Consider the following 57,671-nt stretch of genomic DNA (forward strand, 5'->3'; position numbering starts at 1 on the left):
CGCCGAGGGCTTCGACGCGTTCGCGCATCCCGACGAGGCCGTACCCGCCGAGGTGGTGGGGTCGGGGTCGGACCGGTCTGCCGTCGTCGGCGACCTCGACAGTGATGGCCGACCGATCCTGGGTGACGGTGACCATGACCGAGTGGGCGTGGGCGGCGTGGCGGGAGATGTTGGTCAGCGATTCCTGGACGATCCGGTAGACGGTGCTGGTCACCTCGGGTGGCCATTCGGGTTCGCCGTCGGGCATCCGCAGTCGCACCGTGGGTCCGTGGCCGCCGAAGCGGTTGACCAACTCGCTGAGCCGCTCGGGAACGACGGCGACTGGCGGCGCGTCGTCGCTGTCGCGCAGCAGGGTGACGACGCGCCGCATCGCGGCCAACGCGTCGGAGCCGGCCTGCTCGATGCCGGACAGCACGCCGGCCAGCGCCTCCGGGCGCTTGCCGGCGACGAGTTGGGCGGCCTGGGCCTGGAGCACGATGCCGGTGACGTGGTGGGCGACGACGTCGTGCAGCTCCCGGGCCAGACTCATGCGCTCGTCCCGGCGCACCTGCTCGGCGACGGCCCGGCCACGGGCGTCGAGCAACCGTAGACCCAGCCCGAGCGCGGCAGCCGCGAGCCATCCGGCCGCGTTCCACGACGTCACGGCCCGGCTTCCCGGGTCGCCGGGAAAGGCGAGCCGGGTACCGGCGACCACTGCGAGCCCGGCGGCCGCGACGGCGCCGGCCAACGGCAGGGGGAGCGCCCTGACCGCCGAGCCGACGAGCACGGACAGGATGAGAACCATGGCGGGGCTGGGCTCGGCGGGCAGGTGGGCAAGTCGGGCGACCAGGATGGCGGTCGCCGCGACGGCGAGGCCCGCGACGGCTGCCCCGGCCGGGTGACGCCGGCGCAGCAGGACAATTCCGTACGTCACCGCGCCGGCGGCGCAGTCGAACTGCCAGTAGCCGCCACCCCAGGTCTGCGCGATCGCGACTGCCTGGAGGGCGAGTAAGGCGGCGGAGAGGACGCCGAGGCCGACATCGGCCGGCCGGCTCAGCCGATCGTGAAGACCCATTCTGCTCAGAATACGAAATCTCCATCCGCACCGAACCGGTCAAAAGTACGGTCGTCGACAGTGCGGAGTGTGCTTTGGCCCGATGCCGGCGGCCGGCGGTGTCCGCAGGATGAACCCCATGTCACATCACGACTCTCGCCTGACGCTCGAAGCCGAGCGCCCACCGACGCGCCCCGGGGGCCGACGACGTATCGCCGCGCTCGACGTGATTCGCGGCTTCGCGCTGTGTGGCATCCTGCTGGCCAACGTCCAGCCGATAGCCAACGCCGGTCGGGTCGTCGTCGAGGCGAGACCGTCGGCAGGCCTGGGCGACGGGCACGCGTGGATGGGGCTCCTTGTCGAGCAGCGCTTCTTTCCGATCTTCGCTTTCCTGTTCGGCATCGGGTTCTCGCTGCTACTGGCCTCCGCCGAGGGGCGCGCTGCCCGTCCACGGCTGCTCCTGCTACGCCGGCTTCTGGTGTTGCTCGCGATCGGTGTGGCGCATCTGCTGCTGTGGCAAGGCGACATCCTGCACGCCTACGCCATCGTCGGCCTGTTGGTCCTGCTCCCCTCGACCTGGCTGCCCCGGTGGACGGTGGCGATCCTCGGCACCCTCCTCATCGTCACCGCGCTGATCATCGGAGACAGTCACTTCGTCCTGATCGCCGGGCTGTTTCTGGCGGGCTCAGCCCTCACCCGGTACGGCGTGATCGGCCGAATGGGGCAGTCTGCGACGGTGCCGGCCGTGCTCGGCCTGGTCTTCGCGGTAGCGGCCGCGCCGTTCCTGTGGTCGCAGGTCAAGTCGCTGAGCAGTGACCAGGACGGCGACGCCAGCCTCTCGATGTCCCTGGGCGGGCTGTTGCTCGCCGGGGCCTACGTGTGTGCCCTGCTGGTTCTGCTCAGGACGCCGCTCCGCCCGGCCCTGCGAGCCGTCTTCGCGCCGTTGGGTCGGATGGCACTGACCAACTACCTGACCGCCACGATCCTGGTGCTGGTGGCCGCCAGGGTCGTCGGCGGCCGGCCGGAGGACTGGCCCGTGACGACAGTCTTCCTGATCGCCGGCCCTGTCCTCGTCGTCCAGTGGCTGTGGTCCACCCTCTGGCTGACCCGATACCGCAACGGCCCGCTCGAGTGGCTCTGGCGGTGGGCCACCTGGGCTCGCCGCCCGCCCCTGCGGGTCGCCGCGTCATCGGATCGACCAGGCGCCTGACGTCGCTGCCCGAGAGCTTCCGTCAGCCGGTCAGTCCCGCCACGGCGGCCTCGACCGCCGCACCGAGTAGCCGCTCGTTCAGGGGTTCCGAGATGGCGCTGGCGTAGACGGTCACCAGGTTGTGCCCTGCCTGGACGATCACGAAGGCTGATCGTCCGGTGATCCGCGTCTGCCCGCTGCCGGCGGACAGCCGGTAGTCCACCCGCCAGGAATGCTCACCGAGCACGGGCGGCGGCCGCGTGTCGACCGCGAACCGCACGGCCGAGCCGTCCCCGCCCCGGGCGGTGAAGCCGGGGCAGGCCCGGCGCGCCAGCTCCGCCTCAGCAAGCACCGACGCGGGCACCGGAACGGCATGGGACCTGATCTCGACCACCAGTTCGGTCGATGCGGTCGCGGCGGGGCCGGGCACCGTCGCGTAGCGGGCCCGCTCCCGAACCCGTTCGACTCCGCCGAGCCGGTCCAGGTAGGAGTCCTCGGCCAGTGGCCGGCAGGCCGACGGCTCTATCCGGGAGCCGCCGCCGCTGTCACCCCGGTCGGGTCGGACCCGCCAGCCCCGCGGTAGCACCGCCCGAACCGCACCGGCCGCCCGGCGGGCCTCCGCACGGGTGAGCAGCCGACCCGGGTCGGGCGGCCCCGGAACGGGCCGCGCGGACCCGGCGGTGACGTCGGGCGCCGGCGGGACGACCGCAGCCGCCGACGGCGCCGCGGCTCTGGTCGGATCCGCCACCGGAAGCGGGGCGTACGCACCGGGTATCCCCGGTCCGAGCACCACCGTGGCGAGCAGGGCCGCCAGCAGCGCGACCGCCGGTACGGGTGACCGAGTGTCGCCCGAGGACGACGGGACCGGAGCGGGGACGGGCGGCCGGGACACCAGGAACGGGAGGGTGAACGCGACGAGGTAGCCCAGCCAGACCAGCGGCGCCAGCAGGTGCGCCTCGGCGGTACCCAGCCCGTCTGCCCGTCCGGTGACCAGGGCGTGCAGGTACTGCAGCAGCGCCGCCGTCACGCCGGCCACCCAGCCTGCGGTCAGCGCCCGGCCGACACCGGTACGACGGCGGACCGCGAGTACCAGCAGGACCGCCCAGCCGGTGAGCGCGCAGAGCAGCCAGCGCTGTTGGGCCAGCCGGTTCGCCTCGGCCAGAGTTCCCGGCGGGGACAGCCGGGTCCACCAGACGGCGGACCCGGCGCCGATCAGCACGGCAATCAGGACCGCAGCCACGACCGCCCGGTCCCACCGGCGCTCCGGACGCCGGTGCCCGTCGCCGGCACTGTGGAGTAGCAGGCCGACCAGCACCGGGACCAGCAACGCGAGCAGCGGCCAGCCGGTGCGGGGCAGCGCGAAGACCAGCCAGCCGCGGACCACCTCGCCATCGGCCAGCACGGAGGCCACCGCCGGCAACGGCCAGAGCACCGCGACACCGGCGGCCGCCGCGACCAGGTACGTGGCCGAACGCCAGCCGACCGACCCGGGCTGGAGGGCGACCACCAGCCGCGCCAGCAGCACGCAGAGCCCGGCCACCGCGGCGGCGAGTGCTCCCGCCAGGGCGGCGGTGAGCATCGCGGCCGGCAGGTCCGTCCAGGCCGACACGCCCGAACTTCCCGGAACTGGCAGCGCGATGGCGATGAACGCCGCCACCGCGAAGCCGGTGCCCGCGCCGAGAACCGGCCGCCACCATCCGCCCGCGCCGGCGGCAGCCCGGCGAACCAGCGCGGGCAGCAGTCCCACGGTCAGCAGGACGGAGCCGACACAGACCGCGACGGGCGGGCCGACGGTCGCCTGCACGGTCAGGAAGAGGTCACGTGCGAGGGCGTCGGCGGAGCTCATCGCCAGCATCGCGACCGCGCCGACCGCCAGGCCGTGCGTCCAACTCCCCGGCGGGTCAGCCGGCCGGCCCAGCGCCGTCGCCCGAGCCACCGGATCCGGATGCCGGGCGAGCAGTCGACGCCGTCGCGTCGGACGACCGGCCCCGGCGCGGAGCAGCGCGGCAAGGTGCACGGCGTGGCCGGCATCGGCGGCGTACCGGTCGGCCTCCCGCTCGCGTCGCCGCAGCAGACCGGCCGCCAGCAGCGCGGTCAGCACCGCGATGGCCGCCGCCCGGCCGAGCGCCGTCAGGTAGGTCGCGTTCAGCCCGAAGAAGGCCACCTCGAGCAGGCCGGCGGCAAGCACCGCCGGCACTGGCAGCCATACCAGGCCACGGACAGCCGACGCCCAGGCGACGTCCCGGGCGAGGACGTGCGCGAGTTCGTGCTCGACCACGGGATCGAAGCGCGCCGGCTCGGCGTGGGCCACCGCGACGGCCGCTGGGAGCACCACCGTCGGTCTGCCGAGCACGCCACCGGTGGTGTACGCCTGCCGTACCGGCGGGGCGGCGACGACCAGTCTCGGCCGGTGTCGTGCGGCCAGCTGGTTCCGATCGCAGAGATCGGCGAAGCGTTCCTGCGCGCCGGGCACGGTGAGTCGGCGGCGAAGCCGACGCCGGTCGGCCAGCGGCGGCACCAGGACGAGCACCGCCGCCCCGCCCAGCGCGATCCCCGCCCCGGCGACCATGACCACTCCACGCCGGCGGAACTGCCCGGCCATGCAGCGGTCGCGGACAGTCGTCTGTTCCGCCGCCCTCCCCGAATGGGCCCGGGTGCAGACGTCGACGGCTGCCGCCCAGGGTCGGGACAGCGAGCGGTCGGCGACGAAGTAGAGGCCACCGGCGCTGATCCCGACGCTGACCAGGGACGCGAGCACGAGTGCGTAGAGCCATGCGAGCCGGTCCGGGGGGACGCGTGAGCCGGCACCGGGACCTCCGTCGCCGACACCACGACCGCCGTCGGTCATGCCGTCCGCACCCGTACCACGGTCGTCGCGGGTCGCGCCGGCACCGGGCCAGGTCATTCGTCCGGTGGATCGACCATCGCGCCGACGGCCGCGTCGGCGAGCAGCTCCGCCCGGTTGGGATCGAGGCCCAGCGCCACCGCGTGCCGGTGGCACGCCTCCCGCAGTCGACGTGCCTGTGCGGAATCCAGCCCGGGTCGGGCATCGGGTGGGGCGGGCAGCTCACGGCGGCGGCGACGCAGCAGGCCGACTCGGGCGGTGGTGGCACCGAGGACGAGCACCTCGCCCACGGCGGCGGCCACCACCTGGAGCACGAGTTCGGTGAGCAGGGTGGTGTCGATGCCGAAGCCAACCCCACCTTGTGGGACGGACCAGCTCACCCGTCCCTTCGACATCTGCCGTCGCCAACCGGCGGCGACCTCGTCGAAGATCGGAAGTTCCTCGGCGGCGATCCGGCGGACCCCCGCGCGGGCCGCATCCACGACCAGATCGGCGGCGGCGTTCTGAGGCTCGGTCACACGGCCATCGTGCCGGTACGGCACCAGCCCGGGAACCCGACAGTAAGGTTTCCGGCAGGGCACCCGGCCGACGCCGGTCTCTCCACCACGACGCCTACGGACGGGAGACGTCAATGATCTTCATTACCGCCAAGTTCCGGGTACTGCCAGAGCACGCCGACCGGTGGCCCGAGATCGCCGACGAGTTCACCCAGGCCACTCGCCGTGAGCCGGGATGCCTGTGGTTCGACTGGTCCCGCAGCGTCGACGACCCGACGGAGTACGTCCTGGTCGAGGCGTTCCGCGACGAGAGCGCCGGCGCGGCGCACGTCCAGTCCGCGCACTTCAGGGCGGCGCAGCAGGCCCTGCCGCCACACCTCGCCGAGACGCCCCGCATCGTCAACGTGACGATCCCGCAGGACGACTGGTCCCCGCTCGGCGAGATGGCCGTTCCCGACCGTAGCTGACCACCAGTTGCGAGCGCGCGACCGCTCGGTCGTCGCCGATACGCGGCGGGAGGCGGTCCGTAAGGGCACGTGAAGCGAACCGTAAGGCGCCTCGGGCAGAGTCCTGGTTGTCGAACGGGGCACGCAACAACCAGGAGGAACCCGACATGCGCAGGATCATCAACTCGACCTACCTCACCCTCGACGGCGTCATCGAGGACCCGGCGTGGACCATGCCGTACTTCGACGACGAGGCCGCCGCCTTCGCCGGTGCGCAGACCGAGGCGGCCGACGCCCTGCTCATGGGCCGGCGCACCTACGACGGCTTCGCGGCGGCCTGGCCGAACATGGACGAGAGCGACCCGAGCACCGGCGCCGCCTACTTCAACAACGTGAAGAAGTACGTCGCCTCGACCACCCTCACCGACCCGGAGTGGAAGAACAGCGAGGTGCTGCGGGGGGACCTGATCGAGGCGGTCACCGCCCTGAAGGCCCAGGACGGCAAGGACATCCTGATGTACGGCTACGGCGTGGTCACCGACGCCCTGGTCAAGGCCGGCCTGGTGGACGAGGTGCGGTTCTGGATCCACCCGGTCTTCGTGGGTGGCCCCTCGGTGTCGGCGCCGCTGTCCGACGCGCGGACCACGCTGACCCTCACCGACACGAAGGTCATGAAGAGCGGCGTGATCATCGCGACCTACACGCCGGCCGCCGCCTAGGCAGGAAGCGGCTGGACCAGGGCCCGGGCCTGACCCGGGCCCAGGTCGCGCCCGGCCCGGTACGCCGCGGCGAATCCGTCCGCACCGAGCGCCGCGACCAGCCGCGCCGTCGTACGGTCGATCTCGTCCTGCTCCGCCGGGGCGACCGGCGCCTGCGCCGCGACCCGGGCGGCGTGCGCGGCCCCGAGGATCCGTGCCCCGACCTGCGGGGTCGGGGCCGCCGACGCGAGCCCTTCCAACGCACCGCAGGCGTCGCGCGGCGCGTCGATGGCGACGGACACGTCGAACGCCCGGGCGTGCAGCGCCAGCGCGCGGTCGCCGTCGCCCTCCTCCGCGACGGCGTACGCCAGCTCGGCGAGCACCATCGGCAGGAACAGCGCGTCCTCTCCGCCCTGCGCGACCAGGCGTTCCAGGTGGGTGGTGGCGACGTCGAGCTTGCCGTCGCGGCGGGCGGCGATGCCGAGGCTGAGCTCGGCGAAGACCTGCGCGGACGGCGAGTCCTGCTCGACCGCCAGCCGGTACGCGCGCTCCGCCAACTCCCGCGCCGCGCTGTGGTCCCGGGTCTGCACGGCGAGCCAGGCCAGCCACGACAGCTTGGACCCCACCTCCGGCCACAGCCCCAGTTCCTCGGCCCACCGCAGGCCCTGGCGGTGCAGGGCGGCGGCCCGCTCGTGGTCGCCGGTCAACTCGGCCAGCCCGCCCAGCCAGTCGGTCGCCTGCAGCCGGCCCCAGTCGTCACCCAGCTTGGCGAAGAGCGTGGCGGCACGGGTACCGGCGCTCTCCAGCGCGGCGACGTCGCTGGCGGCGTGGGCGAGCATGGCCCGGGTCAGACACACGGCCGCCTCGACCCAGGGGTCGTCTCCGGCCGCGACGGCCCGGTCCAGCAGGTCGGCGCTCCGCGTCCGGTTGCTGTTCTCCAGGAGCGCGGCAGCCACGAACCAGGTGGCGCGGCCGTCGGCGTGCCCGGCGAGAGCGGCGTCGACCTCGGTGGGCGGGACCGGCTCACCCTTCAGCAGCGCGAACCCGACCCGCCACACGGCCGCCTCGGCGCGCGCCGCGGCGTCGCCGTCGAGCGTCAGGGCCCGGTGGGCCTCGGTGAGCCGTCCACGGAGGAACCAGTACCAGGTCAGGGCGTTGGCCAGGCGCAGGCCACCGCCGTGGGCGAGGGCCGCACGAAGGTTGCCGGTCTCGGCGTCCAGGCGGGCCAGCCACTCGCGCTGGCCGGGGCCACGCAGCAGCAGGTCGGCGCGCTCGGCCCACCGCGTCCAGTACGCGGCATGCCGCGCCCGCACCGGGTCGGCGGGGTCCAGGCGCTGGAGGGCGTACGCGGCGACCGACTCCAGCAGGCGGTAGCGCGGCACCACGCCGGACTCGTCCAGCACCAGCAGCGACCGGTCGACCAGCCCGGACAGGACGTCGACGTCGGCGTCGCAGACCGCCTCGGCGGCCTCCGCCGGGCAGCCGTCCGCGTGCACGGCGAGCCGGGACAGGACCGCCCGCTCGTGGTCGGTGAGCAGGTCCCAGCTCCAGCCGATCACCGCGGTCAGGGTGCGCTGCCGGGCGGGGACGTCCCGCTGCGTCGTACCGAGCAGCCGGAACCGGTCGTCCAGCCGCTCGACGACACCGGCCAGACCGAACGCGCGTACCCGCTTCGCGGCCAGCTCCAGCGCGAGCGGCAGGCCGTCCAGGCGGCGGCAGAGCTGCGCGACGGCCGGCGCGGTCCGTTCGTCCAGGTGGAAGCCGCGCTGCTGCGCGGCGGCCCGGGCCGCGAACAGCCGGGCCGCCGCGGACCGGCGGACCGCGTCGAGGTCCGACTCCTCGCCGGGTACGGGCAGCGGCCGCACCTCCCACAGCAGCTCACCGGCGAGGCCGAGCGGTTCCCGGCTGGTCGCCAGCACCGTCACCTCCGGTGCCTGCCGCAGCAGCCGGGCGACCAGCGCGGCGGCCGGCTCGACCACGTGCTCGCAGTTGTCCAGCACCAGCAGGGTCCGCCGATGCCGCAGCGCCGCCACCAGATGGTCGTCGGCGGTGACGCGGCTTCCCGCGATCTCGTGGACGTCGAGCGCGGCCAGCACCAGGTCGGCGACGCCGGTCTCACCGGGGCGCAACGCGGTCAGGTCGACCAGGTGCACCCCGTCGGGGAACGCCTGCTCACGGGCGACCTCGGTGGCCAGCCGGGTCTTGCCGACCCCACCGGGACCGACCAGCGTGACCAGCCGCTGTCCCGGCACGAGGGCACGCAGCTCGGCGAGCGCCTCGGCGCGGCCGACCAGCTCGTCCAGCCGGGCCGGCATGCTGTTGCGGATCCGCGCGGCGGCCGGCGGCGGACGCAACGCGGTGTCCTGCTCCAGGATCCGCCGGTGCAGCGCGGTCAGGTCCGGGGCGGGGTCCAGGCCCAGCTCGTCGGCGAGCCGGCGGCGCAGGTCGGCGTAGCTGTCCAGGGCCTCGGACTGCCGGCCTGACGCGTACAGGGCCCGCATGTGCAGCGCCCGCAGCCCCTCCCGCAGCGGGTGCCGGGTGACCAGCTCGGCCAGGTCGGCGGCGACCAGCGCGTGCTCGCCCCGGGTCAACCGCGCCGACGCCAGCTTCTCGTGCACCACCAGCCGGGCTTCGGCGAGCCGGGTGACCTCGGCGCGCACCCACTCCTCGTCCGCCACGTCCGCGTACGGCTCGCCCCGCCACAACCCCAGCGCCTCGGTGAGGCTCTCCACGTCGTCCTCGGCGGCCAGCGCGACGAACCGGTCGGCGTCCACCGCGTCGGTTCGCAGCACGTACCCGGGCGCGCGGGACTCGACCAGGTCCCGGGCACCGGGTTCGGCGTCGTCGAGGGCCTTGCGCAGCTGCGACACGCGCACCTGGAGAGCGCCCGCCGCGTTGGCGGGCGGGGCGTCACCCCAGAGGTCGTCGACGAGCCGGCCGGCGGAGACCACCTGGTTGCGGTGCGTGAGCAGGTCGGCCAGCAGCGCCCGCACCTTGGCGCCCGGCACCGTGACCGGCGCGCCAGCGTCCGTGGCAACGGCGAGCGGCCCGAGGACGCCGAAACGCATGCCGGCCACCCTACCTGCGGTAAGCGGGTCGTAAGCGGCGCGGCGCAGGCTGACGCCATGGCGTACGCACCCGTGAACGGTCTGTCCATGTACTACGAGTCGCACGGCGACGGGCCCGGCCGGCCGCTCGTGCTGCTACACGGCGCCCTCTCCGGCATCGGCACCTCGTTCGGCGCGATCCTGCCGCTGCTGGCGAAGACCCGGCGCGTGGTCGCGGTCGAGTTGCGGGCCCACGCACGCACGGCGGACAGCGATGGCCCGCTGTCGGTCGACGGTTTCGCGGTCGACGTCGTCGCCCTGCTCGACCATCTCGACGTCGCCGTGGCGGACGTGTTCGGGTGGAGCCTGGGCGCGGCCGTGGCGCTGCGGCTGGGCACCGATCACGCACACCGCGTCGGCCGTCTGGTGCTGGCCTCGGTGAGCTTCGACGCCACCGGCCTGCATCCGGGGCTGCTGGACGGCATCCAGCACCTCGAACCGGAGCACCTGCACGGCTCGGAGTTCCACGACGAGTACGTGCGCACCGCCCCCGACCCGGCGGCCTGGCCCACCCTCGTACGCAAGATCAAGCAACTGGACGCGGACCCGCCCCGGTGGCCGCCCTCGGCGATCAGGGAGCTGGCCGCGCCGACGCTGCTGGTCCTGGCCGACTCGGACATCGTCCGGCCCGAGCACGCGGTGGAGATGTTCCGGCTGCTCGGCGGCGGGGTGGTCGGCGACCTGACGGGCCTGCCGGCCGGCCGGCTGGCGGTCCTGCCCGGCACCACCCACACCACGATGCCGCAGCGCGCGGAATGGTTGGCCCCGATGATCGACGAGTTCCTCGACGCGTAACGGCAGCCCGTGACCAGGATCGTTGTGAAAGTGGGCAGGTGGCTTGTGGAGTTCGGGGTGTCAGGGGTTGATGGTGTGTTCGGTGAACTGGCCGCAGGAGCGGAATCCCAGGCGGCGGTAGACGGGCTCGCCGTCGGTGGACGCCTGCAGGACCGCGATGTGGTGGTTTCGGTCGCGGGCCGTGTGGAGTGCGGCGAGTGTGATGGCGCCGCCGTAGCCGCGTCGGCGGTGGGCGGCCAGGGTGGAGATGTTGTAGATCCCGGCAACGCCCGCGTGATGAAACACTTCGGCCGAGCAGACCGGACGGCCGTCTACGTAGCCGACCAGGTAACGGGCCGGACAGTGCCCGGCCAGGGCCTGCGGGGCGGCCTGGGTGAAGAAGCGGCGGACGGTGTCAGCGGGCGGGGTCCAGTTCGCGGCGAGAACCGCGGCGTAGTCGGCGAGCTGTTCGGGCGTGGCCACCGTCTGGATGTCCAGTCCTGGGGCAGCGGGCAGCGGCCGGGTGTCGTCCAGCTCGGCCCACATCGCCGTCTCGCGTTCGGATGCTGGCAGACCAGCCGCCGTCAGGCGGGCGGTGAGGTCCGGTGGCCTCGAGGCGGGCCCCACCCACCAGGAGAAACGGCGGCCGGTGCGAGCCAGTGTCCGGGCGGTCTCAGTGATACGTGCCGTAGCAGTGGTGGCGGTGAAGCGGGCCGCGGCGACGATGTTGAAAGTGTCGTCGTCCAGGCTGCTGTCGGCGACCAGGAGGTCATCAGTCTCCGTAACGGTCGCACCGCTCATGCTCCGATGCAGGTGACAGGCATGTTCCGCCAGATTCTGCTCCATCCTGTCCGTCAAGTCGGCGTCATTGAGAAAATGGACATTCATAACGAATTATCCCAGCATGACTGGGCGTAGATTGCACGTGATTTTGAATCGCTCGCCGACAGTGTCACGCCGGCGATAAGCACATTCGAGACACGTCCTAAACCAGTCCCGTCATGCCCCGATCGTGCCACCCGCTACCGGCGGGGCCGGCGGCGACGCTGAGGCCGGACCCGGCACGGCCGGCATGTCGGACATCGACCCCGCCGGGTTCGCCGACGCACTCCGGGGCAGCGGGTAGGGCGCGCCCGGCACGACCCCGCCTGGGTACCCGGGCCAGAGCGGAGCTGCTTTCGCGATCCGGTCCTGCTGGGCGGCGGAGATCCGGCGGATCAGCACGATGAAGGATGCGCCAGCGACCAGACAGGCGACTGTGGGGATCACCCGAGGGCCCAGCGCCTCCTGGTAGTAGCGGACGTACGTGGCGAACTCCGTCTCGCTGCGGGGCCACTCGGTCAGCCGGCCGTACCGCTGTTCGTCGCGGAGACCGAGGATCCGGTCCCCGGCGGTGAACACCAACCACGTCGTCCACCAGACCCCGACCAGCACCGGCGTGTTCCGCCGCCAGAGGCTGTCCCGGGCCACGTTGGCCACGACACGGGCCGGCACGACGAGGTTGGCGAACGGGACCAGCCAACCGGCGATGGCCCAGGCCGGGCTCAGCGTCGGCAGGGCTCCCGGGAATGCCGCCAGGTTCGTCCGCACCCGCCACGTCCAGATGATCACCAGCACCGCGGCGGTCAGGAGCGCCAGCGCGTAGACCAGGGTGAGTAGCCCCTCGGCGACGGCCGCGCCCAGCAGCAGGTCGCGGTCACCCCGCTCGGCGGCCGTGCGGGCCATCCGTACGCCGAGCACGGGGAACAGCCCGCTCGGCAGGTAGAGCAGGCTGGCCGCGCCGACCGCTGTCGCGGCGGCCGTGCCCAGGCGCCGGACGGGGTACGTGGGCACTCCTGGAGTGATTGCCGGCTGACCGAGCGGTGTGCCGCAGCGCTGGCATTCGTTGAAAGCCGGGGACGTGGCGTCCCCGCAGGTCTGGCATTGCATGTTGACCGTCCAGGAAGGCGGTGAGAGGCGACGGGCGCAGACTAGACGATCACGCGGTGGACGGTGACCCCGCGTCGCGCGGCGTGGAGGGGGCGTACCGGATGCTGGTGCACACCGCGATGCGTTCGACGTCAGTGAACGATGACCAGATTGGCCATGTCGACCACAGGCCGGTAGCCGAGAGTGGCGTAGATCTTGTTGGAGGTCGGGTTTGCCTGGTCGGTGAACAGGCACACCCGCGCACCCTCGGCCTGGATCCGCCGGGAAACCTCAGCGACCGCGTTGCTGGCCCAACCGCGCCCGCGCTGGGCCGGCGGCGTGTACACCGGGCCCACGCGCGCGACCCCGAACGACGGTGGGTTGGCGCCGGTGAGGTGCACCCGCTGCCCAGTCTCGTCGACCCAGAACCAGAACTGTCTGCCTTGTAGCCGGCGCAGCATCTCCGCACGGTCGGGTACTTCGTTGGCACTGGCACCGCGCTGACGGCCGGCCTGTTCGTCGGCGTCGCCCGTGAACGCGCCGAACCACTCCGTGACCAGTTCCAAGTCGTCCTCGGTCGCCGCCTCCAAGCCACCGGGCGCACGCGCCGGCCACACCAGCTCACCGAGCTCGTGCAGCCGCGTGTGCAGATTGACCCGGACTCGGCCCCCGCCGAGTCGGGCCAGCTCGGCGGCGCACAGCTCAGCGGCAGGAAGGGCGCCGTTGACCGCGAGCACCTGCTCCCCGCGCTCGTGCAACGTGTGGGCCAAGGCCACGGCCGCCTCGTCAGGCATCGGCAATAGGAAGGGCGGATAGGGTGCGAACGGCGCCGTCCGCATCCCGGCACCGACCACGGCGCCGGACTCGTCCCTGATCACCAGCCACCAGTTGCGGTCGGGCTGCGCGATCCCGGCGGCGCGCTGCGACAACAGTCGGTGCGCAACGGTGGTCACGACCGTGCTGACCACCGGGTCGGCGGCCAGGTAGTCGCCGGCCGCGGCAAGAAACTCACCTGGATCGGTGTGGAACTGTAGGTGCGGTCCGGTGATCGGGATTGCGCTCATTTTCGTAAGCTATCCGCCGCCTCGCCCCAGCGGCACCTGGATTCTGCGCCGTCGAGAACGTGACTGTTGAGCGACCGTGCCGCCGTACGTGGCGAGCCGGCGCTTCACGAGGGGCTTGTCCGTCCACAGCGGCGATCCAGGAGGAGAGCATCCACTCCCTGCCACTCTCAACGTATATCGCACCCGGGGGCTTGTGGCAAGACCCGGGTCGTGGCGCAGAATTGCCGGCCGAGGCCAGCAAGCGGCCTCAGATCGGAGCTATACGTGAACCCGCTGACTACCAGCGCGTTTGATCTTCCCGACAGCCTCTCTGCCAAGGCCGATCCCAAGCTGATCGCCGCCGACGAGCAGCATTTCGCGGCCATCGCGGAAAGCCTCGAGCAGTCGATCGCCGACCTGTCCGGCCGCCTCGATGCCGCACGCAAGGCGCCCGGCGGGATGGGCCGGCGGGCGATGGACCGGGACGAGGAGATCTACCGGCTGACCGCTCGCCTGCGCGCCCTGCGTCGCTTCGGTCTGGACCTGTGCCTCGGACGCATGGTCGGCGCGGACAACTCCGAGCCCGTGTACGTCGGGCGATTCGGCCTCACGGACGGCGCGGGTCGCCGGCTGCTGCTCGACTGGCGTTCCCCGGCGGCGGAGCCGTTCTTCGGGGCGACCCATGCCAACCCGATGGGTCTGGCAAGCCGCCGCAGGTATCGCTGGACCCGTGGCCGGATCAGCGACTACTGGGACGAGGTGTTCACCTCGGACGGGCTCGACGGGCACGCCGCGCTCGACGACCAGTCCGCCTTCATCGCCAGCCTGGGCGGCACCCGGTCGCCCCGGATGCGCGACGTGCTCGGCACCATCCAGGCCGACCAGGACGCCATCATCCGCGCGGGGTCGAGCGGCGCGCTCGTCGTCGACGGCGGTCCGGGCACCGGGAAGACCGTCGTCGCTCTGCACCGCACCGCCTACCTCCTCTACGCCGACCCCCGCCTCGGTCACCGCCGGGGCGGCGTGCTGTTCGTCGGTCCGCACGAGCCCTACCTGGCCTACGTCGCCGACGTCCTTCCCAGCCTCGGCGAGGAGGACGTGCAGACCTGCACCCTGCGGGACCTCGTCCCCGAGGGTGCCGCGGCAACCGTCGAGACCGACCCGGAAGTGGCCCGGCTGAAGTCGTCCGCGGACCTGGTGAAGGCGATCGAGGCGGCCGTCAGGTTCTACGAGGAGCCGCCGGCCAAGGGAATGACGGTCACGACCGACGAGTCCGACATCTGGCTGAGCGCCGACGACTGGGCCGAGGCGTTCGAGGCGCCGGGGCCCGGTACCCCGCACAACGAGGCACGTGACGAGATCTGGGCGGAGTTGCTCACCGTCCTGGTGGACAGGTACGACGGCGACGAGCCGGATGACGTGGTCCGCAGGTCGCTGCTGCGGAACAGGGAGTTGCGCACGACCTTCCACCGTGCCTGGCCGCTGCTCGACCCGGCCGACCTCGTCGCGGACCTGTTCTCAGTCCCCGCCTACCTGCGCAGGTGCGCTCCCTGGCTCGGCCCCGACGACGTACGGAAGCTGCAGCGCGGCGACGCGCGGGCCTGGACGGTGTCCGACCTGCCGCTCCTGGACGCGGCGCGGCAGCGGCTCGGCGACCCGGAGGCGTCCCGGCGTCGGCATCGGCGCGACACCGCCGTCGCCGCCCAGCGCGAGCACATGGCCAGGGTCGTCGACGACCTGATCGCATCCGCCGCGTACGACGACGGCGAAGGCCTGATGACGATGCTGCACCAGCAGGACCTGCGGGACGCCCTGGTCGACGAGACCGGCCTGCCCGGCGCTGATCGGGACCTGCTCGCCGGCCCGTTCGCGCACATCGTCGTCGACGAGGCTCAGGAACTGACCGACGCCGAGTGGCAGATGCTGCTGCTGCGCTGCCCGTCGCGCAGCTTCACCATCGTCGGGGACCGCGCCCAGGCCCGGCACGGATTCACCGAGTCCTGGCAGGAACGGCTCGAGCGGATCGGGCTCGACCGGATCAACGTGGCCTCCCTGACCATCAACTACCGGACGCCGGAAGAGGTCATGGTGGAAGCCGAGCCGATCATCCGGGCCGCGCTTCCGGACGCCAACGTGCCGACCTCCGTCCGCAGCAGCGGCGTCCCCGTCGTACACGGATCCGCTGCGGATCTGGACTCGGTCCTCGCCACCTGGCTCGCCGCGCACGCCGAGGGGACCGCCTGCGTCATCGGCGATCCCACGTTCCGGGCGACGTCCCGCGTCCGGTCGCTGACCCCGGAGCTGTCGAAGGGGCTCGAGTTCGACCTGGTGGTCCTCATCGACCCGGAGGCGTTCGGCGAGGGCATCGAAGGAGCGGTCGACCGCTATGTCGCGATGACCCGAGCCACCCAGCAACTCGTCATCCTCACGAGCCCTGTCGGGCATCCCGGAGCGGAAGTCGTCGACTAACGGGCGGTGGCGCCAAGCGCTGACCGGTGGGCGGTAGGGCCGGATCGGACCTGTGGTCCGCCCGATGCAGTCATTTGCCGCGAGGCGGTTGCCCGCCGGCCGTCGTGGCGTGGTGGCAGGATCTCCACATATGGAAGGTGTTCTGCTCCGTCGAGCTGCCCAACTCCTCGGCAGCGCCCGCCGTGTCGTCGTCCTCACCGGCGCCGGTATCTCCGCCGAGAGCGGTGTGCCCACCTTTCGTGACGGTCTCACCGGCCTGTGGGCGCGCTTCGACGCTCAGCGGCTCGCTACCGCGGAGGCGTTCCATGCCGATCCAGACCTGGTCTGGGGCTGGTACGAGTGGCGGCGCGCGCGGGTGTCCCGAGCCGAGCCCAACCCCGGTCATCTGGCGATCGCCACCATCCAGACCCGGGTCCTCGACAGCACCGTCATCACCCAGAATGTCGATGACCTGCACGAACGGGCCGGGACCCGGGCGCCGATCCATCTGCACGGCAGCCTGTTCGCACCCCGCTGCATCGCGGCGGCCGCCCATCCGGCGACCTTCGAGGGCACATCGGACGGCGAGCCCGCGCGGCCGCACGAAGGTCGCCGGATTCCACCGCCGCGGTGCGCGTCCTGCACAGCGCTCGTCCGCCCGGGAGTGGTGTGGTTCGGTGAGCCACTGCCCGAGGCGGCGTTGACCGCGTCGGTCGAAGCGGCCGTTGCCTGCGACGTGCTGCTGACGGTCGGCACCTCCGGTGTCGTGCACCCGGCCGCCGAGATCCCCCGGGTCGCGGCACGCTCGGGCGCTGTCGTGATTCAGGTCAACCCGCAGCCGACCCCACTCGACCGGGTCTGCGCCATCAACCTGCGCGGCACCGCGGCACACGTCCTCCCGGCCCTGGTCGCGGCCGCGTGGGAGGAGACCGACGAGGAATAGCGGCGGCGGGCCAGATGCCGGCTCACCTCCGCAGTCGCAAGCGGCCGGTGTGCCACCTCACCACCGCCGTGTCTCGCGCACTTCCACTTGCCAGCGGCGGTGTGCGGGTCCAGCCGCAGGCCGGCGGTCCGGGCGAGCGCCCAGTCTCGGTGTCAGAACGGATCAGCGTACCGATGCTCTCTCACGTGGTCGTAGATCTCGCGCAAGCACGGCTGACGGACCTCGGGCAGTCGCGCCAACGTGGAAAGGAACACGTCGGAGTCGGGTCGGAACGGCCCGAACGGCGTCAGTGCCGGAGGGTCGTCGCGACGGGCCTCGTCGGGCATCGTGCCGGCTCCCGGAACGGGCCGCCGGTCGCGGTGGAAGGCCAGATGCGCCCAGACGTCCCAGGACAGCGGCACGACGTCTGCTGCCCCGGACGGCGCCCAGTGCTCGCCGGTCTGCGGGTTTTGCGGGACGAGGGCGATGTCGGTGGCGATGGCAGGCAGGCCCGGTCCGACCAGGGTCAGTGCCCGGGTCTGCGGTCCGGGCGGGAGCAGAGCGTCGAGGGCTCGGCGGAAGGTGTCGGCGACCAGGCCGTCGGGGACAGTTACCCGGGTACCGGCCGACACGGCCAGCAGGCGGGCCAGCGCTGACCCGACGGCGGCGGCCCACAGCGGGCTCCACTGCCCCGGCGGCTCGACCGGTGGAACACCGGGCCGTCCCTCTCGAAGGTCCTCCCAGCCGGCTGGCCGACGTGGGGAGGCATCGGCGGTAACCCGGCGGATCGCCCTCGGGTCCAGCCACACCTCCTGCCAGAATGAGCAGTCGTCGATGCGGGTCGCCACCGGCCGTCCGCACCGCGCACACGCCAGATTGGGGCCGTCTCGGCCGTCCAGGCCGCAGCAGTAGCCGCCGGACCGTTCCGGAATGAAAACGGTGCCCCGGACGTCGCCCGGCGCGACCACAACAGCTCCTCGTGGCCCCGACGACAGGGCGTACACCGGCGCGTACACGCCACGGGCTTCCGCCTCATCTGCACCGACGTCGGCCCAGGGGCGCCACGGCGGCCCGAGAGGCTCGGGGTTCACCGCGTACGTCCCGGGTTCCATCAGCACGCCGAGCAACCCGTGGCCGTACGACTGGCCCGCGTGCACAGGAAGCGCTACCCGCGACACCGGCACGGTCAGCGTGGCACCACAAGCCGCACACGAGAACACCGTCATCGCGCCTCCCGAGTGCTCGCCGCCACACTATCCCGCGGTGCGGCCCATTTCGGATCGCCGTCCACCGGCAAGGCCAGGTGCGAGCTTGTGCCGCCTGGCGGGTAGCCGGTGTCGACGTGACCCTGGCCCGCACCCAGCCGAGATCGCCGGGAAACGGCAGCCGTCACAGGCGGAAGACGCGTACGACGAGTGGGGTGTCGATCAGGGTGTGCGGCGCGATGGCGTGATAGGCCCACAGGTGCACCCAGGCGTTGCCGGTCCGCACGGTGAGGAACGCCTTGAACATCCCGGGCAGCGTGTACACGAGCAGCACCAGGCCGATCGAGGCGGCGGTGTCCTCGGCGGACGCGTAGCTGGTCCACGCGTCACCGAGGTGCAGGGCGGCGTAGGTGAGGCCGCCGAGCGCCACCGCGCCGACCCGTCCGGTGAGCCGGGCGAGTCTGGGCACGACCAGCGCCTGCACGAAGACGAGTGTCGGAAGGCCGGTGCCCAACAGGTAGAGGACGAAGGTCAACGGCACGCCCGACGCTACCTGTCCCGCCGTCAGCGTGAGGATGGCCGAGCTGAGGCCGAGCAGTTGGGTGACCGACTCGATCGCCAGGACGACACCGATGACGGTCAGGTCGCGGCGGCGGTTCGCGCTTCGCAGACACAGCGCGGTCGTGTCGTATCGGCGACGGAACCACAGGTACGGCAGTGCGGCGTAGACGGTGGCGTTGTACGCGGCCCAGCCGAGCACTTCGGCCGGGCCGAGATGGTCCTCGCCGCCGATGAGCGTGCCGGCGAGGTGAAAGCTGATGGCGTGCCACCCCAGCGCGTGGCCGAGTGCCGCGCCGAGCAGTTGGGCCATCAGCCCGTACCCCATCAGCCCGAGGAGCTCGCGGCGCGCGGTCGGTGCCGTGGGCGCGCGGGCGGCCACGTCGACGGCGGCACGCCGGGTGAGCAGCCAGACGATTGCCGCGAGCACCACGACCTCCACGGCCGCACTGACACCGATCTGGCCGAGCGCGTTCTGGTACGACTGTGTCACGTTGGCAAGTTAACACGACTGTGTTAAAAAGAGCCATGCCAAAGATCGTCGACGTTGAGGCCCGCCGTGCCGAGCTGGCCGAGGCGGTCTGGCGGGTCGTCCGGCGCGCCGGCCTGGCGCACGCATCGGTCCGCAACGTCGCGCGGGAGGCCGGTCTGTCAGCCGGATCATTGCGCCACTCGTTCCCGTCGCAGACGGCGTTGACGGTCTTCGCCATGCGGCTCGTGGCGGAACGGATCCAGACCCGGATCGAGGCGATCGACGTGACCGGTGACCAGCTCCGGGTCGTGGAACGCTCGATCGCCGAGATGTTGCCGCTGGATGCCGACCGATTGGCTGAGTGTCAGGTGTGGCTCGCGTTCTCCGCGCAGTCGCTGGTGGATCCGGCGCTGCGGCCCCTCAGCGTCGAGATGCACCGCCTGCTCCGCCAGGCCTTTACCAATCTCGTCACACGGATCGCGGGACCGGACGTCGACCGTTCCTTGGAAGCGCGACGGCTGTACGCGCTCGTCGACGGGCTCATCCTGCACACGGTGCTGCACGGCGAAAGCCCTCGCCGCGCCCGGGCGGTCGTCAAGGCGCATCTCGCCGCACTCGCAGCCACCTCGACCACGCCATCGGGCACCACCGCCTGACCGGTGAACATCCCAGGAGAGGAAGAACCCATGACCACCGAACAGCCCGCCGACGTTGTCGAGCACCGGCGCGACCCGAAACGCTCCCTGAGTATCCGTGCCACCGTGCCGGTGGCTCGGTTGACCGAGGCCCAGGGCGAGCAGCTCACGTCGCTGATCAGCCACCTCCGCGCTTCCGGCGTCGCACCGGCGGGCGCGCCCTTCGTCCGCTACCACACGTTCGGCGACGACAAGGCCGACCTGGAGACCGGCATTCCGGTCGGTGACGATGCCGACGGCACGGATCGCATCGCCGTCACCGAGCTGCCCGGCGGCACCGCCATCAGCACGTGGCACCTCGGTGCGCACGACCGACTCGCCGAGGCGTACGCGCGGCTGGAGGCGTGGCTCGGCGAGCACCAGCGCACGCCGGCCGGTCCGGCATGGGAGGTCTACACGTGGATCGACCCGACCGAACCGCTGGACCCGTCCGCCTGGCCGAGCCCGACCGAGTGGAGTACCGAGATCGTGCAGCCGGTCCGGCCGGCGTGACCGACGGCCTGATCTCTGCACCACGCGGGCGCGACCGGGCGGGGTTGCGGCCACGGACCGGTGTGCGACCTGCTCGTGATGGGCGCGTCGCATGGACAGGGCAGGCCGCCGTCGGTTAGCCGGTCTTCCTGGATCGCCGCGTTGAGGAGCGGCATGTCCGTAGGCCGAAGCCTGCCCGACCGCCATGATCGGGCCGGCCTCGGCTGACAATTCGACCTGCTTCGATCAACCGCCGCCGCCCTCGGCGGCGGGACCCCGGCCACCCGGCCGCCGATGCTCTGCTGTGACCCAAGTCACCGTTTCGCCTTTTATTCGGACGCGCCTGACCCTCCGCAGTGCCCTCGGACGGGCCGGACCTGCGACTCCCGCAGGTTCGCCTTGGAGGTCCCACCCGGCCCTGGCCCCCAGCACCCCGCCGCCGGACCGATGTCGTGTCGGTCACTACTGTTAGCGTGCCCTGCGTTGACAATCGTGGCCGATTCCTCACGAAATCTGGCTAATTTGCCACTGCGGAGGGTATTCCTGATGGGCTGGCTACCGGTGGGAGACTCGTACGAGATCTCCCTCCTGGACGGAAAGGTGACGGCGCGGGCCACAGGCCCGCGATCCACCGGCCGTCCACTGAAGACTCTGCCGAAGGTGCTGCGGGACACCCCCGAGGTGGACCGGTTGCGCCAGCTCGCCCAGTGGCTGGACCGGCACACCGCGGAATGCCTGACCCGGGTCGACGCCTGGGTGGTCTCCTCGCTGCCGGTGCCGACCGGGCTGCTGGCCCGGGTCTGGCCGGACCCGGCCTGGCGGGAGGCGCTGCGCGACCTCGTGGTGCTCGGGGACGACCCGGCCGAGCCGGGCTTCCTGCGGGACGTCACCGACACCGGTGACCTGCGCGTGGTCAACCTCGACGGGGAGACCGTCCGGCTCTCGCCGGTCAGCGCCACGCTGCCCCACCCGGTGCGCCTGCCCGACCTGGCAGACCTGCGGGAGTTCGCCGACGAACTGGACGTCGCCCAGCGGGTCGAGCAACTGCACCGGGGCACCTGGGGCAAGCCCGCCGACCTGAAGGACCGTGACACCACGATCACCGACTTCCGCGGCACCACGGTCCCCAACCGGCTGGCCGCCCGGGCCGCCACGCTCGGCTTCCGGGTCTCCGGCTCGCAGGTCAAGTGCCGGGTCTGGGAGGCCGGACGCACGGTCGAGGCTGCCATGTGGTTCGACGAGGACTACTGGGACTCCGAGGCGACTCTGGGCAACCTCTCCTGGTCGGTCGTGGACGGACCGACGCTGCGGTTGACCGACGTCGGGCCCGTGGCCTGGTCGGAAGGAATGCGGATGGCGACGGCCCTGTCCGGCGCCGTGACCGGAACGGGGAAGAAGGCGTGACCGGGATGACGACCATGTCGGGCGAGGACTCGGCCGAGAGCCTGCTCACCGCCGGCGCGGTGCTGCCGATCGACACCGCCGGGGCCGGCGACCGGGCGGTGCCCCTCACCGCCCGCACCTACCGGCACCCGGCCCTCGACGACCGGCCGGTGGTCCGCCTGGTCGACGCCGCCCTCGGCGAGGGCGAGGACATTGCTGTCGGGTTCCTCGGCCTGGCACCGGGTGCCGAGCCGGCCGTCGTCGGGCTGGGCCCGCGCCGCCCGTTGGCCTTCCCGGAGTGGGTGCTGGTGCACCACGCGGCGGACGGCCGGCACGCGCTGGCGGTGGTGCCGGAGTTGCAGAAGCTGGCCAAGCAGGTGCGGTCGCGGCCGAAGGCCGCCCTGGACGGGCACCAGACCCTCGCCGACCGGTTCGCCCGTACGCTGCCGCACTTCCTGCCGACGTTCTTCGAGCAGGCGGCACGGGTGTTCCTGGCCGCCGGGCAGGACACCTACGCGACGCAGCTGTTCAACAAGGCGCGCAAGGCGGAGGCGCAGCACGGCCTGCCGGTCGACCTGAACCGGCTGGACGAGGTCTACCTGGAGTTCGCGTCGGCCAAGGTGGTGTCCGCGACCGCGTTGGCCGGCTACGCGAAGGAGCTGTCCGCCCAGTTGCCGGCCGACGAGGCGCTGGACCGGTTCTGCCGGCTGGCGCTGCGGGCCGCGGCTGCCGGCGTGGTTCCGTCCGCGCAGTCGGCCACCGCGGTGAACCGGCTGGTCCGCACCGCCACCAAGGCCGCCGGCAAGGCCAGCGCCGCCGTCGCCGACCGTGAGGCGGCCTACCTGGCCGAGCTGCTCCGGCTGCCGGTGGCAGCCGAGGCGCCGGCCGGCTGGTGGAAGGCGCACCTGCCGGCGGTGACGGCGCTGGCCGGCCGAGACCCGGCGATCCGCGGCAGCCTGCTCGACCTGATGCCCGCCGACCGGGACAACCTGGTCGCGTGGCTGGCTGTGCTGACCGACACCGGTGCGCTCGCCGGGCTGTCCGAACCGGACGTGCCGGACACGGCCCGCCCGCAGGACGGCTCCGTCGGCTGGCTGCGCCGCTTCGTGAGCCGGGCCGGCTCCGGGTACCACCGCCGACGGGTGCCGGAGCTGTACCCACTCGTCGAGCGGATGGCCGACCGGCTGCGCGCCGAACTCGCCGACAGCGGCGAGACCCTCGCCGCCGACGGCGACCTGGACCTGCTCGACCTGCTGCTCGCCCTCGACGTGCCGGTGGCCCCGCCGAAGGAGCGCGAAGCCTTGGACCTGGCGCAGTGGGTCAGGGTTGGGGGAGAGCGGGATCTGCTCGCCGTGGCCGGCGACGACCGGTTCAGCCGGGCCCTGCGCCGCGGCCTCGACCAGCTCGACGACCAGCAGGCCGCCCTGCGCCGGCTGGCCGGGACGCCGGGCATCCGGCCGTTGCTGACCGACTGGCTGCGGGCCCGGATCCGCGACCGGTTCGCGACCGGACTGCCGTACCTGCCAAAGTCGGTGGACTGGTTGGGCAGCCTCCCGGTCGAGGCGCTGCGCCTGGTGTCCGACGACCTCGACCGACCCGGTGACCCCGGTCAGGGCGGCGGCCTCAGGCAGGCCCTGGACGTTGACCTCGCCGAACACGTCGCCCGCAGCCTGCGCGGCGGGATCATCGACGAGCTGGGCTGGCCGGACTGGGAGCTGGCCTGGCAGGAGGTGACCAGTGGGGACCGCAAGGTCGAGGTGATTCGGCAGGAAGCCTGGCCGTACGTGATCCTGGGCGGGCCTACGACGGTGCGGGTGCTCGGCGCCGAGGGCATCGTGCTCCGCCACGACCTGCGCATCCCGGCCGGCGACATGTGGGGTCAGCCCGGCTACCACTACGTCGACGGCCAGTTGCTGGTCTACTGGCGTTCCGAGGCGCTCGGCTACGACCTGCGCGGCTACTGGCACTCGTCGCCCGGCGAGCCGCAGCCCATCCAGGGCCGTCGTCACGGCAGCCAGCCCCGCACGAACGAGATCACCCTGCCGCTGGCCGGCGGCGGGCGGACCACCGGCGGCGGCGTGCTGCACGTCGGTGACACCGTTGTCCCCGAGGAACTGCCGGTCATCACCGACGGCACCTCCCACTGGGTCTACCGCCGCAGCGAGGATGACGGCACCTACGGCTGGCGCGAGTACGACGCGGTCAGCAACTCCCACGGCCGGCGCAGCCTGCCGCGGTTCCTGGCCGACCTTCCGGTCGACGGAAGCCACCTCCAGGAGTCGGCGAGCTGGCTGCGGCCAGCCCTGTCCGACCGGGCCACCCCGGCCGCCGTTCCGGTGGACGGTCTGCTCGGCTGGCGGGTGGTCACCCTGCCCGACGGCTCGGTACGCGGCGAGGACCTGGCCGGTCGTACCGTCACCGTGGCCTCGGGACAGGAGCCGGTCGCGGCGCTGGTGCTGCCCGGCGACGACCGGCCGCGGGCCGTCCTCGACGGTTTCGTCCTGGTCGACCCGGACGGGGTGGTGTCGGCCGCCGGCAGCGGGGGCTACAACCCCGCCGCGCTCCCGCTGCCGGAACGGAAGTTCCTCGGCAACATGCTGCCCCGGGATCCGGCCGGCTCCACCGCCCTGCGCCGGGTGGACCGGGACACCGCCACCATGCTGCTCAAGGTCGCCCTCGACGAACGCCGCGCCGCCCTGGCCGAGAAGGCCGCGCGGGCCGCAGCCCGCGCGGCGACCGGACCCCGGTTGACCGCTGCCACGCAGGCCATCACCGGCCTTCCCGTCGCCGTCCCGGCGTCCATGGTCGGCACACCGGCCAGCACCTCCAGCACCGGACCGTCCACCGCCGACGCGGACAAGGACGCGCTGGTCGAGCTGGTCCGCTCGACGTTGCCGGCGGTCAGCCACGACGCGGTGCTGGCCGGGGTGGCCGGGGTGCTGCGGCTGGCCGCCCGGGTGCGCACCGACCTGGACGGGGTGACCGAGCGGCTCACCAGGTCGTTGTCCGCGCCGAAGGCGGTGGCGCCGGTGGCCACCGCGACCGGACCCACCGACGAGCAGCTCAACATGGCGCTGGACGGTCTGCGTGGCTCAACCTACGGGGCGGCCCGCTCGACCCACGCCTTCACCCAGCTCCAGGCGTTCGCCGCCCAGCGGTCCGCCACCACCGGCAGCGAACCCGCCGTACGGCTGCACCTCGACGGACCGTCGCTGCCGGCCGCGCTGGACTGGTGGTCCCTGCTCGGCGGTGTCGCGGCCGTCGCCTACCGGGCCGTCGCCGCGGTCACCCCGGACGAACACCGGGAGACGCTGCGTGCCCTGCTCACGGAGCTGGACCGGCTCGACCTGAGCACGGTGGCCGAGCCGGCCCGGTGGCGCCGGTTCAGGCTGCACCTGCTGGACGACGACCTGAACAATCCGGACGGCACGCGCCGTTCCCCCCGGCCGGGCATCCTGCCGCTGCCCGACGGGGCCTTCATCGCCGTCCTCAACTACAGCGGCACGACCACCGGCTACCACTTCGACGCGCTGTACCACGACCCGGCCGGCGCGTTCGCCGTGCCCGAGCCGTACACCGTGATGTTCTCGGCGCCGGTCGGGGACGAACGGGCGGCCGGCTGGCTGGGCGGTTTCCTCACCGAGTGGGCCGCGCGCGGCCCGCTGCCCTGGCGGCCGGAAGCGGCCGAGCGGTTCGCCGAGCTGACGGGTGTCACCCCCACCGCCGCGAAGCTGGTGCTGGCCGGCCTGCCGTACCTGGACTCGTCGACCACCGTGCCGACCGAGCTGCGCAAGGCGCTCGGGGTCAAGCAGGTCGGCGAGGTCAAGCTGGCCTTCGGGGTGCTGGACGAGGCCAGCCCGGAGGTCCGGCGAGCCGTGGTCTCGGCGCTGCTGCCGGACGACCCGGCCCGGCTGTGGGCCGACGGCCCGGACGTGGCCGCCGCCGCGGCGGTCTGGAACGCCGCCCTGGGGCGCCGGGTGATGGTGCCCGAACAGTTGCTCGCCGAAGCGGTGCGCGCCATCCGACACGGCTGGGGACCCGCGAAGGCGTTGCCGGCGCTGCTCGACCCGGCCCGTTCGGTCGAGCTGAGCACCGACCTGGCCTTCCAGATCAAGGGCGACCAGGCCCGGCAGGTCGACGGCCGGGCAGTGGGCTTCACCGGTGAGGTGCTGCGCTCCACGATCGCCCTGGCGGCCTGGGTCGCCCACCACACGCCGGCCGGCGACCCGTGCCGGGCCGCGCTGCCGGCCGCGCTCGCCGCAATCCGGGACCGGCTGGCCAACCCCGGCCTGCTGCTCGACCTCGACCAGTACGTCTCCCTGCCCGCCTTCCAACAGGTGGCGGGCACCCCGTCGGAGACCGGCCCTGGCTGGGAACGGTACGGCGCCATCGTCCTGGCCACCTACGACAGCCAACCGTCGCCCGCGTTGCGGCCGGACCTGCTCGACGCCGACGGGACGGACCCGTACCTGCCCGCGCTGCGGCGGGACGCGGCCAAGCCGTACCCGATGGAGGTGGCGCTGCGCCTGGCCCGTGACCCGCGGTTCGCGGCGCTGCTCGGCGATCCGGGGGAGCCGGACGGCGGCGCACGGGCGGCGGACGGGACCTGGTGGCCGCAGGACCCGACCCGGTCGGTGCCCGACCTGGTCGCCGAGGCGGCCGGGGAACACGGCCTGGGCGCCGACGCGGCGGCGGTGTACCTGATGCTGCTGGCCATGCCGGACCCGACCGACCGCAACACGGCGAAGTGGACCGGTTGGAAGCCGACCCGGCTGAAGACGGCCCGCGCCGAACTGGCCGGCACCGACCTGGTCATCGAGGCCAGCCGGTCCCGGGCCAGCCGGTCGCTGTTCCTGCCCGGCCCGTGGCTGGAGCGCGGCAGCGGGCAGGCACCGATCGAGGGCTGGAAGGTCGCCCTGTTCGACCTCGCGCCCGACGGCACGGCCGGCCTCGGCGTGACCGTGCCGTTCGAACCGGCCGCCGACCTCTACCGGCGGGCCTGGCAACGTCTCCGCGACGGCGACCGGCCCCGGTTCGACAACCTGCCCACCCGCCGCTGACCCGACCCGGAGGGCGGTGGTGCCCGCGACGACCGACCAGGCCGTCGCGACACCACCCCGCCGCCGACCCCTGTCCCGCACACCCCATCCGAACCAGAGAGATCGAGGAACATCCGTGACCGTGACGGAACACGTCCGCCCCACCGCGGCGCCGGAGACCGCAGCCCAGGTCCTCTCCGCCGAACAGCGGTACGCCGACGAGCTGGCCTTCCTGGCCGCGTACGACGACGGCGCCCGGCCGCCGGGCTGGGCGCTGACCCCGCGCGCCGTGGTCACCTTCATCCGGGGCAGCGACGGCGAGGCGTTGAAGCTGCCCGCCGACCGACGCACCGGTCCGGACGGCACCGAACTGCCGGCCAGCATGACCATCCCGCCGAAGTTCGTCGGTGAGCGGAGCCTGGTCGAGCGGTGCGTGGTCACCCTGGCCGGTGAGCGGGGCCTGCTGCTGGTCGGCGAGCCCGGTACCGCCAAGTCCATGCTGTCCGAGCTGCTGGCCGCCGCGGTCTGCGGCACCAGCGCGCTGACCGTGCAGGGCACCGCCGGCACCACCGAGGATGCCTTCCGGTACGGCTGGAACTACGCCCTGCTGCTCGCCCAGGGCCCGACCCCGCAGGCGCTGGTCGACTCGCCGGTGCTGACCGCGATGCGCACCGGCCGGGTGGTCCGGATCGAGGAGGTCACCCGCTGCCTGCCCGAGGTGCAGGACGCGCTGGTGTCCATCCTGTCCGACCGGCGGATGAACGTGCCGGAGCTGGCCGGCACCGAGGACGGCCTGATCCGCGCCGTGCCCGGGTTCACCGTCATCGCCACCGCCAACCTGCGGGACCGGGGCGTGTCGGAGATGTCCTCGGCCCTCAAGCGCCGGTTCAACTTCGAGACCGTCCACCCGATCTCGGACGCGGACACCGAGACCGACCTGGTCCGCCGGCAGGCCACCGCCGCCGTGCAGCGCGCCGGCGCGGCGTACACGGTGGACGACGCGGTGCTGGACGCCCTGGTCACCGTCTTCCGCGACCTGCGTACCGGCCGGTCGGGCGAGGGCTGGGACGTGGAACGGCCCGGCACGGTGATGTCCACCGCCGAGGCGGTGCAGGTGGCGGCGTCGCTCGGCCTGGCCGCCGCGTACCTGCCCGGCGGGGACGCGCTCGACCTGGTGCCCGGGCACCTGCTCGGCGTGGTCCGCAAGGACGACCAGAACGACCACGCCCGGCTGCTCGGCTACTGGGACGGCCCGGTCCGCCGCCGCGCCGAGGACGGCTCGGCGATGTGGCGCCGGCTCTGGGACCTGCGGGAGAGCCTGCGGTGACGACCCTCTCCAGCACGTCGGCCGGTGCGGCGCCGCCGACCGCCGCCCCGGTGGCGGCCGGCCCGTCGACGGTCGACCCGACGACGGCCGACCCGCGAGCCGTGGTCGACGCGCTTGCCGGTTCGGTCCGGCCGTACCTGATCGGGGTGCGGCATCACAGCCCGGCCCTCGCGGCGGTGGTTCCGGCACTGTTGGACGCCGCCGGCGCCGAGGTGGTCTGCATCGAGCTGCCGGCCGACTTCCAGCGCTGGCTGCCGTACCTGTCCGACCCGGCCGCCCGGGCCCCGCTGGCCCTGGTCGGCAGCCACGGCACGGACGGGCCGATGGGCTTCTACCCGTTCGCCGACTTCTCCCCGGAACTGGCCGCGATCCGTTGGGCCCGGCAGCGCGGCGTCGAGGTGGTCTGCTGCGACCTGCCGCTGGCCGACCCCGGCTGGACCGTCGACACCACCGACCCGGCCACCGACTCCGGCCCGACCGCCGGTACCGCGCCGACCGCCGATCCCGACCCGGACGCCGGTGAGCCGGTGCCCGGCCTGCGCCGGTCCGGCTACGCCGTCGCACTCAGCGCCAGCGGCACCGGCCGGGACGGCGACGACCTGTGGGACCGGGTGGTCGAGGTACGTGCCCCGGGCTGCCCGCCCGAGGCGGTCCGCCGGGCTGCCCTCGGCGTCGGCTGGGCGATGCGTACCGACAGCGCCAGCGGCGACGGCGTACCGGCCCGGGACCTGGCCCGTGAGCGGCACATGCGCCGGGTGCTGGCCGAGGCCGGCGCAGCCGGCCTGCGGGTCGCCGCCGTCATCGGCGCCTTCCACGCCCCGGCCCTGCTCACCGCCCCGTCGACCGACGGGGACCCGGCGGCCGGCCCGGTCGGCGGTGATCCGGTGTCGACCGCCGGCGCCGCCACCGCGTCCGCCCGGCCCGTCGCCGCCCCGACCGGTCCGGTCCGGTCCGTGACGACCCCACCCGGGTCGGCAACCACCAACGGCGGCGGCACGGCGATCACCTCGCTGGTGCCGTACGCGTTCGACCTGCTCGACTCCCGGTCCGGCTACCCGGCCGGGATCCGCGACCCGCGCTGGCAGCAGTCCGTCTTCACCGCTGGCGGCGACCCGGAACGGATCCGGGCCGCCGCCGCCCGGGCGGTCACCGACCTGTGCCGGGAACTCCGCTCGGCCGGGCACACCGCTGGTACCGGCGAGGCCGCCGAGACGGTACGGCTGGCCGGCGACCTGGCCCGGCTGCGGGACCTGCCCGCCCCCGGCCGGGGCGAGGTGCTGGAGGCGGTGACCACCGTGCTCGGTCAGGGTGAACTGCTCGGCCGCGGCCGGGCGCTGGCGAAGGCGCTGGAGACCGTGCTGGTCGGTGCCGAGCGGGGCCGGGTCGCCCCCGGTACGCCGCGGTCCGGGCTCGGCCCCGCGGTCGAGGCGGAACTCACCGCGCTACGGATGCCCAACCCGGACAGCCCGAAGTCCCGCGAGGTGCGGCTGGACCCGCTGCGCACCGAGCTGGACGGGCGGCGGGAGATCCTGCTGCAACGCCTCCAGGTCTGCGGCGTCGGCTACGGCGAGCCGATCGCGGTGTCCGGCACCGGCGACGGTGCCGCCCTGACCACCCGCTGGGAACTGGCCTGGACGCCGTCCGTGGCGGCCCGGCTGGACCTGGTCGGCGTACGCGGGGTGACCGCGGCGCTGGCCGCGGCCGGCACCCTGCGGGAGCGGTTCCGCCGGGAGGCCGCCGACGGCGGCCCCACCGCCGCGCAGCTGCTCACCGGGCTACGCGACGCCGCCCGGTGCGACCTGCCCGAACTGGTCACCGATCGGCTCGAGCTGGCCGCCGCGGTGCTGCCGGGCACCGGCACGCTGCCCGAGCTGCTGGCCGCGCTGGACCTGCTGGAGGCGCTGCGCCGGGAACACCTGCCCGGCACCACCGCCGACGGTCGGGCCCGGGCGGCCGAGCTGGCCGTCGTGCTGCTGGACGCGGCGGTCCGCGGGCTGCCCGGCCTGGCCGGCAGCGACGCCGCGGCCGATGCCGCCGCGCTGGTGGACCTCGCGGTCCGGGCCGGCGAGGACCGGATCGGCCTGCGCCTGGACGAGGCCCTCGGCTACCTGGCCCGGGCCGGTTCGTCGCTGATCCAGGGTGCCGCCCTGGCCGCCCGGGTGCTGCTCGACCTGACCGACCTGGAGACCCTGGGCACGCGGGTGGCCGGCTGGATCGACGCGGCGACCGGGCCGGACACCCGTCGGCACCTGCACCGGCTGCTCGGTGGTCTGCTCACCGCGGCGCATCCGCTGCTGCAGTCCGCCCCGGCCGCGCTGGACCCGCTGTTGGAGCGGATCGAGCGGCTCACCGACACCGAGTTCCTGGACCGGCTTCCGGCGCTGCGTGGCGGGTTCGACGTGCTCACCCCGGCGGCCCGGGAGCGGCTGCTGCACACCGTCGCCGAACGGCTGGGCGACCGGCTCGATCTGGCCCTGTCCGCCGCGCCCGAGCTGCTGGCCCGCTGGGCCGCCGCCGACGCGGCCGGCCGGGCCGCCCTGGTCGCCCGCGACATCCCGATCCCGGGCACGCCGACCGGCGCCGCCGACGTCGAAGCCGGGCCGGGCACGGTGACCGGCTCCGCCGACCTCGAACCCGGGGCGGGCACGCCGGCCGCCTGGCTCACCGCCACGGACCGGTGGCGGCTGCTGCTCGGCCGCCAACCCGACCGGTTGCCGACGGACGCCCGCCGCTACGCCCGCGCCCTGGACGAGCTGTACGGGGCGGGTCAGGGCGAGGGCGCCACCGACCTCGGCCAGGCGGCCGGCGGCGGCCAGGAGGCCTCCTTCCCGACCGCCCGCGAGTGGGCCGACGAACTCGAGGCGCTGTTCGGCACCGCGGTACGCGAGGAGGTCATCGCCCGGGCGGCCGAGAGCGGCCGTACCGACGTGCTTACCGAACTCGACCCGGCCGCGGTACGTCCCTCGATGGAGCTGCTGACCTCGGTGCTGTCGCTGGCCGGTGGCCTGCCCGAGGGGCAGTTGGCCAAGCTACGGCCACTGGTCCGGCGGCTGGTGGAGGAGCTGACGAAGCAGTTGGCCACTCAGGTGCGTCCGGCGCTGACCGGGCTGACCAACCCGCGTCCGTCTCGCCGTCCCGGCGGCCGGATCAACCTCGCCCGTACGCTGCGGGCGAACCTGGCGCACACCCAGCGGCTCGGCGACGGCCGGACGGTGGTGGTGCCGGAACGCCCGGTCTTCAACACCCGGACCCGCAAGGAGGCCGACTGGCGGCTGGTGCTGGTGGTCGACGTGTCCGGCTCGATGGAGGCGTCGGTGGTGTGGTCGGCGTTGACCGCCGCCGTGCTGGCCGGGGTGCCCACCCTGTCCACCCACTTCCTCGCCTTCTCCACCGAGGTGGTCGACCTGACCGACCGGGTCGACGACCCGCTGTCGCTGCTGCTGGAGGTGCGCGTCGGTGGCGGTACGCACATCGCCGCCGGGCTGGCCCACGCCCGCTCGCTGGTGACCGTGCCGAGCCGCACCATCGTCGCGGTGGTCAGCGACTTCGAGGAGGGCTACCCGCTGGCCGGGCTGCTCGGTGAGGTCCGCACGCTGGCCAGTTCCGGCGTGCATCTGCTCGGCTGCGCCGCGCTGAACGACAGGGGAGTGCCCTGCTACTCGGTACCGGTCGCCGAGCAGCTCGTCGCGGCGGGGATGCCGGTCGCCGCTCTCAGCCCGCTCGAACTCGCCCGCTGGGTGGGCGACCGTGTACGCGGAGGATCACGTTGACGGACCGCACATCCACCGCCGTGGACACCGACCGGCTGCCGCCGGTGCTGCCGGGGGTCGCCGCCGCGGCGGTGGCGGCCCTGCCGCCCCGGCTGCACAAGCGGCTGGACGCCACTGTCGAACGGCTGGCCGGTGTACCGGTCGGCCGGGTCGACGGCGGCGTGTCGGTCGACTGCGGCGCCGAGGCCCTGGTCACCCTGACGCCCGGACCGACCGGCGCGGTCACCGACCCGCACCAGGCAAGGTGCAGCTGCCTGCTGTCGCCCCGCTGCCTGCACCGGACCGCGGTCCTGGTCGCCTGCCCGGTCGCGGACCCGGCCACCCACCCCGATCCGGTGTCCGCCACCGCCGCGTCGTCCACGTCGGACGACGTCGGCGCGGCCACCGGGCGTGCCGGGAGGGCCGGGCGCACCGGAAAAGCGGATGGCGCGGCCGCCGGTCGTGCCGGACGGAGCGCGGCACCGACGAAGGCGCAACGGGCCGCCGCCGGCGCGCTGTGGCGGGCAGCCGCCGCGGTGCTCGCGGCCGGTGTCCCGGCCGCCGGCGCGGTCCCGCAGGCCGAACTGCTGCGGGCCGCCCACAGCGCCCGGCTGGCCGGCCTGCCGCGGGCCGAGAGCGCCGCGCTGCGCGCGGTACGTGGCCTGCGCGCGCACCGGGGACGACAGACCGGCCACCGGCTGGCTGAGCTGGTCGAGGTGCTGCACGACCTGCTGTACGTGGCCGGCCGGCTGGCCGCCGGCGATCCCGACCCGGCACTGGTCGGCATCCTCCGGCGGGCCTACCAGCCGGACGGCACGCTGGAGGTGTACGGCGTCTGCCGGGAACCGGTGATCAGCGCGACCGGGTACGCCGGGGTGGTCACCCACCTGGTCGCCGCCGACGGGCGCCAGCTCTCCTTCGGCGACGTGAAGCCGGGCGGCCCGGACCGGGCGCAGGACTGCGCCCGGGCGGTCACCGAGATGGGCGCGGTCGCGGTCAACCACGCGGTGCTGGCTCGCGGCGGCCTGCGGATCACCGGCACCACCGTCTCCCCGGACGGCCGGCTCGGTGCCGGCAAGGGGGTCCGAGCCACCCCGATCACCGGGACCGACTGGTCCACCGGGCCCCTGGCGGAACTGTTCGCCCGCCCGCTCGCCGAGGTGGTGACCGCTCAACTCGCCGCCGACGATCCGGAGGACCCGGCCCGGGCCGGGACCGCGCTGGTCGGCTGTGACCTGATGGTGGTCGGTGCCGCCGGTGACCAGGTGCTGGCCCGGGAGCTGGCCCCCGCCACCGACGCCGGACCGGACCGCGCGCCGGTGCCGGACGGGCCGGTGATCCGGCTGGTGCCGGTCAACTCCCACCCGGTGCTGGCCCACGTGGCGAACCTGCGGCGGCTCGCCTCCAGGCCGGGCCTGCGGATCCGGGTGGTCGGCCGGCTGGACCCGGACCGGGCCAGCACGCTGCACCCGCTCGCGGTCGGCCCGGTGCCCGGTGCCGCCACGACGCTGCGGCTGCCGGCGGACTGGCACGGCCGGGCGGACCTCGGCTACGACCAGATCCAGGGCGGCCACCTGCCGCCGCGCGACCCGGCCGCGATGACCGAACCGGTTCTCGCCGTCGGTGCCGACGCGGTTGCGGAGTCCCCGCTGTGGCGGGTCCGCCGGCTGGTGGAGCTGGCCGTCTCCGGCGGTCGCCGCGCCGTCGGCGAGGCGGCCCGCGGCGAGGGCGCCGGGCTGGCCGGTCCGCTGCGCCGCGCCGGCTTCACCACCGCCGCCGCGGTGGCCGCCGCGCTCGCCGATGAGTCCGACCGGCGCGGCCGGGACGCGTTCGGCCGGCTCACCGATCCCGACCCGGACCGGTACGCCTGGGCCTGGCTCGCCGCGACCGCCCACCTCGCCGCCACCGAGCGGGAGCTGATCCGGTCCTCCTGGGTCGGCCCACCGGTTGGCTGACCTGCCGGAATCCGGGGGCGATCGCGCTCCCGGGCCGGTGGGTGGCAGGCCAGGTGATGGCGAAATCTGACCCGGACCGCCTGCGCCTCGGCGCCCGCCCGAACCCTGGGCGGGCGCCGAGGCTCGGCGAAAGGCGGCAGGTCCAGCCCCTCGTCGCTGAGGGCAACAACATCCGGGTTCGGATCCGGCTCAGTACCACCGGCGGCTGGCCGGGTAGGGAGGGCGAAGCGACGCCCCAGCCCTTGGCGGCCAGGCCCGCGGCGAGCGCGGGTGGCAGCGCGGCGATACGCGCGAACAGCTGTTCCCGCAGCTCGACCGGCGCGTTGTCGCTGCGCCGCTGCTGCGGAATCTGACTGCTCACCGTCGGGCGGGCCCCACAGGCGGCGGGAGTTGGCCGCCGGGCGGCCTTGTCGACGTCCTCGGAGACGGCGTCGGGCGGACCCGGTCGGCGAGGAATGCCAAGCGTTCCCGCAGCCAACCGGCTACGGTCGCCAGCGCCGGCGCGGCGATGCCGTGTCCGACCGGATCGCGGCGGGCGAGGGTCGCGGCACCGGCCTCGGAGAGCAGGTAGTTCCAGGTACGGTCGAGCAGTTCCCGTGGGATGACGCTGTCCTGCTCGCCCTGGGCCACGACGACGGGCACACCGGCCAGCCGGGCGGGCGTGGTCGGGACGCCGGCGTCGAACGGCAGCGTCCCGTACAGGATCGCGGCTCCGGCGTAGCGGCCCGGATCGTCGAGCAGCAGCCCACCGGCGAACGCGGCCCCGCCACTGAACCCGATCAGCACCACCGGCCGGCCCGCGGGAGCGACACCGTCGAGCCAGTCGCGGAACCAGTCCATCGTCGCGCGCAACGACTCGGCGACCGGCCGCCCGATGCCGCGGTTGGCGAACCACGCGTACCCGCCGCCCTCGGCGATCGGCGCCCGCACCGCCGCGTACGTGGGACCCACGGGCAGGTGGTCGGCCAGGCGAAGGATCTCCCGCTCGTGCGAGCCACGGCCATGCAGCAGCACCACCAGCGGGGCATCCGCGTCGGTGCTGCCCGCGGTGGCCACGACCGGCGGCGCGAACGTCTGCATCGCGCTCATCGCCGCACCTTCGTCCGCGCGGGCGCCGTGGCGTCAACCGGGCCCGGCAGCAGCCGGCCCGCCGTGCCGACGCCGCTCCAGCGTCGCACCTTCGCCGACAGGTCGAGGTGCTCGACGGGCGCCGCGTTGGGGCTGACGCTCATGCTGCGCCGCCCACCGGCCCGACCAGCTTCCAGCCGCTCTGCCAGCTCCACCCGTTACGGGCGTTGAGCGAGATGTTCAGCAGTGCCATCTCCTCCAGCGACCGGGCCATCCGCAGCCCGCCCGCGTCGATCACCCGGTAGCCCAGGGAGGAGGCCAGCTCGGCGACCGTGTCCTTGGCGGCACCGTCGTCGCCGGCGATGAAGGCGTCCAGGGGCGCGCCGCTCTCCACCGGGTTGCTGTGGCGGCTCGCGAGGATGGTGTTGAAGGCCTTGACCACGGATGCCCCGGTCACCTGGGCCTGAAGCTGCTCCGCAGCCGAGACGCCGCCGGTGACCAGGTCGCTGTAGGTGTCGTTGAGCGGGTTCGTCACGTCGACGAGGACCTTGCCGGTCAGTGCCTCGCCCAGCTCGGTGGCGATGCCGGTGACGGCGGCGTGCGGGACGGCGAGCAGCACGAGATCTGCTCCCCGCACAGCCTCGGCGTTCGACGCGGCGGCGCTCGCACCGGCGCTGTCGGCCGCCTTCTGGGCGTGCTCGGCGCTGGTCGCCGCGATGACGACGTCGTGACCGGCGCGCACGGCGGCGGTCGCCACCGCCCCACCGACATTGCCGGCACCCAGGATCGCGATACGCATGTCCCACTCCTTCTTTGACCGATCAGATGTTGTCCACTCAACGACTGTACGACCGGCTATTTGATCCGTCAACATCTGTGGTGTAAGGTTTCTGGCATGGTGAAGAGCGCGGTCGACCACGGGCTGGTGACGACGTTCGGGCGGCTCGTGGAGGCATACAGCGCGCTCGAGCGGCAGCTCGGCGAGGCGCTGGAGCGCGAGTGCGGCATCCCGCATACCTGGTTCGAGGCTATGCTGCGCATCGCCCGCTCGCCGGACAAACTGACGATGAGCGCCCTGGCGAGCCAGATCGCGCTCACCACGGGAGGGATGACCCGGCTCCTGGACCGGATGGTCACCGCCGGTCTCGTGGAACGCGTTCCCTGCCCTACCGATCGGCGGGTCAGCTTCGCCGCCCTCACCCCGGCCGGACGGCAGAAACTCGAGGAGGCGGCCAAGATTCACGTTCGTAACCTCGAGCGCGTCTTCGCCGACTACACCGGCGACGAGATCAAGACCCTGGACGACCTGCTCGACCGTCTCCTGCGGCGCGACCGCGAGCGGCCGGCCCACGAGGCCGCACCGTGCCCCACGCCCGGCGACGCCGCAGCCCCGGCCGGCTGACCGACAATGCCCTGACCAGTCCCTTCGGCGGGGGGACCACTTCGGGGAGACCGAAGTGGCCCAGCCTCCGTTCTGTTCGACAGGCCGAGCGCAGTCCTGCGGGCGATCAGGACGTGGCGGGCTCCGGCAGCACGTAGACGCTTCCCTGGACGGTGAGGCGGACGTTGGTGCCCGAGGAGTAGTGGGTCGGCTGGCCGAGGATCCGTGCGGTGATCCGGGTGCCGTCGTCCAGTTGGACGTCGATGAGGGCGTCGTGGCCTTGGAACAGATGGTGGCGGACGGTCGCGGGTACCCCCGGTGCGTCGGCGTCGTTCAGCCGCAGCTGCTCCGGCCGGATCAGGACCGTGACGTCCCCGCGGTGTGGGCTGGAGAGCGGGAGGGTGCCGAGTCCGGATTCCGCAGTCCCGCCGCTGGCGGTGGCCCTGAGGAGGTTGGCATCGCCGATGAAGGTCGCCACCCACGGGTCCGCCGGGCTGCGGTAGAGGTCGGACGGGCTGGCCTCCTGCCGCACCCTGCCGTCGTGCATGACGACGACCTGGTCGGCGATGGAAAGGGCTTCGGCCTGGTCGTGCGTGACGAGGACGGCGGTGGCGTCGTCGGCGTGGAGCGCGGCGCGCAGGTCGGCGCGTAGTTCCGTGCGGAGGCTGGCGTCGAGCGCGGTGAACGGTTCGTCGAGCAGGATCAGCGGTGGACGTGGTGCCAGGGCTCGGGCGACGGCCACCCGCTGCTGTTGCCCGCCGGACAGCTGGTGGGGCATCCGCTTGCCGTACCCGGCGAGACCTACGAGGCCGAGCACCTCCTCGACGCGGCCGCTGCGCCGGGCGGCGCGGTCGAGGCCGTAGCCGACGTTGCCGGCCACGTCCATGTGCGGGAAGAGCGCGCCGTCCTGGGCGACCACAGCGACCCGTCGCCGGTGTGGGGCGACGTGCAGGCCCGGCCCGGCCACCGGCGTGTCACCGACACGGACCTCCCCGCCGTCGAGGCGCTCGAACCCGGCGATGCAGCGCAGCAGCGTGGTCTTGCCGCAGCCGGACGGGCCAAGCACCGCGGTCAGGGTGCCGGCCGCCACGGTCAGGTCGGCCGCGCGGAGTGCGTGGACCGCCCCGTAGCTCTTGCTGGCGCCTCGGACGGTGAGTGTGGTCATGGTCGGTCTTTCGGGTTGAGGGTGCGCCGGGCCAGGATCAGGGCGGGGCCGGTGGACAGCAGCACCAGCAGCGCCGCGTACGGTGCCCCGCCGGCGTAGGCGGCCACGGAGGTGTGCGTCCACAGCTCGGTGGCCAGGGTGTCGGTGTCGGTGGGGCGTAGCAGCAGCGTCGCCGGTAGTTCCTTCATGCAGGTCAGGAACACCAGTGCCGCGCCGGCGCCGATTCCGGGCAGGGTGAGTGGCACGGTGACGGTCCGCAGCACTGTCAGCGGCCCGCGTCCCAGTGACCGTGCGGCCTCCTCGAGGCTTGGCGGGGCCTGGGCGGCGGCTGTCGCGACGGCACCGACGGCGAGGGGGAGGAAGAGGGCGGCGTAGGCCAGCGCCAGCAGCCAGGTGGTCTGGTAGAGCGGGTACGCCACCTGGATGCCGAAGAACACCAGGGACAGGCCGATCACCAGCCCGGGCAGCGCGTGCGTGAGGTAGGTGAGCCGGTCGATGAGGATGGCCAGCGGTCCGGGAGCGCGGGCCGACAGCAGGCCGATCGGCAGGGCGAGGAGCATTGTCAGGGCGGTGCCGAGCGCGGACACGGTGAGGGAGTTGCCGGCAGCCGTGGCGATGTCCGTCAGCGACCCGGGCCGGGAGACGCCCTCGCCCATCCAGTGCAGCAGCGCTGCGGTGGGCACCGCGAAGCTCCCGGCGGCGACGGCGAGCAGCGCGAGGACGGCCGGGATCCGCCACGCGCCGAGTGGCAGCACGGCGGCCGGGCGGCGTACCCCGCTGCCGATCTTGGCGTAGCGTGCGTCGCGCCGCCGGGTCGCGAGTTCGGCGCCGAGGATGAGCAGCGTGACGGCCACCAGGGCGGTCGAGAGCACGAGCGCGCCCGTGCGGTCGAACCCGAGGTTGAACGAGGTGAAGACGGCGCTGGTGAAGGTCGTGACGCGCAGCATCGCGACCGCGCCGAAGTCCGACAGCACGTACAGCGCGACCAGGAGGCCACCGGCGACGAGCGCCGGGCGGATCTGGCGCAGCGTGACCCCGGTGAAGGTCTGCCACTGGTTGCGGCCCAGTGCCTGCGAAGCCTCCTCGACCGCGGGGTCGGTGCCGATCAGGGCGGCGGCGGTCGGCAGGTAGACGTACGGGTAGCAGCAGGACGTGAGCACGACGACGGCCGGCCAGAAACCGTAGAAGCCGTCCAGCATCGAGATCCAGCCGTAGCTGCCGACATAGGTGGGGATCGCGAGCGGTAGGGCCGCGAGCACCCCGAAGAACCGTCGGGCAGGCAGGTTCGTGCGGGTGACCAGCAGCGCGGCGCCGGCGCCGAGGATCAGGCAGGCGCCGGTGGTGACGGCAGTCAGGGCCAGGCTGGTCGCGGCCAGGCGCAGCAGCTCGGTGGTGAACAGTTCGGCGCGTACCCGGTCCCAGCCCGCCTCTGCGGTGCGTACGCCGAGGTAGACCAGCGGGATGAGCGCGACCGCGACGGCGGCTGTCGCGGTCGCGAGCAGTGCCGGGCGGGGCGCCAGTCGATGCCAACGGCGCCGCCACCGGTTGCGAGGGGAGGGCTGGGCGGGCGCGACCGGCTGCGCCCGCCCAGCCTGAGCGGTGGTGGTCAGGACGTCAGCCCCGAGGCCTGGATCATCTCGACCGACGCGGTCAGGGTGTCCAGATCGTTCAGGTCGATCTTCGGGGCGTGCAGGTCGGCCAGCGCGGGCAGGCCCGGGGCGGTCGGCACACCGGCGACCAGCGGGTACTCGAACGTCTTCGCCGCGAAGTAGGTCTGGCCCTCGGTGCCGAGCAGGTGGTCGACGAACGAGCGGACCTTGCTGTTTCCGGCGGAGCCGGACAGCACGCCGACGCCGGAGACGTTGAGCAGGCCCCCGGTGTCGCCGTCACGGAAGTAGTGAAGCTTCACCTTGAGCTGCTCCGGGCTGACCCCGAGTTCCTTGGCCTTCTCGAAGAGGTAGTAGTGGTTGACCAGGCCCGCGGCGAGCTTGCCGTCCTGAATCTCGCCGACGATCACGATGTTGTTGTCGCGGATCTGGGGGGAGTTGGCAGCGACGCCGGCCAGGAACTCGCGGGCCTTGTCGTCGCCGTGCTGCACCCGCAGAGCGGTGACGAACGACTGGAACGAGGCGTTGGTCGGGGCGACGCCGAGCTTGCCCTTCCACTTCGGGTCGGTCATCTCCAGCACGGTGGCCGGCAGGTCGGCCGGCTTGACCTGGTCGGCGTTGTACGCCAGGACCCGCAACCGGCCGGTGACCCCCACCCAGTGTCCGCTGCGCGACCGGTACGCCGCGGGAACCTTCTGCAACACCTCGTCGGGCAGCGCGGTCAGCAGTCCCGCCTTGCTCACGGCCCCCAGGGCCCCGGCGTCCTGCGAGAGGAACACGTCTGCCGGGGACTTGGCACCCTCCTCCTGCAACTGCGCGGCCATCTGCGCGGTCGTGCCGTAGCGCACATCGACGGTGATGCCCGTCTTCTTGGTGAACTCGTCGATCAGCGGCTGCACCAGCGACTGGGTGCGGCCGCTGTAGACCGTGATGTCCTTGTCCGGCTCGCCGCTGCACGCGGTGAGCCCGGTGGCGAGGGTGGCCGCGGCGACGAGTGCTGCCGCGGCGCGCAGGCTGAGCATGAAGGCTCCTAGCAGTAGGGCAGGTGTGCCTAACCTAATTTAGGGCACCCTGATTTCGTCTGGGCGGCACCCCGGCTCTCGGTGGAGTCGGCGCCGAGGGTGGGGTGGGGCAATCTGCGGATAGGTTAGGGTAGGCCACCCTAACTTAGTTCATCCTAAGGTGCGCCGTGTCCCTCCTCGTCGACCATCCACTCACCGCCCCGGGCGTGCCCTTCGCACGCGGCCTGGCGCGGCACGGTGACCGGCCTGCCCTGCTCACGCCCGCGGGAGCCGTGTCGTACCGTGACCTCGCCGACCGGGTCCGTGACCGAGCCGCGATGCTTGGCCCCGGACGTCGTCTCGTCCTGCTGGCGGGAGCCAACCAGGTCGACACGATCGTCACCTACCTCGCCGCGCTCGCCGCCGGTCACCCGCTGCTGTTGGCGCCGGCGGACAATCCCGCCGCGCTCGCACGGCTGACGGCGACCTACGACCCCGACGTCACGTTCACGGACGACCACGCACACCCGAGCCAGTGCCGCCGGCGCAGCGCCCACGACCTGCACCCCGATCTGGCGCTGCTGCTCAGTACCTCCGGTTCGACCGGGTCGCCGCGCCTGGTCCGCCTGTCCCACGACAACCTGCAGGCGAACGCGGAGTCGATCGCGGACTACCTGGGGATCACGTCGGCGGATCGGCCGGTCACGACCCTGCCGATGCACTACTGCTACGGACTCTCCGTGATCAACAGTCACCTGCTGCGCGGTGCCTGCCTGATCCTCAACGACCTGTCGGTGGCCGATGCCGCCTTCTGGCAGCGGGTGCGCGACACGGGTGCCACCAGCTTCGCCGGCGTCCCGTACACCTTCGACCTGCTCGACCGGGTCGGCTTCGCCGACATGACCCTGCCCACGCTGCGCTACGTGACCCAGGCCGGCGGACGACTCGCGCCCGAGCGCGTACGCCGCTACGCGGAACTCGGCCGCAGCAAGGGCTTCGACCTGGTCGTCATGTACGGCCAGACCGAGGCCACTGCCCGCATCGCCTACCTGCCCCCGGACCTGGCGGAGCGGCACCCGCACACCATCGGTGTCGCCGTGCCCGGTGGAAGCCTCCACCTGCATCCCCTGCCCGACGACGAGGGTGCCCCGGACACCGGAGAACTGGTGTACCGCGGCCGCAACGTCATGCTCGGCTACGCCGAGCGCCCCGCCGACCTCGGCCGTGGCCGCACCATCACCGAGCTGCGCACCGGCGACATCGCTCGCCGCACACCCGAGGGCCTCTACGAGATCGTCGGCCGCCGCACGGACTTCCTCAAGATCTTCGGTCTCCGGCTCGACCTACGGCAGATCGAAACCATGCTGCGGACGAACGGGTACGCCGCCTTCGTCACCGGCGACGACGAACGGCTGCTGATCGCCGTCGAGGGCGACGCCGACCGCGACCACCTGCACACCCTCGTCAGCCGCCACCACGGGCTGCCGCGCCACGTCGTGGACGTCCACCTGTTCGACCGCCTGCCCCGGCTCGCATCGGGCAAACCCGACTACCCGGCCATCCGAGCTCTCGCCGCGACCCCGCCGCAGCCCACTCCGGCAGCCGCTTCTCCGGACCTGACCGCGCTGTTCGCGGAGGTCCTCGGTCGGAAGGAGGCCACCGCCGAACACAGCTTCGTGGACCTGGGCGGCGACTCCCTGTCGTACGTCGAGATGTCGATCCGCCTCGAGCAGGCCCTCGGCCACCTGCCACCGAACTGGCACACCACACCGATCCGTGACCTGCGGCCCGCGCCCGCCCCTCCGCCGACGCCGGCTCAGAAGGAGGGGCCGACTCCGGCCGTGCCTGATAGCCGGCGCAGTTCGCGCAGTCGCCTCGACACCACCGTGGCGCTGCGCGCCATCGCCATCGTCCTCATCGTCGGCAGCCACATCCAGGTGTACGACCTGCCCGGCGGCGCGCACCTCCTCCTCGGGGTGGCCGGCTACAACTTCGCCCGATTCCAGCTCACGGCGGCGCCACGACGCCAACGCATCGCCAAGCTCGCCCGCAGCACCTCCCGCATCGTGCTGGCCGCCACGACCTGGATCGGCGCGATGTACCTGCTCACCGACGACTACACCCTCGGCAGCGTCTTCCTCGCCGGGTACCTCACCGCGCCCGCGGACGGCACGAACTACTGGTGGCACTTCTGGTTCATCGAGGCGCTGGTCTACTACCTGCTCATCCTTCTCGCCGCGCTCAGCCTGCCGTTCGTCGACCGGCTGGAACGCCGCCGCCCGTTCGCTCTGCCGCTGACGCTGGCCGCTCTCGGGCTCATCTCGCGTTACCAACTCGTGCCCGACGTGGAACTGCCCACCCCGGTCGTCGTGTTCTGGCTGTTCGCCCTCGGTTGGGCGGCGGCCAAGGCCTCCACCGCCGGCCAGAAACTGTGCGTGACGCTCGCGATCGTCGCGACCGTGCCGACGTTCTTCGGGGACCCCGGGCGCGAGGCCGTCATCATCGGCGGCCTGCTCCTCATGATCTGGGTGGCCGACCTCCCCAGCCTGCCCCTGCTCAACCGGGCCGCCGCGGCCCTGGCCGCGAGTTCGATCTACATCTACCTCACCCACTGGCAGATCTTCCGGCCCGTCGATGACATCTCGCTGCTCCTGGCGCTGCTGGCCAGCCTGGCGTTCGGCGTCGCGTACGCCATGCTCGTCCCTCGCCTGGCCGGCAAGGCGGGGACCGTGGCGGTGCGGTGGTACACCCGAGCCGCTCACCGCGTCTCGCAGCGCCGATCGTCGCCGCCGGGTTCATCGGCACGTCCCCGCCGATCCGGCAGGCGTCTTCCCGGTACGCACCTAGACGTTCAGGACGCGTAGCTGGATGCCGGCCTCGGCATGGCAGTCGAGGAGGTCGCCTACGGGCTCGGGCGGACCGAGTGGCTCGATCGGCTCGACCGCGACGTGGGCACGGGGTTCAGGGACACCGAAGGGCCGGAACCGATCGGCCGGCAGCCGGTAGGCGAACAGCGGGCCGTTCGCATCGCGTCCAGCCAGCCGTACTCGATGGCACGGACGCGGTCGCCGCATCCCGCGCCGACGATGCTGGCGCGGTCGGTCTCCGTGGTGCCTGTGCGTGAAGGCCCCGACCTCGTGCCGTTACGTCGGCAGCGAGGGCGGGGCCGTGCACGGGGTCAGGGCTTGATGAGGACCTTGAGGCTCTTGCGGTCGTCCATGTCCTGGTAGCCGGCGGGCACGCCGTCGAGGTCGGTGGTGGCGTCGAACACCTTGCCGGGCTCGATGGTGCCGTCGAGGATGTCGGGCATCAGCTCCTCGATGTACGCGCGCACGGGAGCGGGGCCGCCGGCGAGGATGAGGTTGTGGCGGAAGAGGCTGCCGAAGCCGATGGGCGCGTTCTCGTACTGGGGGACGCCGACGCGGCTGATCACGCCGCCGGGGCGGACGACGCCGACGGCCTGCTCGTAGGCGGACATGTGGCCGACGGCTTCGAGCACGGCGTCGGTGCCGTGGCCGCCGGTCAGTTCCCGGACCTTGGCGATGCCCTCGTCGCCGCGCTCGGTAACCACGTCGGTGGCGCCGAATTCGGTGCCCAGGTCGGTGCGGGCCTGGTGGCGGCCCATGAGGATGATCTGCTCGGCGCCGAGGCGCTTGGCCGACAGCACGGCCAGGAGCCCGACGGCGCCGTCGCCGACGACGGTGACGGAGCTGCCCTTGCGCACGCCGCCCTTGATGGCGGCGTGGTAGCCGGTGCCGAGGACGTCGGCGAGGGTGAGCAGCGACGGGATGAGCGCGGAGTCCGCGGCGACGGGCAGCTTGACGAGGGTGCCGTCGGCGAGGGGGATACGGATCGCTTCGGCCTGCCCGCCTTCGTCGGGGATGCCGTCCAAGAAGTTGGCCTGGGGGTGGGAGCAGGAGGTCTGCAGGTTCTCGCGGCAGAACTGGCAGGTGTTGTCGGAGATGGCGAACGGGGCGACGACCAGGTCACCGCGCTTGAGGGTGGTCACCTCCGAGCCGGTGTCCTCGACGATGCCGATCAGTTCGTGTCCCATCCGGGCCGGGCCGGTTTCACGGGACATCGAGTGGTACGGGTGCAGGTCGCTGCCGCAGATACAGGACGCCGTGATCCGCACCAGCGCGTCGGTGGGCAGCTTGATCGTGGAGTCCGGCACGTTCTCGACGCGGACGTCGCCGGCACCGTACATGAGCGTTGCGCGCATGGTCTTCCTCTTCCTTCGATGTGTTGTGGGGGTTGTCAGACGGCGGCGTAGGTCTCGACCGCTGCGCTGGTTGTCGTGGCGTCGCCCGATCTGGGCGGACTCGCGGCGCGGCGGCGCGCGATGAGGGCCAACGCCACCGCGGGGACCACCGCCAGGACGACGATGGCCGCGCCGACGGCGGCGGGCCCGGTGGCGCCGAGCGTGGAGGCCAGCGCCAGGCCCGCGATCCAGGAGCCGACGGCGGTACCGGCATTGAACGCCGACACGGTCAGCGAGGACGCCAGCGTGGGCGCCCGCCCGGCGAAACGCACGGCCAGTGCGATCAGCACCGGGTTCGCGCCCAGCCCGAAGAACCCGAGCAGCACGACCACACCCGCTGTCAGCCACGGCATTCCCGATGCCAGGCAGATCATCCCAAGCAGGATCGCGGTGACGACGGGCGCCACGAGCGTGACCACGTGCGGGTGAGCGTCGCCGAGACGGCCGGCGACCAGTGACCCCACCAGGGCGCCGACGCCGAACCCGACCAGCGCCAACGGCACCAGCCGTGCCGGAACACCGGCCTGGTCGGTGAGCAACGGCGCGATGTAGGAGTACGCGGCAAGCACACCACCGGTGGTCGCCGCGCAGCCGGCAAGGGCCAGCCACAGCCGCCCGGAACGCAGCCCGGACAGTTCGGAACGCACCGACGCCGACTGGGCCCGTCCCTTCTCGTGGGGGACGTGACGGGAAATCAGCGCGGTGGCGGCCAGCGCCAGGACGGCGAGCGCCCAGAACGTGCCCCGCCACCCGATGAGCTGGCCGGCGAACGCGCCGAGCGGGACGCCCAGCGCCGTGGCGAGCATGCCTCCGGCGTTCACCAGACCCATGGCCCGCGCTCCGCGCGCCGGCCCGGCGACGCGGGTCGCGACCACGGCGGACAGGGCCCAGAACGCGCCCGTGGCGAACGCGGTGATCAACCGCGCCAGCAGAAGCACCGCGAAGCTGTCACCGAGTGCCACCACGAGATGGCCGATCGCGAACACCGCCAGCGCGAGGATGAGGGCCACGCGTTGCGGCAGCCGCAGCGTGAGCATCGCCATCAGCGGCGCACCGATGATCATCCCGATCGCGAACACCGTGATCAGCAGACCCGCGTGGGCGACACTGACCTGCAGGTCACCTGCGATCTCCGGCAACACACCTGCCACGATGAACTCGGTCGTGCCCATCAGGAACGTCCCCAGAGCGAGGACGTAGATCAACATGGGCAGCGCAGCGGAACGGGCCGCGCTCGCGCCGGACCGGGAACCGCCGTTCAGGGGAGTGGCTTCTCCCTGCATGCATGAACTCCTGTGCAGCTTCGGAAACGTCTTCGCATCCATTTGAGCGCCGCACCGGGGGCGTGAGAAAGGTGGCGTTCATAGGGGGTACAAGCTCTCCCCCCTCTGCCAGGTTCATTCGGGCTTACCGTGGGAACATGCCCGACCCGGCCGACCATCGCACCACCATTCGTGACTTCCTGACCAGCCGCCGCGCCAAGATCAGCCCCGAGCAGGCCGGGCTGCCCGCCGGTGTCCGGCGCCGTGTGCCCGGCCTGCGGCGGGAAGAGGTCGCCGTCCTCGCCGGCGTCAGCACCGAGTGGTACACAAGACTGGAGAAGGGCCACATCAGCGGAATCTCCGAAGACGTTCTCGACGCCGTGGCCCGAGCACTGCACCTCGACGACGAAGAACGCACCTACCTGTTCGACCTGGCCCACGCCGCCCGGCCGAAAGCCCGCCGAAATCCCCGACGCACCGAGGTGAAGGTCGAACCCCACCTGCAGTGGCTGATCGATTCCATCACGATGTCGGCAGCATTCCTGCGCAACGGACGTCTCGACGTGGTCGCCAGCAACGCGCTCGCCCGTGCACTGCACGCACCCATGTTCACCAGCGACACCACCACAGCCAACGGCAGAGCGAACTTCGCCCGCTACCATTTCCTCGACCCGGCATCACAAGACTTCTTCGCAGACTGGGAGGCCGGCGCCGCCTCGACCGTCGCCCTGCTGCGCGCCGAGGCGGGTCGAAACCCCGAAGACCGGCTACTGCGGGAACTCGTCGGCGAGCTCTGCACCCTCAGCACCGAATTCCGGAAGATGTGGGCATCACACGACATCCGCATCCGGCACGAAGGAGTCAAACGTCTGCAGCACCCTGTCGTCGGCGCGCTGGAGTTGACCTATCAGCCCCTCGCGCTGCCGACACCATCGCGCGCCGTCCACGAACTGACTGTGTACACCGCCGAACCCGGAACCATCCACGAAGAGCGGCTGAAGATCCTCGCCACCTGGTCGGCGACGGCCATCGTAGAAGCCGCCCAACGCTCTGACTGACGACGTAGAACTCCGGCCACAAGGGCGCCGGAGAGGGATCCGTTCTCTGGCCACAACCCTCCCAGCGGGTGCGGCGAGGATAATCAGGCGACGGCAACGTGGCGGGTCCTCAGAATCGTCAGTCATGACCATCGCCGTCCCGGTCGGTGACTTCCTGGTGCTGCCGCCGCGCCTCGACAGGACCGCCGAGCTGCTTGCTGAATCGGCCCGGCGACGGGGCCTGGCAGTGGAGCAACTGCCCCACCCGTCAGTACCAGCTCAGCTGCGGCGGGCCTGGGGCGGGCACCTCTACGGAGGACCGGCCTTCGCCGCTGCCGTCGCCGCGGACCTCGACCTGGCGATGCTCGAACCGGCCGACGACTGGCTGGCGCAGCTGCCGTACGAGTACACCCGCCGCGACATCACCCTCACCACTCTCGGCGACGCACGCTGGTCCCGTACGCCAATGTTCGTCAAGCCGCCCCGAGACAAGACCCTGACGGCCGGCGTCTACGCCGACGGCTCCCGCCTGCCCCGTGCCGAGCGCCACCCCGCCGACACTCCGGTGCTGGTCAGCGAGATCGTGACGTTCCTGGTGGAGTATCGGTTGTTCGTCCTCGACGCCGCAGTGCACGCCGCCAGCCGCTACGCCACCAACGGCCGGCTCGACCCGGCTCCCCTCGCCGCCTGCCCACACCGCGCCGCCGTGCTCGACTTCGCCGTCAGCCTGCTCGACGCCTGCGCTGACAGCCTGCCCAGCGCCGTCGTTGTCGACGTCGGCCTCGCCAGCAACGCCGACCGCGGCGACGAACACTGGGCCGTGGTGGAGGCGAACATGGCCTGGTTCAGCACAAGCTACGCCGCCAACCCCGACCAGGTCCTCGACGTGGTGCTTCGGGCGGCCGGACCACGCCACCGCCTGGCTCCCCGCGACCACGCGTTCACAAGACCGCCCACCCTCTTCGGATAGCAGCTCCACGATGACCGACGTTGCCAACAACGCCCGCCTCGACGCCAGCCGAGACGTCACCACGGAGGAGGCACCCGGACAGCGCCTCGGGCAGTGCCGAACGCCCGGCAGGGCGCACCCGCTCGGCGGCACAAGCGGATGGGCCGACTCGCGCGGCCACGGCGGGCCGACCCCGCCACCGCAGGCCCGACCCTGGTGCTGTGTCCCGCGTCGCTGCTCGTAACGACCTGCGGCCGCGTTCGGCGGTGATCTGTGGTCCGTCGTCCAGTGCCTCAGCACCAGCAGGAGCATGTTCTCCGTCGCGGGCCTCCCGGCCGCAATTGGATTGTTCGACGAGGGCGTACGGGTGACCATGGTCGGCATGGTGGGGGGATCGGTGGTGAGATCGCCGTTTCAGGGCGGGCTACCGCCGGTGGACGCGGTGGTTGGCGCCGTGGTGGAGATCGCCTGTGACGAGTCCGGATTCTCGGGCACCAATCTGCTCCGTTCGACCACCCCGGTGATCACGCACGCGAGTGTCGACCTGGGCGCGGACGAGGCCATCGGGCTGATCACAGCGCTGCGGTCCGGGTTCCGGTTCTCGCCGCACGAGTTCAAGTCCGGGCAGTTCCTTCGCGGCCCGGGCGCGGGTGAAGCGCTGGAGTGGTTCCTGGCGGCGCTGAAGGGCCGCGCGCACGTCCATCTGGTCGACAAGGAGTTCTTCCTCGTAACCCGCATCGTCGACCTGCTGCTGACCGAGCCGTCGTACGCGGCCGGTACCCGCCTGACTCAGGGCGACCGTCCGGCCGCTCTCGCCCTGTACCGGGCCAGGCGCTCAGCCGGAAGCGACTGGGGTGTCTTCCTGGCAGCCTTCGTCGACCTGGTCCGGATCAAACGGCGGCGTCCGGATCGCCGGACCGTGGAGCGGTTCTTCCAGGCCCGGGATGCGCTGGTACGACACGGGCTCGGCACACCGGCCGATGCTGTCCTCAACGGGCTCAGTCCGAGCCACGTGTGGGCGGTGGTGACCAGGCTCGACAACGACGACCGGTCGATCCCGCCGCCGCTGGAACCGATGCTGCCGGCGCTGGCGGAAACGGTCTTGTCCTGGAGCGCCGGACGGCGGCAGGTGCTGGTGATCCACGATGAGCAGAGCGCCCTCACGGCCGACCGGTTGACCCGCCTCCAGCAGGTGCTGGCCAACGGCGGCGGACCGTCGGCGGCAGACGCCGAGAAGGCTGGGGCGTTGCCGGCCGGCGTATCGCCCCTGGCCGGGCTGGTGATGGTCGACTCCCGCGACGATCCGCGGGTCCAGGTCGCCGACCTCCTCGCTGGGGTAGCCCGGCGGTTGCCGGCGATCATCAACCCCGCTCTACTTCAGCCGCTGCTCTCTCCGACCTCACTGCACGATCCCGAAGGATGACACGACGACGAGTGGCACGTCGGTGCACGGTGGTGAGATCGCTGGGACACGATCCTGTCGTACCCGGACGGCATGATGCTGGCGTAGCGATCGCGACGGCTCCCGCCGTCGGCGCGAGGAGAGGACGAGTGGGATGAGGGCCGGACCGCCGCGCTGTCTCGCCATCGATCATGACGACTATCATGCCGAGCATGTGGGGCGCACCGCTGACGGCAGGCAGTTCTTCCTCACCACTCCCTTCGAACCAGCCCTCCGAGGCGACGACGACGGTCAGGAGTTTGTCGCTCTGTACCTCTTCGACTCCGAGGGCCGGTTCCTGGAGGCCAGGATCGACGCCTTCGGTCCCAGAGCCCGGATGGACCGTATGGCGCGGCGGGCGGCATGTGACGCTCGGCTGAAGGAGCTTGGAGAGGTTACGTTCACCCGTATCGAGGTCGAGCCCTTCGCGATCGATCGGTTCGGTACAACCTTCGGCCTGATTCCCCGGGAGCCGGAGGACGACGACGACACGTGGTGGGTCACCGTCGAGCCCGGCGACTACATGGCCTTTACTGAGCCATGGGACAGCGGCGAGTACGACACCTGAGGTCCGTTCGGCGGGTGCACACGATTCGGCACGCTCGTGGTTCGTACTGCTGGGCTCGCGACCTTGCCTTGCTCGGCCGCCTGTAGATGGTCAGGGTCGACTTCTGCGGGGGTTCTCAGGGTCGCGGGCGGGGGTTCCGCCGGAGGCACCATGATCCGGTGCGCGACCATGATCTTCAGCATGACGAAGGCAGCGAAGTTCGCTCTGATCGCCGGGCCGCTCGCGTTGGGCGGCTACGGCGTGGCCCGTATCGTCGGCAGACTCGACAACATGTACGGGCCGGGGTTCGACTGGCAACTCGCCCATTTCCTCGGCTTGGCCGGCTTCCTCCTGTTCGTGCCGCTGGTCCTGGGGCTGCGGACGCTACTGCCCGCCGGGGCGGTGCGCGAAGTGGTGGTCGGCGCGACTCTGCTCGGTCTGGCGGCATCCGTGGTCCAGTTCGGAGCAGACATCGTGCAGGCATTCATGGCTGCCGACAAGGAAGAGCTGCGGAGCCTGCAGCACGACTTCTCCGGCCTACCCGGCGTGCGACCCGCAATCTACGACGTCGGGCCACTGTTCTTCTTCGTCGGGATCGTGGCGGTCGCCGTGCTGGCCGCCAGGGCGGGCCGGCTGCCGTGGTGGAGCCCGGTGGTCATGCTCGTCGGGGTGCTGCTGCCGCCGGTGAACTTGGATCTGATGCCGTTGGCCGGGCTGTTGATGCTGGTGGCACTGCTGCCGCTGGGGCGTTCGCCTCGGCAGGTATCGGCGGGCTGAGCCCGCAGAGCTCTTGGCTGTGAGCGTATCGACCGCCCCGAACCCCTGACACGTCCGACGACCACCACGCCAGCCGACCTTTTGCCCCGAGAGTCCGTCCCTGCGGATCGCGTCTCCATCCGTCTGTCGGAACGGTGGGTCAACGCACGTGTTCGGGGCGTACGCCGATGCCGACCAGCCGGGCGGGGAGGGCTTGCAGTGCCGGGAACCGGTTCGCCAGGCGTATCGGTGCCGGGGCGTCGATCCGGCCGGTGGCGTGCAGCAGCGGGTCGACGACGCGCCGCTGCGCGGCGCGCTGGAGGTTCTGCGTCAGCACCGTCGGGAGGTGCCGGCGCCTCTGCACCGCGGCGAGGTCGGCTTCGGTGACCGGCTGCCCGGCGGCGAGGCTAGGGCCCAGCATCCGGGCGGTGGCCGCGGCGTCCTGCACCGCCAGGTTGATGCCGACGCCGCCGATCGGGGACATGGCGTGTGCGGCGTCGCCGATGAGCAGCGTGCCGGGCGCGTGCCAGCGCTGCAGCCGGTTGACCTTCACCGTCAGCAGTTTGACGTCGTCCCAGGTGGCGAGTTCACCGACTCGGTCGGCGAGGACGGGGTGCCGCCGGGTCACCTGTTCCCGCAGCGCCTCCAGCCCGGCCGTGCGGATCTCGTCGTAGCCGCCCTTGGCGATGACGTACGCGCACTGGTAGTAGTCGCCGCGGTCGATGGCGAGCATCAGCCCGCCGGCGCCGACCCGCATTGTCAGGCCGTCGCCGTCGCCTGCGCGGCGTGAGATCCGGAACCACAGCACGTCCATGGGTGCGCCGTAGTCGACCGGCCGCAGGCCGAGTTTCCGGCGTACCACCGAATCACGGCCGTCGCAGGCGACAGTGAGCGACGCCTCGATCTCCAGTTCGCCCTCCGGGCTCACGGCGCGCACGCCGGTGACGGCGCCTGACGGGTCGCGGAGCAGGCCCGTCACGGTGGTGGAGCGAAGCAGCGTGAAGGTGGGGAACCTCGCCGCCTCGGTGGCGAGCATCTCCAGGAAGTCCCACTGGGGGACGAAGTACAGGTAGTTGTGTGGCGTCGGCAGGCGCGTGAAGTCCGCGACGGCGTAGGTGCCGTCGTCGAAGGTGACGCGCAACGCGCCGGCCTTGCGCCCGGGCAGCACCGCCATCCGTTCGCCGAGCCCGATCTCGTCGAGCATGTTCAGTGTGGAGGGATGCACCGTGTCGCCGCGGAAGTCCCGGAGGAAGTCGGCGTGCTTCTCCAGCACGGTGACCTGCACTCCCTGCCGGGCGAGCAGCAGCCCCAGGACGAGCCCCGCGGGCCCGCCGCCGACGACGCAGACAGTGGCCTTCATGGTTGCCTCCAATCGCAACTCGTGTTGCCTTTTGAGTTTGCCGAGTGGGATGGTGTAACGCAACAGCCGGTGCGTCAAAGGAGGTGTCCGATGTCTGTCGGCCAGCGTCCGGGCGGGCGCAGCGCCCGCGTCCGGGCGGCGGTCCTCACGGCCGCCCGTGGCCTCCTCGCCGACGGGTACGCCGAACTGACCGTCGAACGGATCGCCCAGGCGGCCGGCGTCAACAAGACGTCGGTCTACCGCCGGTGGACCGACCTGGAAGGCGTCCTCGGCGACCTGCTCAGCGAGTACGCCAGTGAGGTCGTCCCGATCCCGGACACCGGCGACCTCGACACCGACCTCGAGGAACTGGCGTTGCTGATCCGGCGCGGCATGGCCGGCGAACCCGGTGAGCTGATCACGGCCCTTGCCGCGGCCGCGCCCCGCAACCCGCGCGCCGCGCAGATCGTCCGCGGCTTCTTCGCCGAACGGTTCGGCCTGGCCGAGGCCGTCGTCGACCACGCCGTCGCCCGCGGCGAACTGGCTGATGGCACCGATGCCCGGGCCGCGATCGAGATCCTGGGCGCGCCCTTCTTCCTGCGGCTGCTCGTCATCGACGAACCCATCGACGAGGAGTTCGCCCGGCGTACCGCCGCCGCGGCCGCCGCAGCCCTCCGCGCCGGCGTCTTCGGTCCGGCGCGAGAACCTCGTCCCGCCATGGGCGCGAGTGCAGTGCCTCCCGCCAGCCGTCCCGGTCGGCAGCCCGGTCCCCGTCGGTGACGACCTCGACATGCACGTCGAACCGCGAGGCAAGAGCCCCGGTTGTGACGGTGCCGTGGGAGCCGGGGTTGTGGCCGGCGACAACGTGGAAAGCAGCATGTGGGGCGAGGCGTTGGGGTCGGCATACTTGGCCGGTGTTCGACTTCGGGATCGCCGGGCATCAGCCGTGTTGGCTGCCCGGCGCGGGCAGCGGCTTGAGGCGGTCGAGCTTCTCGAATGGGCTGGCGATACCTGGTCTCCTCGCGATGCGAGAAGCGATCCGCCGATCCTGCTACCCCAGGCCATGGACGTACTCCGATTCCGCTCCAACGCCGGGCTGATCCACGCGCCGGTTGCCGAGCACCTTGGTGCCATGAGCGTGCGGTCGGTCAACGTAACGTTGGGCCGCTGTCCGGATCACGGTAGTGACGTCGGCAGTGCGAAAGCCGGGAAGTGCTCCGCGCCGAGGAACGACGTGATCTCCGCGATGCGCTCATCCCTCAAGGTCAACACGGTTATCGACCAACCAAGGTGCGGGCCCGTCTGGTCGTTGCCGAGGTAGAACCCGACGGCAGGCTGACCGTTCGCAGTCGTCGGACGATACCGCCAACTCCCGCAACCGGTCAGCGGGACCTGAACGGCGAAGTCGGTGACCGCCTCGATCCCGCGGTACCAGTGCGCCATCGGGGGCATCGACCACGTGACGTCGTTGGTGAGCAGGGCAACGAGCGCATCGGCGTCACCGCGCTCGAACGCGGTGGAGAATCGGGCGACGATCTGCCGTACGCGAGCGTCGTCGATCTTCCGTAGGGTCTGCTGCTGGGACTGCGGTGGGACCTTCTCCGCGATCACCCGGCGGGCGCGGGCGAGGGCCGAGTTCACCGAGGTGGTCGAGGTGTTCATCGTGTTGGCTATCTCGGCCGCAGAGAAGCCGAGGACGTCGAAGAGCAGCAGCGCCGCCCGCTGGTTGCCCGGTAGATGTTGCAACGCGGCGGCGAAGGCAAGTTCGACGGCTTCACGCTGTTCATACCTTGCGCTGGGAGCTGATGGACCGTCGCCGAGGCCGGCGTCAGGGTAGGGGCCCAGCCAGGCGAACTCCGTCAGCGGCCGGTCATCGAGCACCGCACGGTCACTGGAGGGACCAAGGTCGACGGGTAGCGGCCGTCTACCACGGGACTCCACGATATTCAGACAGACCCGGGTTGCGATGGTGTAGAGCCACGAGCGCAGAGAGCTGCGTTCCTCGAATCGCGCGAGTCCTCGCCAAGCCCGCAGCAGGGTTTCCTGCACCGCATCATCGGCGTCATGGGTTGAGCCGAGCATGCGGTAGCAGTGGGCGTGCAACTCCCGGCGCAGTGGCTGGACCAAGCGGGTGAAGGCCTCGTCGTCACCCTCGCGCGCCCGGCCAAGATCGGCATGCTCGTCGCGCACCGCAGCCGAGTCTCCAGCCAACCCAGAAGGATCTTTGCTCACGAGCGACGATTCTGTCCCGCAGCGGCGGTCTCCACTCCGGCAGACCCTCACCACCGGAGCCAGTTACCGCTGGACCGGCGTTATCTCGCCCTGATGAACCGACACTCGACCACGACAGGAGACCTCGACATGACCGAGAAGGAAGCAGGAGCCCGCATCGATCGTGGAAGCGACACCTGGTCTCGGATCCACGCAGAACGCGCGGCACTGGCGGCCGACCTCGCGGGCCTGACTGATCAGCAGTTCGCGACGCCGTCGTTGTGCACCGGGTTGACGGTACGAGAGGTGCTCGCTCACCTCATCGCAGGGGCAAGCCTGAACTCCTGGCAATGGCTGGCAGGGGTCATCCGATGCAGATTCGACTTCGACAAGCAGGTGACCATGCGGCTGAACGAGCAGTTGGGCGCAACTGCCGCCGAGACACTGGAAAGATTCCGCGGCATCGTCATGAGCAGGACCAAACCGCCGCTGCCGACCATGGCGATGCTCGGCGAAACGATCGTGCACGGGGAGGACATCCGGCGCCCCCTGGACATCCGCCGGCCCTACCCGATCGAGACCATCACGCAGGTCGCCCGGTACTACCAGGGCTCCGACCAGGTGGTCCTGGCCAAAGGCCGCATCCGCGGCCTGCGACTCGTCGCGAACGACGGCCCCTTCACCACCGGCTCCGGGCCACTCGTGTCCGGCACCACCCTGGCACTGACCATGGCGATGACTGGGCGTACCACGTACTGCGACGAACTCGAAGGCGACGGTGTCGCAACCCTGCGCGACCGCTGCACCCCTGCCTGATCGACATCCGTACGCGGCAACCCCTGAAGCGCCCCACAGCCATTGCGCACCGACCGCTCATCGGCGAAGCCGCGAGAGGCGGGTTGTGTCCCGGCAGGGCTGGCCTCACCTGCGGCGCCGACCTGCCGGGCCATGGGACCGACCGCAGTGGCTGCTGCGGCGCTGGTAGCGTGTGTCTGCATTCCAGCCAGCCCGCCGCGGCGGAGTGTTTAGGAGCAGCGCGTGGTCGTGATCCTCCCCGAGGTCTCCCGCACCCTCAACGAGTACCTACTCGTGCCGAACCTCACCACCGAGGACTGCACCCCGGACAACGTCGACCTCTCCACGCCCATCGTGCGGCACCCGGTCGGCGGGTCCTCGCCACTGCGCATCGCCGTACCGCTCGTCAGCGCGATCATGCAAGCGGTCTCCTCGCCCCGCCTCGCCATCTCGCTCGCGCAGACCGGCGGGCTGAGCTTCATCCACCAGAACCAGACCGTCGAGGCGCAGGCCGAGTCGGTCAGCGCGGTCAAGCGCCACAAGGCGGGTTTCCGGCACTCCGACATCAACACGAAGCCATCCGCGACGCTCGGCGAGGTCAGCCGCCTACTCAAGGCCGCCGAACGGGACGTCGCGGTGGTCACCGACGACGGCACCTCGAGTGGCCTGTTCATCGGCCTGATCTCCACCGCCGACTTCCATCCCCAGCGTCACGACCTCAACGGCACGGTCGAGTCCCGGATGCGCCCGGCCGACGGTCTGGTCACCGCGCCACCGACGATCTCGCTGTCCGACGCGAACACCCTCATCTGGGACCACCGCCTCGACCTGCTGCCGATCGTCACCGCCGACGGTCGCCTCGCCTCGATTGTGCTGCGCCGCGACTACGAGCTGCACAAACAGTTCCGCAGCGAGTCCATCGACGACGACAAGCGGTTCCGGGTCGGCGCCGGGATCAACACCCGCGACTACCGTGACCGGATCCCCGCCCTCGTCGAGGCCGGCGCGGACGTGCTGTGCATCGACTCCTCCGACGGCCACTCGGTCTGGCAGCAGAAGACGTTGCAGTACGCCGTTGGTGAGTTGAACGGCGCTGTCCCGGTCGGCGCGGGGAACGTCGTCGACGGCCGCGGGTTCCGCTATCTCGCCGATGCCGGTGCCGCGTTCGTCAAGGTCGGTATCGGCGGCGGGTCGATCTGCATCACCCGCGACCAGAAAGGCATCGGCCGCGGGCAGGCTTCCGCACTCATCGACGTGGTGGCCGAACGCGACCGCTACGCGGACGAAACCGGCATCTACGTGCCGATCTGCTGCGACGGCGGTCTCCTCGCCGACTACCACATGGCGATCGCCCTCGCCCTCGGCGCCGACTTCATCATGCTCGGACGTTACTTCGCCCGATTCGACGAAAGCCCCTCCAACCTCGTCAATCTCGACGGGCAGCTGTTCAAGGAATACTGGGGTGAGGGCTCCCAACGGGCCCGGAACGTCGCCCGCTACGACCAGGGCGAGACCGAGCTGCCGTTCGAGGAAGGCGTCGACGGCTATGTGCCGTATGCCGGCAGCCTCTACCCCAACATTGCCCGTACGGTTGCGAAACTGCGCGCCACCATGGTCAGCTGCGGCGCGATCACATTGCCGGACTTTCACCGCGACGCGGTGCTCGTCCAGGTGTCGCAGCAGAGCTACGAACAGAATGGCGCCGAGGTCCGGTTGCGCAGCGGCTCAGGCGGCAGCGGACAGTAGACGGCCGCTTCGTCATTACGGGCGGCCTGACCTCTACATCCGCGTCCCCGGGGCACGGCACCGCGCTTCGTCCCCGTCCCGGCAACGCATCACGTCGCGCCAACTACTGACGAAGATCACAACTGTGGCAGTGCCACGACGGGCGCGCGTCGGTGCGGGCCCGGACGCTCCGAGCGGGTCAGCTCGGCGAACCAGCGGCGGCCGGAGCGGAAGACCTCGCCGACCGCCAACCCGGCCGCCCCCGCCGTGCCCGCCACCGCGCACGTGTCGAGCCATGCCCAGCGGAAGGTCGGGCCCCGGTGCCGGCCGGATGCCACGTGGACCTGTCCCTGCCAGGCGCCGGAGCCGGGCGGCTCCAGCTCGACCAGCACTGTTCCCGCCGGCCGCAGCAACGCCCGGCACCGGCGCAGCAGCGCGATCGGGTCGCCCCCGATGCCGATGTTCCCGTCCAGCAGGACCGCGTGTGCCCAGCGTCCCTCCGCCGGCAACGGGCCGAACAGGTCGGCCCGCACGGCGACCGCGCCCCGGGCCCGGGTCAGCGCCACCGCCCGGGCCGACACGTCCACCCCGAGGGTGGTCAGCCCGGCCACTGTCAGTGCCAGGGTCACCCGGCCCGGGCCGCAACCCAGGTCGAGGGTGGGACCGGTGCAGCGGGTGACCACCGCCGCCTCTGCCGTCCCGGCGGGCCGGTGCCACCGGTGCACCGGCAGGCGGCGGCGCAGTCCGTCGGCGGGCACCAGCCAGTGCGCGTTGTCGCCCCGGTCGCGCAGGGCGGCGGCGAAACCGTCCCCGGTCACGCCCGCACCACCATGGCGCGGCGCACCGCCGCGACCTGGCGGGCGAAGCGGCCACCCGGGGTCGCCACGGCCACCGCCCGCGCGTCCGACCAGTCGTCCACGTCCCGCAGCACCGGCAGCGGCATCGTGCGCAGCCCTCGCCCGGTCAGCGCGGACCACGTCGACCGGCCGGTGCGCGGAGTCGACATCGGCACCCCGCGCAGCGCCACCGCCTGCCGCGGGTCGCGCAGCCCCAGCCCCCACCAGCCGCCGTCGGCGGCCTGTCCCAGCACCGCCTCGGCGTCCGCCAGCCGGCGTACGGCGGCGGACAGCCGCGCCGGCGTCAGCTGCGGGGTGTCCATCCCGATCTGAAGCACCCGACGGCCGGGGAAGGCGTCGGCGACGTCGCCGTGGGCGTTCGCGAGTCGGGCCGCGAAATCCACGCCCCGCTGCGGCAGGACCGGCCAACCGGCGACGGCGGCGGTCAGGTCGGCGGCGTCCTCGGCGTCGGCGAGGCGCCCGGCCAACGCCAGCACCGGCGTCACCCCGGGAGTGTCCCGCACGG

The 57,671-nt window shown here is 72.4% G+C and carries 45 protein-coding genes (2 of these 45 cut by a window edge); 23 read left to right on the forward strand and 22 right to left on the reverse strand.

What is annotated here, in order from left to right; genetic code table 11:
* On the reverse strand, positions 1-1,054 hold the 5' portion of the coding sequence (locus tag ACGF5G_RS22620; protein WP_393265730.1) for a sensor histidine kinase. It extends 83 nt beyond the left edge of the window; 1,054 of the gene's 1,137 nt are visible here — the first part of the coding sequence; the start codon lies at positions 1,052-1,054; the stop codon falls past the left edge of the window.
* Positions 1,055-1,172: 118 nt separating this feature from the next.
* Between ACGF5G_RS22620 and ACGF5G_RS22625 the strand changes: the two genes are divergently transcribed.
* On the forward strand, positions 1,173-2,243 hold the full coding sequence (locus ACGF5G_RS22625; protein ID WP_393265732.1) for a DUF418 domain-containing protein: 1,071 nt from the start codon (positions 1,173-1,175) through the stop codon (positions 2,241-2,243).
* A 22-nt stretch (positions 2,244-2,265) separates the two neighbouring features.
* Here the strand turns inward: ACGF5G_RS22625 and ACGF5G_RS22630 are convergent, their stop codons facing one another.
* Both ACGF5G_RS22630 and ACGF5G_RS22635 read right to left on the reverse strand, forming a co-directional pair.
* Positions 2,266-5,127 carry a M48 family metalloprotease gene (locus ACGF5G_RS22630; RefSeq protein ID WP_393265735.1) on the reverse strand — a complete coding sequence of 954 codons (2,862 nt, stop codon included), beginning with the start codon at positions 5,125-5,127 and terminating at the stop codon, positions 2,266-2,268.
* The gene (locus ACGF5G_RS22635; protein ID WP_393265737.1) at positions 5,124-5,585 is read right to left on the reverse strand and encodes a hypothetical protein; all 462 of its coding nucleotides are present in this window, start codon (positions 5,583-5,585) and stop codon (positions 5,124-5,126) included. Before ACGF5G_RS22635 ends, ACGF5G_RS22630 begins: the two co-directional genes overlap by 4 nt.
* A 113-nt stretch (positions 5,586-5,698) precedes the next feature.
* Between ACGF5G_RS22635 and ACGF5G_RS22640 the strand changes: the two genes are divergently transcribed.
* Both ACGF5G_RS22640 and ACGF5G_RS22645 read left to right on the forward strand, forming a co-directional pair.
* A complete protein-coding gene (locus tag ACGF5G_RS22640; RefSeq protein WP_393265740.1) occupies positions 5,699-6,031 on the forward strand; it encodes a putative quinol monooxygenase in 333 nt (110 codons plus the stop codon).
* A gap of 146 nt (positions 6,032-6,177) precedes the next feature.
* Positions 6,178-6,729, forward strand: a complete 552-nt coding sequence (locus tag ACGF5G_RS22645; RefSeq protein ID WP_393265742.1) for a dihydrofolate reductase family protein — start codon at positions 6,178-6,180, stop codon at positions 6,727-6,729.
* Here the strand turns inward: ACGF5G_RS22645 and ACGF5G_RS22650 are convergent.
* The gene (locus tag ACGF5G_RS22650) at positions 6,726-9,776 is read right to left on the reverse strand and encodes a BTAD domain-containing putative transcriptional regulator (protein WP_393265745.1); all 3,051 of its coding nucleotides are present in this window, start codon (positions 9,774-9,776) and stop codon (positions 6,726-6,728) included. The two genes, ACGF5G_RS22645 and ACGF5G_RS22650, sit on opposite strands and share 4 nt — an antisense overlap.
* A gap of 57 nt (positions 9,777-9,833) precedes the next feature.
* On the opposite strand from ACGF5G_RS22650, the gene ACGF5G_RS22655 reads away from it, so the two are divergent.
* Positions 9,834-10,610, forward strand: coding sequence for an alpha/beta fold hydrolase (locus ACGF5G_RS22655; RefSeq protein ID WP_393265747.1), 777 nt, complete (start codon positions 9,834-9,836; stop codon positions 10,608-10,610).
* 60 nt (positions 10,611-10,670) lie between these two features.
* On the opposite strand, the gene ACGF5G_RS22660 is transcribed toward ACGF5G_RS22655, so the two are convergent.
* From ACGF5G_RS22660 to ACGF5G_RS22670, 3 genes are all read right to left on the reverse strand, one after another.
* Positions 10,671-11,477, reverse strand: coding sequence for a GNAT family N-acetyltransferase (locus tag ACGF5G_RS22660; RefSeq protein ID WP_393265749.1), 807 nt, complete (start codon positions 11,475-11,477; stop codon positions 10,671-10,673).
* A 111-nt stretch (positions 11,478-11,588) separates the two neighbouring features.
* Complete coding sequence (locus ACGF5G_RS22665; RefSeq protein ID WP_393265751.1) at positions 11,589-12,422, reverse strand: DUF4328 domain-containing protein; 834 nt, start codon at positions 12,420-12,422, stop codon at positions 11,589-11,591.
* 227 nt (positions 12,423-12,649) lie between these two features.
* Complete coding sequence (locus ACGF5G_RS22670; protein WP_393265752.1) at positions 12,650-13,561, reverse strand: GNAT family N-acetyltransferase; 912 nt, start codon at positions 13,559-13,561, stop codon at positions 12,650-12,652.
* Between the two features lie 273 nt (positions 13,562-13,834).
* On the opposite strand from ACGF5G_RS22670, the gene helR reads away from it, so the two are divergent.
* Both helR and ACGF5G_RS22680 read left to right on the forward strand, forming a co-directional pair.
* A complete protein-coding gene (gene helR, locus ACGF5G_RS22675) occupies positions 13,835-16,009 on the forward strand; it encodes an RNA polymerase recycling motor ATPase HelR (protein WP_393266046.1) in 2,175 nt (724 codons plus the stop codon).
* A 130-nt stretch (positions 16,010-16,139) separates the two neighbouring features.
* Positions 16,140-16,931, forward strand: a complete 792-nt coding sequence (locus ACGF5G_RS22680) for an NAD-dependent deacylase (protein WP_393266048.1) — start codon at positions 16,140-16,142, stop codon at positions 16,929-16,931.
* 152 nt (positions 16,932-17,083) lie between these two features.
* On the opposite strand, the gene ACGF5G_RS22685 is transcribed toward ACGF5G_RS22680, so the two are convergent.
* Positions 17,084-17,758, reverse strand: coding sequence for a hypothetical protein (locus tag ACGF5G_RS22685; protein WP_393265755.1), 675 nt, complete (start codon positions 17,756-17,758; stop codon positions 17,084-17,086).
* A 541-nt stretch (positions 17,759-18,299) separates the two neighbouring features.
* The gene (locus tag ACGF5G_RS22690; RefSeq protein ID WP_393265758.1) at positions 18,300-19,166 is read right to left on the reverse strand and encodes a hypothetical protein; all 867 of its coding nucleotides are present in this window, start codon (positions 19,164-19,166) and stop codon (positions 18,300-18,302) included.
* 35 nt (positions 19,167-19,201) lie between these two features.
* Between ACGF5G_RS22690 and ACGF5G_RS22695 the strand changes: the two genes are divergently transcribed.
* The 7 genes from ACGF5G_RS22695 to ACGF5G_RS22725 all read left to right on the forward strand — a co-directional run bounded on the left by ACGF5G_RS22695 (position 19,202) and on the right by ACGF5G_RS22725 (position 33,764).
* Entirely contained in the window at positions 19,202-19,801 is a 600-nt protein-coding gene (locus tag ACGF5G_RS22695) for a TetR/AcrR family transcriptional regulator (RefSeq protein ID WP_393265761.1), read from the forward strand.
* A 30-nt stretch (positions 19,802-19,831) separates the two neighbouring features.
* Positions 19,832-20,332: a GyrI-like domain-containing protein gene (locus tag ACGF5G_RS22700; protein ID WP_393265764.1), complete on the forward strand. Its 501-nt coding sequence runs from the start codon at positions 19,832-19,834 to the stop codon at positions 20,330-20,332.
* Between the two features lie 525 nt (positions 20,333-20,857).
* Positions 20,858-21,715 carry a DUF4132 domain-containing protein gene (locus tag ACGF5G_RS22705; RefSeq protein WP_393265767.1) on the forward strand — a complete coding sequence of 286 codons (858 nt, stop codon included), beginning with the start codon at positions 20,858-20,860 and terminating at the stop codon, positions 21,713-21,715.
* A complete protein-coding gene (locus tag ACGF5G_RS22710) occupies positions 21,712-26,754 on the forward strand; it encodes a hypothetical protein (RefSeq protein WP_393265770.1) in 5,043 nt (1,680 codons plus the stop codon). The genes ACGF5G_RS22705 and ACGF5G_RS22710 overlap by 4 nt, the downstream gene beginning before the upstream one ends.
* 115 nt (positions 26,755-26,869) lie before the next feature.
* Positions 26,870-28,060: an AAA family ATPase gene (locus ACGF5G_RS22715; protein WP_393265773.1), complete on the forward strand. Its 1,191-nt coding sequence runs from the start codon at positions 26,870-26,872 to the stop codon at positions 28,058-28,060.
* The gene (locus ACGF5G_RS22720) at positions 28,057-31,830 is read left to right on the forward strand and encodes a DUF5682 family protein (protein WP_393265775.1); all 3,774 of its coding nucleotides are present in this window, start codon (positions 28,057-28,059) and stop codon (positions 31,828-31,830) included. The genes ACGF5G_RS22715 and ACGF5G_RS22720 overlap by 4 nt, the downstream gene beginning before the upstream one ends.
* Positions 31,827-33,764: a hypothetical protein gene (locus ACGF5G_RS22725; RefSeq protein ID WP_393265778.1), complete on the forward strand. Its 1,938-nt coding sequence runs from the start codon at positions 31,827-31,829 to the stop codon at positions 33,762-33,764. Before ACGF5G_RS22720 ends, ACGF5G_RS22725 begins: the two co-directional genes overlap by 4 nt.
* A gap of 357 nt (positions 33,765-34,121) precedes the next feature.
* Here ACGF5G_RS22725 and ACGF5G_RS22730 read toward each other — a convergent pair whose 3' ends face one another.
* From ACGF5G_RS22730 to ACGF5G_RS22740, 3 genes are read right to left on the reverse strand one after another with little or no spacing between them, the layout of a single operon-like run.
* A complete protein-coding gene (locus tag ACGF5G_RS22730; RefSeq protein WP_393265781.1) occupies positions 34,122-34,853 on the reverse strand; it encodes an alpha/beta hydrolase in 732 nt (243 codons plus the stop codon).
* Entirely contained in the window at positions 34,850-34,996 is a 147-nt protein-coding gene (locus tag ACGF5G_RS22735) for a hypothetical protein (protein ID WP_393265783.1), read from the reverse strand. The genes ACGF5G_RS22730 and ACGF5G_RS22735 overlap by 4 nt, the downstream gene beginning before the upstream one ends.
* Entirely contained in the window at positions 34,993-35,847 is an 855-nt protein-coding gene (locus ACGF5G_RS22740; protein ID WP_393265785.1) for an NADPH-dependent F420 reductase, read from the reverse strand. Before ACGF5G_RS22740 ends, ACGF5G_RS22735 begins: the two co-directional genes overlap by 4 nt.
* Between ACGF5G_RS22740 and ACGF5G_RS22745 the strand changes: the two genes are divergently transcribed.
* Complete coding sequence (locus tag ACGF5G_RS22745; protein WP_393265788.1) at positions 35,731-36,234, forward strand: MarR family winged helix-turn-helix transcriptional regulator; 504 nt, start codon at positions 35,731-35,733, stop codon at positions 36,232-36,234. The genes ACGF5G_RS22740 and ACGF5G_RS22745 overlap by 117 nt on opposite strands.
* Before the next feature lie 106 nt (positions 36,235-36,340).
* Here the strand turns inward: ACGF5G_RS22745 and ACGF5G_RS22750 are convergent, their stop codons facing one another.
* The 3 genes from ACGF5G_RS22750 to ACGF5G_RS22760 form a co-directional block, all read right to left on the reverse strand.
* Positions 36,341-37,378 carry an ABC transporter ATP-binding protein gene (locus ACGF5G_RS22750; RefSeq protein ID WP_393265790.1) on the reverse strand — a complete coding sequence of 346 codons (1,038 nt, stop codon included), beginning with the start codon at positions 37,376-37,378 and terminating at the stop codon, positions 36,341-36,343.
* Complete coding sequence (locus ACGF5G_RS22755; RefSeq protein ID WP_393266050.1) at positions 37,375-38,898, reverse strand: ABC transporter permease; 1,524 nt, start codon at positions 38,896-38,898, stop codon at positions 37,375-37,377. Before ACGF5G_RS22755 ends, ACGF5G_RS22750 begins: the two co-directional genes overlap by 4 nt.
* Before the next feature lie 86 nt (positions 38,899-38,984).
* Complete coding sequence (locus ACGF5G_RS22760) at positions 38,985-40,007, reverse strand: iron ABC transporter substrate-binding protein (protein ID WP_393265793.1); 1,023 nt, start codon at positions 40,005-40,007, stop codon at positions 38,985-38,987.
* Positions 40,008-40,174: 167 nt separating this feature from the next.
* Here ACGF5G_RS22760 and ACGF5G_RS22765 point away from each other — a divergent pair, with 167 nt between their 5' ends.
* Positions 40,175-42,850 (forward strand): AMP-binding protein, encoded by a 2,676-nt coding sequence (locus tag ACGF5G_RS22765; RefSeq protein ID WP_393265795.1) that lies wholly within the window; start codon positions 40,175-40,177, stop codon positions 42,848-42,850.
* Here the strand turns inward: ACGF5G_RS22765 and ACGF5G_RS22770 are convergent.
* The 3 genes from ACGF5G_RS22770 to ACGF5G_RS22780 all read right to left on the reverse strand — a co-directional run bounded on the left by ACGF5G_RS22770 (position 42,830) and on the right by ACGF5G_RS22780 (position 45,572).
* Entirely contained in the window at positions 42,830-43,060 is a 231-nt protein-coding gene (locus ACGF5G_RS22770) for a DUF6886 family protein (protein WP_393265797.1), read from the reverse strand. The two genes, ACGF5G_RS22765 and ACGF5G_RS22770, sit on opposite strands and share 21 nt — an antisense overlap.
* Before the next feature lie 104 nt (positions 43,061-43,164).
* Entirely contained in the window at positions 43,165-44,208 is a 1,044-nt protein-coding gene (locus tag ACGF5G_RS22775) for a zinc-dependent alcohol dehydrogenase family protein (RefSeq protein ID WP_393265799.1), read from the reverse strand.
* A gap of 35 nt (positions 44,209-44,243) precedes the next feature.
* On the reverse strand, positions 44,244-45,572 hold the full coding sequence (locus tag ACGF5G_RS22780; protein WP_393265802.1) for an MFS transporter: 1,329 nt from the start codon (positions 45,570-45,572) through the stop codon (positions 44,244-44,246).
* A gap of 95 nt (positions 45,573-45,667) precedes the next feature.
* On the opposite strand from ACGF5G_RS22780, the gene ACGF5G_RS22785 reads away from it, so the two are divergent.
* From ACGF5G_RS22785 to ACGF5G_RS22805, 5 genes are all read left to right on the forward strand, one after another.
* Positions 45,668-46,567: a helix-turn-helix domain-containing protein gene (locus tag ACGF5G_RS22785; protein ID WP_393265803.1), complete on the forward strand. Its 900-nt coding sequence runs from the start codon at positions 45,668-45,670 to the stop codon at positions 46,565-46,567.
* Between the two features lie 124 nt (positions 46,568-46,691).
* Entirely contained in the window at positions 46,692-47,516 is an 825-nt protein-coding gene (locus ACGF5G_RS22790) for an ATP-grasp domain-containing protein (protein ID WP_393265806.1), read from the forward strand.
* 289 nt (positions 47,517-47,805) lie between these two features.
* Positions 47,806-48,918 carry a hypothetical protein gene (locus ACGF5G_RS22795; RefSeq protein WP_393265808.1) on the forward strand — a complete coding sequence of 371 codons (1,113 nt, stop codon included), beginning with the start codon at positions 47,806-47,808 and terminating at the stop codon, positions 48,916-48,918.
* Positions 48,919-49,051: 133 nt separating this feature from the next.
* Positions 49,052-49,504, forward strand: a complete 453-nt coding sequence (locus ACGF5G_RS22800) for a hypothetical protein (RefSeq protein ID WP_393265809.1) — start codon at positions 49,052-49,054, stop codon at positions 49,502-49,504.
* A gap of 168 nt (positions 49,505-49,672) precedes the next feature.
* Positions 49,673-50,260, forward strand: a complete 588-nt coding sequence (locus ACGF5G_RS22805) for a hypothetical protein (RefSeq protein ID WP_393265812.1) — start codon at positions 49,673-49,675, stop codon at positions 50,258-50,260.
* A gap of 139 nt (positions 50,261-50,399) precedes the next feature.
* Here ACGF5G_RS22805 and ACGF5G_RS22810 read toward each other — a convergent pair whose 3' ends face one another.
* A complete protein-coding gene (locus tag ACGF5G_RS22810) occupies positions 50,400-51,599 on the reverse strand; it encodes an FAD-dependent oxidoreductase (RefSeq protein WP_393265814.1) in 1,200 nt (399 codons plus the stop codon).
* Between the two features lie 90 nt (positions 51,600-51,689).
* On the opposite strand from ACGF5G_RS22810, the gene ACGF5G_RS22815 reads away from it, so the two are divergent.
* On the forward strand, positions 51,690-52,358 hold the full coding sequence (locus ACGF5G_RS22815; RefSeq protein ID WP_393265817.1) for a TetR/AcrR family transcriptional regulator: 669 nt from the start codon (positions 51,690-51,692) through the stop codon (positions 52,356-52,358).
* A 396-nt stretch (positions 52,359-52,754) separates the two neighbouring features.
* On the opposite strand, the gene ACGF5G_RS22820 is transcribed toward ACGF5G_RS22815, so the two are convergent.
* A complete protein-coding gene (locus tag ACGF5G_RS22820) occupies positions 52,755-53,768 on the reverse strand; it encodes a sigma-70 family RNA polymerase sigma factor (protein WP_393266052.1) in 1,014 nt (337 codons plus the stop codon).
* Positions 53,769-53,939: 171 nt separating this feature from the next.
* Between ACGF5G_RS22820 and ACGF5G_RS22825 the strand changes: the two genes are divergently transcribed.
* Both ACGF5G_RS22825 and ACGF5G_RS22830 read left to right on the forward strand, forming a co-directional pair.
* Positions 53,940-54,605, forward strand: a complete 666-nt coding sequence (locus ACGF5G_RS22825) for a maleylpyruvate isomerase family mycothiol-dependent enzyme (RefSeq protein WP_393265819.1) — start codon at positions 53,940-53,942, stop codon at positions 54,603-54,605.
* 228 nt (positions 54,606-54,833) lie between these two features.
* A complete protein-coding gene (locus tag ACGF5G_RS22830; protein WP_393266055.1) occupies positions 54,834-56,330 on the forward strand; it encodes an IMP dehydrogenase in 1,497 nt (498 codons plus the stop codon).
* A 116-nt stretch (positions 56,331-56,446) separates the two neighbouring features.
* On the opposite strand, the gene ACGF5G_RS22835 is transcribed toward ACGF5G_RS22830, so the two are convergent.
* Together ACGF5G_RS22835 and ACGF5G_RS22840 are read right to left on the reverse strand one after the other, a co-directional pair.
* A complete protein-coding gene (locus ACGF5G_RS22835) occupies positions 56,447-57,127 on the reverse strand; it encodes a methyltransferase domain-containing protein (RefSeq protein ID WP_393265821.1) in 681 nt (226 codons plus the stop codon).
* Positions 57,124-57,671 carry the 3' portion of a DUF2064 domain-containing protein gene (locus ACGF5G_RS22840; protein WP_393265824.1) on the reverse strand. The gene runs 127 nt beyond the window's last position, so only the last 548 of its 675 coding nucleotides appear in the window; the start codon falls outside the window, past its right edge — the gene reads right to left on this strand; its stop codon occupies positions 57,124-57,126. The genes ACGF5G_RS22835 and ACGF5G_RS22840 overlap by 4 nt, the downstream gene beginning before the upstream one ends.

It is taken from the genome of Micromonospora sp. NPDC047730 (assembly GCF_043204765.1).
Taxonomy (GTDB): domain Bacteria; phylum Actinomycetota; class Actinomycetes; order Mycobacteriales; family Micromonosporaceae; genus Micromonospora.

Coding starts and splice junctions, on each gene's coding strand:
- ACGF5G_RS22705 (WP_393265767.1), top strand. CDS start 20,858: ATGGGCTGGCTACCGGTGGGAGACTCGTACGAGATCTCCCTCCTGGAC.
- ACGF5G_RS22790 (WP_393265806.1), top strand. CDS start 46,692: ATGACCATCGCCGTCCCGGTCGGTGACTTCCTGGTGCTGCCGCCGCGC.
- ACGF5G_RS22810 (WP_393265814.1), bottom strand. CDS start 51,599: ATGAAGGCCACTGTCTGCGTCGTCGGCGGCGGGCCCGCGGGGCTCGTC.
- ACGF5G_RS22815 (WP_393265817.1), top strand. CDS start 51,690: ATGTCTGTCGGCCAGCGTCCGGGCGGGCGCAGCGCCCGCGTCCGGGCG.
- ACGF5G_RS22795 (WP_393265808.1), top strand. CDS start 47,806: ATGTTCTCCGTCGCGGGCCTCCCGGCCGCAATTGGATTGTTCGACGAG.
- ACGF5G_RS22760 (WP_393265793.1), bottom strand. CDS start 40,007: ATGCTCAGCCTGCGCGCCGCGGCAGCACTCGTCGCCGCGGCCACCCTC.
- ACGF5G_RS22825 (WP_393265819.1), top strand. CDS start 53,940: ATGACCGAGAAGGAAGCAGGAGCCCGCATCGATCGTGGAAGCGACACC.
- ACGF5G_RS22770 (WP_393265797.1), bottom strand. CDS start 43,060: ATGCGGCGACCGCGTCCGTGCCATCGAGTACGGCTGGCTGGACGCGAT.
- ACGF5G_RS22730 (WP_393265781.1), bottom strand. CDS start 34,853: ATGAGCGCGATGCAGACGTTCGCGCCGCCGGTCGTGGCCACCGCGGGC.
- ACGF5G_RS22805 (WP_393265812.1), top strand. CDS start 49,673: ATGATCTTCAGCATGACGAAGGCAGCGAAGTTCGCTCTGATCGCCGGG.
- ACGF5G_RS22750 (WP_393265790.1), bottom strand. CDS start 37,378: ATGACCACACTCACCGTCCGAGGCGCCAGCAAGAGCTACGGGGCGGTC.
- ACGF5G_RS22785 (WP_393265803.1), top strand. CDS start 45,668: ATGCCCGACCCGGCCGACCATCGCACCACCATTCGTGACTTCCTGACC.
- ACGF5G_RS22800 (WP_393265809.1), top strand. CDS start 49,052: ATGAGGGCCGGACCGCCGCGCTGTCTCGCCATCGATCATGACGACTAT.
- ACGF5G_RS22680 (WP_393266048.1), top strand. CDS start 16,140: ATGGAAGGTGTTCTGCTCCGTCGAGCTGCCCAACTCCTCGGCAGCGCC.
- ACGF5G_RS22660 (WP_393265749.1), bottom strand. CDS start 11,477: ATGAATGTCCATTTTCTCAATGACGCCGACTTGACGGACAGGATGGAG.
- ACGF5G_RS22630 (WP_393265735.1), bottom strand. CDS start 5,127: ATGACCTGGCCCGGTGCCGGCGCGACCCGCGACGACCGTGGTACGGGT.
- ACGF5G_RS22645 (WP_393265742.1), top strand. CDS start 6,178: ATGCGCAGGATCATCAACTCGACCTACCTCACCCTCGACGGCGTCATC.
- ACGF5G_RS22655 (WP_393265747.1), top strand. CDS start 9,834: ATGGCGTACGCACCCGTGAACGGTCTGTCCATGTACTACGAGTCGCAC.
- ACGF5G_RS22650 (WP_393265745.1), bottom strand. CDS start 9,776: ATGCGTTTCGGCGTCCTCGGGCCGCTCGCCGTTGCCACGGACGCTGGC.
- ACGF5G_RS22700 (WP_393265764.1), top strand. CDS start 19,832: ATGACCACCGAACAGCCCGCCGACGTTGTCGAGCACCGGCGCGACCCG.
- ACGF5G_RS22625 (WP_393265732.1), top strand. CDS start 1,173: ATGTCACATCACGACTCTCGCCTGACGCTCGAAGCCGAGCGCCCACCG.
- ACGF5G_RS22775 (WP_393265799.1), bottom strand. CDS start 44,208: ATGCGCGCAACGCTCATGTACGGTGCCGGCGACGTCCGCGTCGAGAAC.
- ACGF5G_RS22780 (WP_393265802.1), bottom strand. CDS start 45,572: ATGGATGCGAAGACGTTTCCGAAGCTGCACAGGAGTTCATGCATGCAG.
- ACGF5G_RS22735 (WP_393265783.1), bottom strand. CDS start 34,996: ATGAGCGTCAGCCCCAACGCGGCGCCCGTCGAGCACCTCGACCTGTCG.
- ACGF5G_RS22740 (WP_393265785.1), bottom strand. CDS start 35,847: ATGCGGGATGCCGCACTCGCGCTCCAGCGCCTCGCCGAGCTGCCGCTC.
- ACGF5G_RS22640 (WP_393265740.1), top strand. CDS start 5,699: ATGATCTTCATTACCGCCAAGTTCCGGGTACTGCCAGAGCACGCCGAC.
- ACGF5G_RS22695 (WP_393265761.1), top strand. CDS start 19,202: ATGCCAAAGATCGTCGACGTTGAGGCCCGCCGTGCCGAGCTGGCCGAG.
- ACGF5G_RS22670 (WP_393265752.1), bottom strand. CDS start 13,561: ATGAGCGCAATCCCGATCACCGGACCGCACCTACAGTTCCACACCGAT.